The sequence below is a fragment of the Micromonospora sp. U56 genome, assembly GCF_018070095.1.
GTDB classification, from domain to species: Bacteria; Actinomycetota; Actinomycetes; order Mycobacteriales; family Micromonosporaceae; genus Micromonospora; species Micromonospora purpureochromogenes.
On the sequence record NZ_JAGPYL010000031.1, the window covers coordinates 1 to 55,321 of the forward strand.

Annotated in this window: 59 protein-coding genes and 1 riboswitch; of the genes, 28 read left to right on the forward strand and 31 right to left on the reverse strand. The window is 72.4% G+C overall.

The genetic code is table 11. The features are described 5' to 3' along the window. The coding region (locus KBX37_RS13400) for a hypothetical protein (RefSeq protein WP_210776228.1) at positions 1-292 on the reverse strand (292 nt) is incomplete at its 3' end. 60 nt (positions 293-352) lie between these two features. Here KBX37_RS13400 and KBX37_RS13405 point away from each other — a divergent pair. From KBX37_RS13405 to KBX37_RS13425, 5 genes are all read left to right on the forward strand, one after another. Next, positions 353-520, forward strand: coding sequence for a hypothetical protein (locus KBX37_RS13405; protein ID WP_210776229.1), 168 nt, complete (start codon positions 353-355; stop codon positions 518-520). Between the two features lie 55 nt (positions 521-575). Further along, a riboswitch (SAM riboswitch) is annotated at positions 576-687 on the forward strand. Positions 688-719: 32 nt separating this feature from the next. Continuing rightward, positions 720-869, forward strand: a complete 150-nt coding sequence (locus tag KBX37_RS13410; protein ID WP_210776230.1) for a hypothetical protein — start codon at positions 720-722, stop codon at positions 867-869. Positions 870-970: 101 nt separating this feature from the next. Beyond that, complete coding sequence (locus tag KBX37_RS13415; protein ID WP_210776231.1) at positions 971-1,831, forward strand: ABC transporter substrate-binding protein; 861 nt, start codon at positions 971-973, stop codon at positions 1,829-1,831. A 43-nt stretch (positions 1,832-1,874) separates the two neighbouring features. Then, complete coding sequence (locus KBX37_RS13420) at positions 1,875-2,672, forward strand: amino acid ABC transporter permease (protein ID WP_210776232.1); 798 nt, start codon at positions 1,875-1,877, stop codon at positions 2,670-2,672. Then, on the forward strand, positions 2,669-3,415 hold the full coding sequence (locus KBX37_RS13425; RefSeq protein WP_210776233.1) for an amino acid ABC transporter ATP-binding protein: 747 nt from the start codon (positions 2,669-2,671) through the stop codon (positions 3,413-3,415). Before KBX37_RS13420 ends, KBX37_RS13425 begins: the two co-directional genes overlap by 4 nt. Positions 3,416-3,451: 36 nt before the next feature. Here the strand turns inward: KBX37_RS13425 and KBX37_RS13430 are convergent, their stop codons facing one another. The 5 genes from KBX37_RS13430 to KBX37_RS13450 all read right to left on the reverse strand — a co-directional run bounded on the left by KBX37_RS13430 (position 3,452) and on the right by KBX37_RS13450 (position 10,666). Continuing rightward, entirely contained in the window at positions 3,452-4,501 is a 1,050-nt protein-coding gene (locus tag KBX37_RS13430) for an NlpC/P60 family protein (protein WP_210776234.1), read from the reverse strand. A gap of 44 nt (positions 4,502-4,545) precedes the next feature. Further along, positions 4,546-5,031 carry a poly-gamma-glutamate biosynthesis protein PgsC/CapC gene (locus KBX37_RS13435; RefSeq protein WP_210776235.1) on the reverse strand — a complete coding sequence of 162 codons (486 nt, stop codon included), beginning with the start codon at positions 5,029-5,031 and terminating at the stop codon, positions 4,546-4,548. Next, entirely contained in the window at positions 5,031-6,269 is a 1,239-nt protein-coding gene (gene pgsB / locus KBX37_RS13440) for a poly-gamma-glutamate synthase PgsB (RefSeq protein ID WP_210776236.1), read from the reverse strand. The genes KBX37_RS13435 and pgsB overlap by 1 nt, the downstream gene beginning before the upstream one ends. Before the next feature lies 1 nt (position 6,270). After that, the gene (locus tag KBX37_RS13445) at positions 6,271-8,511 is read right to left on the reverse strand and encodes a HAMP domain-containing protein (protein ID WP_307849057.1); all 2,241 of its coding nucleotides are present in this window, start codon (positions 8,509-8,511) and stop codon (positions 6,271-6,273) included. Between the two features lie 274 nt (positions 8,512-8,785). Beyond that, positions 8,786-10,666, reverse strand: coding sequence for a gamma-glutamyltransferase family protein (locus tag KBX37_RS13450; RefSeq protein ID WP_210776237.1), 1,881 nt, complete (start codon positions 10,664-10,666; stop codon positions 8,786-8,788). Positions 10,667-11,156: 490 nt separating this feature from the next. Here KBX37_RS13450 and KBX37_RS13455 point away from each other — a divergent pair, with 490 nt between their 5' ends. From KBX37_RS13455 to KBX37_RS13470, 4 genes are all read left to right on the forward strand, one after another. After that, positions 11,157-11,768 carry a DUF6230 family protein gene (locus KBX37_RS13455; RefSeq protein ID WP_210776238.1) on the forward strand — a complete coding sequence of 204 codons (612 nt, stop codon included), beginning with the start codon at positions 11,157-11,159 and terminating at the stop codon, positions 11,766-11,768. A 68-nt stretch (positions 11,769-11,836) separates the two neighbouring features. Then, a complete protein-coding gene (locus KBX37_RS35610) occupies positions 11,837-12,451 on the forward strand; it encodes a DUF6114 domain-containing protein (RefSeq protein ID WP_307849058.1) in 615 nt (204 codons plus the stop codon). Further along, the gene (locus KBX37_RS13465) at positions 12,451-13,443 is read left to right on the forward strand and encodes a hypothetical protein (protein ID WP_210776239.1); all 993 of its coding nucleotides are present in this window, start codon (positions 12,451-12,453) and stop codon (positions 13,441-13,443) included. Before KBX37_RS35610 ends, KBX37_RS13465 begins: the two co-directional genes overlap by 1 nt. A gap of 414 nt (positions 13,444-13,857) precedes the next feature. Beyond that, a complete protein-coding gene (locus KBX37_RS13470; protein WP_210776240.1) occupies positions 13,858-14,562 on the forward strand; it encodes a C39 family peptidase in 705 nt (234 codons plus the stop codon). A gap of 175 nt (positions 14,563-14,737) precedes the next feature. Here the strand turns inward: KBX37_RS13470 and tatC are convergent, their stop codons facing one another. The 5 genes from tatC to KBX37_RS13495 all read right to left on the reverse strand — a co-directional run bounded on the left by tatC (position 14,738) and on the right by KBX37_RS13495 (position 18,499). Next, a complete protein-coding gene (gene tatC / locus KBX37_RS13475) occupies positions 14,738-15,691 on the reverse strand; it encodes a twin-arginine translocase subunit TatC (protein WP_210776241.1) in 954 nt (317 codons plus the stop codon). Positions 15,692-15,709: 18 nt separating this feature from the next. Further along, the gene (tatA, locus tag KBX37_RS13480; RefSeq protein WP_210776242.1) at positions 15,710-16,006 is read right to left on the reverse strand and encodes a Sec-independent protein translocase subunit TatA; all 297 of its coding nucleotides are present in this window, start codon (positions 16,004-16,006) and stop codon (positions 15,710-15,712) included. Between the two features lie 213 nt (positions 16,007-16,219). Continuing rightward, entirely contained in the window at positions 16,220-16,468 is a 249-nt protein-coding gene (locus KBX37_RS13485) for a hypothetical protein (protein WP_210776243.1), read from the reverse strand. Positions 16,469-16,478: 10 nt separating this feature from the next. Then, positions 16,479-17,504: a YafY family protein gene (locus tag KBX37_RS13490; RefSeq protein ID WP_210776244.1), complete on the reverse strand. Its 1,026-nt coding sequence runs from the start codon at positions 17,502-17,504 to the stop codon at positions 16,479-16,481. Then, on the reverse strand, positions 17,501-18,499 hold the full coding sequence (locus KBX37_RS13495; RefSeq protein WP_210776245.1) for a YafY family protein: 999 nt from the start codon (positions 18,497-18,499) through the stop codon (positions 17,501-17,503). The genes KBX37_RS13490 and KBX37_RS13495 overlap by 4 nt, the downstream gene beginning before the upstream one ends. A 307-nt stretch (positions 18,500-18,806) precedes the next feature. On the opposite strand from KBX37_RS13495, the gene KBX37_RS13500 reads away from it, so the two are divergent. Together KBX37_RS13500 and KBX37_RS13505 are read left to right on the forward strand one after the other, a co-directional pair. Next, positions 18,807-19,310, forward strand: a complete 504-nt coding sequence (locus KBX37_RS13500) for a hypothetical protein (protein WP_247657939.1) — start codon at positions 18,807-18,809, stop codon at positions 19,308-19,310. Positions 19,311-19,353: 43 nt separating this feature from the next. Beyond that, entirely contained in the window at positions 19,354-20,439 is a 1,086-nt protein-coding gene (locus KBX37_RS13505; protein WP_210776246.1) for a DUF3866 family protein, read from the forward strand. Between the two features lie 103 nt (positions 20,440-20,542). On the opposite strand, the gene KBX37_RS13510 is transcribed toward KBX37_RS13505, so the two are convergent. The 4 genes from KBX37_RS13510 to rfbA form a co-directional block, all read right to left on the reverse strand. Continuing rightward, positions 20,543-20,737: a hypothetical protein gene (locus KBX37_RS13510; protein WP_088964671.1), complete on the reverse strand. Its 195-nt coding sequence runs from the start codon at positions 20,735-20,737 to the stop codon at positions 20,543-20,545. A 59-nt stretch (positions 20,738-20,796) separates the two neighbouring features. Beyond that, on the reverse strand, positions 20,797-22,155 hold the full coding sequence (gene pafA, locus KBX37_RS13515) for a Pup--protein ligase (protein WP_210776247.1): 1,359 nt from the start codon (positions 22,153-22,155) through the stop codon (positions 20,797-20,799). A 68-nt stretch (positions 22,156-22,223) separates the two neighbouring features. Beyond that, the gene (locus KBX37_RS13520; RefSeq protein ID WP_210776248.1) at positions 22,224-22,847 is read right to left on the reverse strand and encodes a dTDP-4-dehydrorhamnose 3,5-epimerase family protein; all 624 of its coding nucleotides are present in this window, start codon (positions 22,845-22,847) and stop codon (positions 22,224-22,226) included. Between the two features lie 58 nt (positions 22,848-22,905). Further along, positions 22,906-23,793 (reverse strand): glucose-1-phosphate thymidylyltransferase RfbA, encoded by an 888-nt coding sequence (rfbA, locus tag KBX37_RS13525; protein WP_210776249.1) that lies wholly within the window; start codon positions 23,791-23,793, stop codon positions 22,906-22,908. A gap of 88 nt (positions 23,794-23,881) precedes the next feature. On the opposite strand from rfbA, the gene rfbB reads away from it, so the two are divergent. From rfbB to KBX37_RS13555, 6 genes are read left to right on the forward strand one after another with little or no spacing between them, the layout of a single operon-like run. Further along, positions 23,882-24,883, forward strand: coding sequence for a dTDP-glucose 4,6-dehydratase (rfbB, locus tag KBX37_RS13530; protein WP_210776250.1), 1,002 nt, complete (start codon positions 23,882-23,884; stop codon positions 24,881-24,883). Continuing rightward, positions 24,880-25,767, forward strand: a complete 888-nt coding sequence (gene rfbD / locus KBX37_RS13535) for a dTDP-4-dehydrorhamnose reductase (RefSeq protein WP_210776251.1) — start codon at positions 24,880-24,882, stop codon at positions 25,765-25,767. Before rfbB ends, rfbD begins: the two co-directional genes overlap by 4 nt. Further along, positions 25,764-26,150, forward strand: coding sequence for a DUF2304 domain-containing protein (locus tag KBX37_RS13540; RefSeq protein WP_154937316.1), 387 nt, complete (start codon positions 25,764-25,766; stop codon positions 26,148-26,150). Before rfbD ends, KBX37_RS13540 begins: the two co-directional genes overlap by 4 nt. After that, positions 26,143-26,844, forward strand: coding sequence for a glycosyltransferase family 2 protein (locus KBX37_RS13545; protein WP_088962295.1), 702 nt, complete (start codon positions 26,143-26,145; stop codon positions 26,842-26,844). The genes KBX37_RS13540 and KBX37_RS13545 overlap by 8 nt, the downstream gene beginning before the upstream one ends. Beyond that, positions 26,841-28,151: a polysaccharide biosynthesis protein gene (locus KBX37_RS13550; protein ID WP_307849059.1), complete on the forward strand. Its 1,311-nt coding sequence runs from the start codon at positions 26,841-26,843 to the stop codon at positions 28,149-28,151. The genes KBX37_RS13545 and KBX37_RS13550 overlap by 4 nt, the downstream gene beginning before the upstream one ends. Continuing rightward, positions 28,148-29,176, forward strand: a complete 1,029-nt coding sequence (locus tag KBX37_RS13555; RefSeq protein ID WP_210776252.1) for a glycosyltransferase family 2 protein — start codon at positions 28,148-28,150, stop codon at positions 29,174-29,176. Before KBX37_RS13550 ends, KBX37_RS13555 begins: the two co-directional genes overlap by 4 nt. Before the next feature lie 450 nt (positions 29,177-29,626). On the opposite strand, the gene prcA is transcribed toward KBX37_RS13555, so the two are convergent. From prcA to arc, 7 genes are all read right to left on the reverse strand, one after another. Next, complete coding sequence (prcA, locus tag KBX37_RS13560) at positions 29,627-30,460, reverse strand: proteasome subunit alpha (protein ID WP_210776253.1); 834 nt, start codon at positions 30,458-30,460, stop codon at positions 29,627-29,629. A 62-nt stretch (positions 30,461-30,522) separates the two neighbouring features. Beyond that, positions 30,523-31,362 carry a proteasome subunit beta gene (prcB, locus tag KBX37_RS13565; protein WP_210776254.1) on the reverse strand — a complete coding sequence of 280 codons (840 nt, stop codon included), beginning with the start codon at positions 31,360-31,362 and terminating at the stop codon, positions 30,523-30,525. After that, on the reverse strand, positions 31,281-31,802 hold the full coding sequence (locus tag KBX37_RS13570) for an endonuclease VII domain-containing protein (RefSeq protein ID WP_307849060.1): 522 nt from the start codon (positions 31,800-31,802) through the stop codon (positions 31,281-31,283). Before KBX37_RS13570 ends, prcB begins: the two co-directional genes overlap by 82 nt. Positions 31,803-31,988: 186 nt before the next feature. Then, complete coding sequence (locus KBX37_RS13575; protein ID WP_074477166.1) at positions 31,989-32,204, reverse strand: ubiquitin-like protein Pup; 216 nt, start codon at positions 32,202-32,204, stop codon at positions 31,989-31,991. 106 nt (positions 32,205-32,310) lie between these two features. After that, a complete protein-coding gene (gene dop, locus KBX37_RS13580; RefSeq protein WP_088962300.1) occupies positions 32,311-33,828 on the reverse strand; it encodes a depupylase/deamidase Dop in 1,518 nt (505 codons plus the stop codon). Positions 33,829-33,886: 58 nt separating this feature from the next. Further along, a complete protein-coding gene (locus tag KBX37_RS13585) occupies positions 33,887-35,956 on the reverse strand; it encodes a hypothetical protein (protein WP_210776256.1) in 2,070 nt (689 codons plus the stop codon). Between the two features lie 149 nt (positions 35,957-36,105). Beyond that, positions 36,106-37,887, reverse strand: coding sequence for a proteasome ATPase (gene arc / locus KBX37_RS13590; protein WP_088962301.1), 1,782 nt, complete (start codon positions 37,885-37,887; stop codon positions 36,106-36,108). Positions 37,888-38,064: 177 nt separating this feature from the next. On the opposite strand from arc, the gene KBX37_RS13595 reads away from it, so the two are divergent. Then, positions 38,065-38,361, forward strand: coding sequence for a ferredoxin (locus tag KBX37_RS13595; protein ID WP_154937337.1), 297 nt, complete (start codon positions 38,065-38,067; stop codon positions 38,359-38,361). 78 nt (positions 38,362-38,439) lie between these two features. Here KBX37_RS13595 and KBX37_RS13600 read toward each other — a convergent pair whose 3' ends face one another. The 3 genes from KBX37_RS13600 to KBX37_RS13610 form a co-directional block, all read right to left on the reverse strand. Beyond that, on the reverse strand, positions 38,440-39,012 hold the full coding sequence (locus KBX37_RS13600; RefSeq protein ID WP_210776257.1) for a hypothetical protein: 573 nt from the start codon (positions 39,010-39,012) through the stop codon (positions 38,440-38,442). An 81-nt stretch (positions 39,013-39,093) separates the two neighbouring features. Then, entirely contained in the window at positions 39,094-40,074 is a 981-nt protein-coding gene (locus tag KBX37_RS13605; protein WP_210776275.1) for a tRNA (adenine-N1)-methyltransferase, read from the reverse strand. Between the two features lie 38 nt (positions 40,075-40,112). Beyond that, a complete protein-coding gene (locus KBX37_RS13610) occupies positions 40,113-41,267 on the reverse strand; it encodes a site-2 protease family protein (RefSeq protein ID WP_210776258.1) in 1,155 nt (384 codons plus the stop codon). 81 nt (positions 41,268-41,348) lie between these two features. On the opposite strand from KBX37_RS13610, the gene KBX37_RS13615 reads away from it, so the two are divergent. The 5 genes from KBX37_RS13615 (at position 41,349) to KBX37_RS13635 (ending at position 48,144) form a co-directional block, all read left to right on the forward strand. Then, positions 41,349-42,263 (forward strand): PD-(D/E)XK nuclease family protein, encoded by a 915-nt coding sequence (locus KBX37_RS13615; protein WP_210776259.1) that lies wholly within the window; start codon positions 41,349-41,351, stop codon positions 42,261-42,263. A gap of 222 nt (positions 42,264-42,485) precedes the next feature. Next, positions 42,486-43,676: a sensor histidine kinase gene (locus KBX37_RS13620; protein ID WP_210776260.1), complete on the forward strand. Its 1,191-nt coding sequence runs from the start codon at positions 42,486-42,488 to the stop codon at positions 43,674-43,676. A gap of 118 nt (positions 43,677-43,794) precedes the next feature. Beyond that, positions 43,795-44,481 (forward strand): response regulator transcription factor, encoded by a 687-nt coding sequence (locus KBX37_RS13625; RefSeq protein ID WP_210776261.1) that lies wholly within the window; start codon positions 43,795-43,797, stop codon positions 44,479-44,481. A gap of 346 nt (positions 44,482-44,827) precedes the next feature. Then, complete coding sequence (locus tag KBX37_RS13630; protein ID WP_210776262.1) at positions 44,828-45,595, forward strand: ABC transporter ATP-binding protein; 768 nt, start codon at positions 44,828-44,830, stop codon at positions 45,593-45,595. Beyond that, a complete protein-coding gene (locus KBX37_RS13635; protein ID WP_210776263.1) occupies positions 45,595-48,144 on the forward strand; it encodes an ABC transporter permease in 2,550 nt (849 codons plus the stop codon). Before KBX37_RS13630 ends, KBX37_RS13635 begins: the two co-directional genes overlap by 1 nt. Before the next feature lie 60 nt (positions 48,145-48,204). On the opposite strand, the gene KBX37_RS13640 is transcribed toward KBX37_RS13635, so the two are convergent. The 4 genes from KBX37_RS13640 to KBX37_RS13655 all read right to left on the reverse strand — a co-directional run bounded on the left by KBX37_RS13640 (position 48,205) and on the right by KBX37_RS13655 (position 50,576). Further along, a complete protein-coding gene (locus KBX37_RS13640; RefSeq protein ID WP_210776264.1) occupies positions 48,205-48,852 on the reverse strand; it encodes an HAD family phosphatase in 648 nt (215 codons plus the stop codon). A gap of 123 nt (positions 48,853-48,975) precedes the next feature. Continuing rightward, complete coding sequence (locus KBX37_RS13645) at positions 48,976-49,734, reverse strand: neutral zinc metallopeptidase (protein WP_210776265.1); 759 nt, start codon at positions 49,732-49,734, stop codon at positions 48,976-48,978. Positions 49,735-49,837: 103 nt separating this feature from the next. Then, positions 49,838-50,353 (reverse strand): hypothetical protein, encoded by a 516-nt coding sequence (locus tag KBX37_RS13650; protein WP_210776266.1) that lies wholly within the window; start codon positions 50,351-50,353, stop codon positions 49,838-49,840. Positions 50,354-50,372: 19 nt separating this feature from the next. Then, on the reverse strand, positions 50,373-50,576 hold the full coding sequence (locus tag KBX37_RS13655; RefSeq protein ID WP_210776267.1) for a hypothetical protein: 204 nt from the start codon (positions 50,574-50,576) through the stop codon (positions 50,373-50,375). Between the two features lie 250 nt (positions 50,577-50,826). Here KBX37_RS13655 and KBX37_RS13660 point away from each other — a divergent pair, with 250 nt between their 5' ends. Then, on the forward strand, positions 50,827-51,633 hold the full coding sequence (locus tag KBX37_RS13660) for a class I SAM-dependent methyltransferase (RefSeq protein WP_210776268.1): 807 nt from the start codon (positions 50,827-50,829) through the stop codon (positions 51,631-51,633). A gap of 8 nt (positions 51,634-51,641) precedes the next feature. Here KBX37_RS13660 and KBX37_RS13665 read toward each other — a convergent pair whose 3' ends face one another. Together KBX37_RS13665 and KBX37_RS13670 are read right to left on the reverse strand one after the other, a co-directional pair. Beyond that, positions 51,642-51,860: a flavin reductase gene (locus tag KBX37_RS13665; RefSeq protein WP_210776269.1), complete on the reverse strand. Its 219-nt coding sequence runs from the start codon at positions 51,858-51,860 to the stop codon at positions 51,642-51,644. Positions 51,861-51,886: 26 nt separating this feature from the next. Next, positions 51,887-52,105 carry a hypothetical protein gene (locus KBX37_RS13670; protein WP_210776270.1) on the reverse strand — a complete coding sequence of 73 codons (219 nt, stop codon included), beginning with the start codon at positions 52,103-52,105 and terminating at the stop codon, positions 51,887-51,889. A 328-nt stretch (positions 52,106-52,433) separates the two neighbouring features. On the opposite strand from KBX37_RS13670, the gene KBX37_RS13675 reads away from it, so the two are divergent. The 4 genes from KBX37_RS13675 (at position 52,434) to KBX37_RS13690 (ending at position 55,140) form a co-directional block, all read left to right on the forward strand. After that, positions 52,434-53,234 carry a helix-turn-helix transcriptional regulator gene (locus KBX37_RS13675; protein ID WP_210776271.1) on the forward strand — a complete coding sequence of 267 codons (801 nt, stop codon included), beginning with the start codon at positions 52,434-52,436 and terminating at the stop codon, positions 53,232-53,234. Then, positions 53,225-53,416 (forward strand): DUF397 domain-containing protein, encoded by a 192-nt coding sequence (locus tag KBX37_RS13680; RefSeq protein ID WP_210776272.1) that lies wholly within the window; start codon positions 53,225-53,227, stop codon positions 53,414-53,416. The genes KBX37_RS13675 and KBX37_RS13680 overlap by 10 nt, the downstream gene beginning before the upstream one ends. A gap of 87 nt (positions 53,417-53,503) precedes the next feature. Beyond that, complete coding sequence (locus tag KBX37_RS13685; RefSeq protein WP_247657964.1) at positions 53,504-53,899, forward strand: YciI family protein; 396 nt, start codon at positions 53,504-53,506, stop codon at positions 53,897-53,899. Continuing rightward, complete coding sequence (locus KBX37_RS13690) at positions 53,899-55,140, forward strand: RNA polymerase sigma factor (protein ID WP_210776274.1); 1,242 nt, start codon at positions 53,899-53,901, stop codon at positions 55,138-55,140. Before KBX37_RS13685 ends, KBX37_RS13690 begins: the two co-directional genes overlap by 1 nt. Positions 55,141-55,321: the final 181 nt, after the last annotated feature.

Genomic DNA, 55,321 nt, shown 5'->3' on the forward strand with positions numbered 1-55,321 from the left:
GCCGGGGCCGCCCGGCCAGCCCGCCCGCGGCGCCGTCGACGCCGTGCCGCTCGCCCCACCAGGGGGTGGCCGCGGCCGTCCCGCCCCGCAGCAACCGCTCCGGCGCGGCGGCCGCGCCCGCGCGCTCGGGCAGCGCGCCGCCGTCGGCCGGCTCCCAGAGCTGGCCGAGCAGCGCCTGGCTGTCCGGGTCGTGCACCGGCCGGTCCGCCAACGACGACAGGTACGGCCCGGCCGCCTCGTACACCCGGCGCAGCGCCTCGTCCCCGTCGGCGTCCCGCAGCGGATCGGTCATCGCAGCGCCCTCCTCGGCGGTCGGTGGCGGTCCACGGTGCCGGTGGAGCGGCAGCCCTGGGTGCAACGTCATCCCGACGGAGCCGGCCCGGTCCCCCGACCCTGGCACCGGTCGGCCGGGTTCGCGCCGGCCAATTCCGGCGCGGTGGCCCAGGGCGTCGTCGACGACGTCGCACCCGACCACCCCCGGCGCCTGGTGACGCTGGCCGGCGGTAAGGGGCCGACGTGAGGGCCGTCATAACGGCTGGACGATCGGCCCGGCCCGGCTGCTAGCCTTCTCGGCAGGTCATGAGCGCCAGCGTCAAGCCCCGGCTTGCTGGCCGGCAACCCTCCTCCACGGTGGGGTGCTCCGGGTGAGGACCAGGCACCGGTGTGGCACCGGTGCAAGCGTGGCCTGGTTCCCAGGTCAGCACCGACCCAGGAGAACCATGTCTGCTGATCTTTTCGCCCGGCCCGTCGGCGGCGCCGTACCCGCGGCCCCGTCCGACGCGCCGGCTGCCGGCCTGATGCTGGTCAAGCGGCGACACGTCGACCTGATGCGGGTCTGCAGCGACGGCTGTCGCCGCCCGACCGCGTAGTCGACGACCCCTTCCTCGTACCACCGCAGCGGCGTGCCGGTCCGGCACGCCGTCTCCCGGCGCGCCCGTGTGCCCGCCGACCGATCAACCCGGAGACACCTGTGCGATTCCTTCCCGCTCTGTCCAAGGTGGCCGCGCTCGGCGCCGCCGCCGTCCTCGCCGCCACCGCGCTGACCGCCTGCGGCGACGACTCGTCCGAGGCCGCCGACAACCCGTACGGCCTGCTCCAGCCGGGCGTGCTGCGCGCCGGCACGCTGACCGACGCGCCGCCGAACGTGTACCTGAAGGACGGCACGTTCACCGGCTTCGACAACGACCTGCTCACCGCGGCCGCGGCGAAGGTCGGCCTGAAGGTGGAGTTCATCGGGACCGACTTCTCCGCGCTGCTGTCCCAGGTCAACAACCGCAAGTTCGACATCGGCAGCTCCTCGATCACCATCACCGAGGCGCGCAAGAAGACCGTCGACTTCGGAAACGGCTACGACTTCGGCTACTTCGGCCTCGACGTGCCCGCCGGTTCCCCGATCACCGGCTTCGACCAGCTCGCCGGCAAGCGGGTCGTCGTCGTGCAGGGCACGGTGCAGGACGACTACGCCACCGGCCGGAACCTCGACCCGGTCCGGGTACCCGACTACAACGGCGCGATCAACCAGCTCAAGGCCGGCACCGCCGACGCCTGGATCGCCCCCGCCGAGATCGGCGAGAAGTCGGCGGCGGACAGCAACGGCAAGATCAGCGTGGCGGCCAAGCAGCTCAGCCCCGCCCCCACGGCGTACGCGTTCGCCAAGGGCAACGACAAGCTGCGCGAGGCGCTGAACAAGGGCCTCGACGAGGTCATCGCCGACGGCACCTGGACCCGACTCCAGGCGCAGTACTACCCGGGCCGGCCGATCCCGGCCGACTTCAAGCCCGGCAGCGGCACCGTCGCGGTGCCGGCGGCGTCGGCGTCGACCACCTCCTGACGGTACGGATGACGAGCGAGCAGGGGGGACGGGGACGAGACCGATGGACACCTTGAGCACCCTCTGGGAGACCTTCTTCGACGGGGACTCGATGCGCGAGGCGCTGCCCGAGATGCTGACCGTCGGGCTGCCCAACACGCTGATCCTGGCGATCTCCGCCGCCCTGCTCGGCTCGATCCTCGGCATGCTGCTGGCCATCGCCGGCATCTCACGTACCCGATGGTTGCGGTGGCCGGCGCGGGTCTACACGGACGTCTTCCGCGGCCTGCCGGCCGCGGCGACCATCCTGCTCATCGGTGTCGGCCTGGCGCCGCTCGGCATGGAGCTCTGGGGGCCGAACCCGTACCCGTTGGGCATCCTGGCGCTGTCGCTGATCGCCGGCGCGTACATCGGGGAGATCTTCCGCTCCGGCATCCAGAGCGTCGAGGCCGCGCAGCTGGAGGGGGCCCGGGCGCTCGGCTTCTCCTGGGGCGAGGCGATGCGGTTGGTGATCATCCCGCAGGGGGTACGCCGGGTCCTGCCGGCCTGGGTCAACCAGCTGATCGCGCTGATCAAGGACTCCAGCCTGGTCTACTTCCTCGGCCTGGTGGCCAGCCAGCGGGAACTGTTCCGGATCGGCCAGGACTACGCCGCCACCACCGGCAACGAGTCGGCGCTGCTGCTGGCCGGCCTGTTCTACCTCGCGTTGACCGTGCCGCTGACCCACGCGGTCAACTGGATCGACCGGCGGCTGCGCCAGGGACGGTCGGTGACCGTCGACCCCGACGACGACGGCGGGCTGGCCCTGGCCGGCGAGACCGCCCTGCCCCCGCAGACTCCGACCGGGAAGGACCACCGATGACCGGCACCGACACCACCACCTCGGTCAGCCTCGCCGTCCGGGACGTCCACCTCGCCTTCGGCGCCAACCGGGTGCTGCGCGGCGCCGACCTGGACGTCGGGCGCGGCGGCACCGCCTGCGTGATCGGCCCGTCCGGCTCGGGCAAGTCCACCCTCCTGCGCACCATCAACCGGCTGATCGAGCCGGACCGGGGTGACGTGCTGCTCGACGGGCGCAGCGTGCTGCGCGACGACCCGGACGCGCTGCGCCAGCGGGTCGGCATGGTCTTCCAGCAGTTCAACCTCTTCCCGCACATGAGCGTGCTGCGCAACATCACCCTGGCGCTGCGCCGGATCAGGAAGCTCGCCGAGGACGAGGCCACCGCCGTCGCCCGCGCCCAGTTGGAGCTGGTCGGGCTGGCCGGCAAGGCGGACTCCCGACCGGCGCACCTGTCCGGCGGGCAGCAGCAGCGGGTGGCCATCGCCCGGGCGCTGGCGCTGCAACCGCAGGTGATGCTCTTCGACGAGGCCACCTCGGCGCTCGACCCGGAACTGGTCAAGGGCGTCCTCGCGGTGATGGCCGACCTGTCCGCCGGCGGCATGACCATGGTGGTGGTCACCCACGAGATGGGCTTCGCCCGCGAGGTCGCCGACACCGTCGCGTTCATGGACCACGGGGTGGTGCTGGCGGCCGGGGAGCCGGCCGCGCTCTTCGAGGCGCCGGAGCACCCCCGGCTGCGCCGCTTCCTGTCCCAGGTGCTCTGAGGACCCTGGGCAGCGGCAGACCCGCCGGTGGGTCGATCAGATCCGGCGGGCGGTGAGCCACCGGTCCGGCCAGTAGCCGACCCCGTCCAGCAGCGGTGCACCGGAAAAATCACCCATGGTGGGACCGTCGGTCTGGGACCGGCTGGAGATGAACCGGTGGTGCCCGCCGTCGTCGATGCCGAGGTAGATGCCGGAGTGGTCGATCTGGCGGTTCGGTATCGGCTGGGCGTTGAAGAAGACCAGGTCACCCGGGAGCAGCTTGTCGATTCCGCGGGCCCGCTGGCCCGAGTTGGGCATCAGCTGGACACCGGGGCCAAGCTCCGCCATGGCGTACGCCCGGCGCGGAAGACCCTCGCCCGGGGTGTTGGTACCGCGCAGCGGATATCCGAGCCGGTGACCGTAGACCATCCGCAGGTAGCCGGAGCAGTCCAGGGCCAGCTTGCGCTGCGACTCGGGCACCACCGCCTTGCCGTCCGGGAACGACCAGGGCAGACCCAGGTAGTCGTAGAAGTCGGAGCGCTCCTGGCGGCCGTCGGGGTCCGCCGGGTCCGGCGGTCCGAACGAGGCGTCGCCGGAATACTGCTGTCCCTGGTTGTCCCGCTTCACCGGGGCCCCGTCGACGTACTCGAAGGAGATCGCCAGCACGTCCGGCGAGCGGTCCCGGCGGGCCGCGGCGAACCAGTCGATGAACCACTGCTCCTGTTCGGCGCCGGCCCGCCACGGCTGCGGTGCGAGCCGGACCCACATGTCGGTCTCGACCTTCGCGTCCGTGAAGCTCGGCTCCTCGAACGTCCGGGACGGACCGTAGATGTGCGCGGTCCGCGCCCCGTCGGTCATCACCGCGACCGGCTCCCCCGACGAGTCCATGATCTCCGTACGGTCCGGTTCGGACGACCGCTGGTAGTGGTAGCCCGACGCGCCGGCCGCCTGGCCCTCGGTCGCCTTCGCCAGGCCCAGGGTCAGCTCGCGTTCGTCGGCCGGCGACGGCCGGGCCACCAGGTAGGTGAGCATGCTCGCGGTGATCAGCAGGACGAGCCCGATGACGCTCGACACGGCCGGCCTGCGGAGGTACCTGCGGTAGCTCATTCCTGCTTCTCCTTTCGATGACGTTTGCGAGGCGGACGGAAGGGTCAGGTCACCGGCACGAAGCCCGCGACAACGCCGCTGTACGTGATGCCGAACGTGATCGCCGTCACGATGACGGTCGCCAGAATGGTCGCCCTGGGCGGCTGGCGCACGAGCTGGTAGGCGATCAGCCCGGGAATCACGAAGCCCAGCGTCTGGTGGGCGAACAGCAGTGGCAGGTCGCGCTGGACCAGCACGAACATGGTCAGCTGCAACAGGACGCTGACCAGCACGATCGCGGCGAACAGCCGCTTTCCGTAAAGGATGATCACGCGGTGCATCACCCGGGCGATGAGGAAGGTGACGATGGTGACCCCGACCACGATCACCGACTGGAGCTGGTCCTCGATGAGGGTCAACGCGATCCAGCCCGGGGTGATCATGCCGCCGGGCGAGAGGTTGGTGGTCAGGTAACACAGCAGGGCGAACACCAGCCCGATGCCGAGGCTCGCCGTGGCCAGCTGGGCGCTGAGTTCTCCGCCGAACGTCATCAGTGGCTCCCTTCTCCGGTGGACGTACGAAGGGTGGAGGCGGAGGGAGAGCCGTCCTCGCAGGTCCAGCCCGGCAGTGTCGCCAGCTGGTGGACCAGCACCTCACCCTGCCCGTGGATGTTCCCGACGGCGACGATCGAGGAGTCGTCCGGGGTCGCTGCGGTCACGCCCTGCAGCAGGCTGTCCGGGTCCGGTTTGCCGCCGAGGTCGACCACCCGGTCCTGAAGGTCCCCGGGCACGGTCGTGCGGGCACTCTTGGTGACCTCTCCGATCAGGACGATGGTCTCCGGTCGCACCCGGCCGCTCAGCTCGCCCATCTGCCCGTTGCGCTCGATCCGGTCGGGTCGGCAATTGATCACCATTGTCAGCGGACGGGTGATGAGCTGCTGGTCCTCCAGTTGCTGGATGTTCATGAAGGTCGACTCGGGGTCGTTGGCGGCGAAGATGTTCGCGAACCGGAACCGCTTGTCGCCGTGCATCACCCGGGCCACGGAGAGCACGCCCGGGTCGGGCGGCGCCTCCCACATGCCCCGCAGCGCGCTCTGCCGGTCGACGCCCAGTTCCCCGGCGACGGCCAGCGCGATCGCGACGTTCTCCTTGAAGGTGATCCAGCCGAAACCGTTCATCTCGTGGTCGCTGACCGATTCTGGGTCGACCGCGATCAGGCGACAGTCCCGCCGGTCGGCCTCCTCCTGCAGGATCGCGAGCCGTTCCCGCTCGGCGGTGATGCAGGTGCCGCCCACCGGCATGGACCGGCTCAGCGACCGGGCGACGTCGTCCAGGGTCGGCCCCATCTCGGCGAGATGGTCCTCGCGCACGTTGCACAGCACCCCGATGTTCGACCGGATCAGCTTGCTCTGATTGACCTCCTGCAGCGCCGGCATCACCGCCATGCACTCCATGACCAGAGCGTCCGGGTGGTAGACGGAGGCCCGCCGCACGATGCCGATCTGCTCGACCACGTTGGCGATGCCGAACTTGCGGTGCACCGGCTCCTCGCTGGCGTCCGGAAAGATGAACCGGGCCGCCGTGCCGGTGGTCTTGGCCACCACCACGCGCCCACCGCCGCGCAACGCGCCGGCACAGAGCCGGGTGATCGAACTCTTGCCCCGGATGCCGTTGACCAGCACCCGGTCCGGAATCATGTTCAGGTTGCGATAGTGGTTACGCTGCTCGACCATCCCCGCGCCGAACAGGGCCACACAGCAGAGGACGAAAACGACGTAGAGGTATACCACGTCAGCTCCTTTCGTCTCGGTCGTCGGCGCGGGTGTCGTCGGCGCTCTCGCTGTACCAGAGAGTGGCCCGACCGGCTTCGGGCTGCGGCGGGACCTCGGGCAGCACGACGGTGCGGTCCTCCTCCGTGCCGCGCAGCCGGCTCGCACCGCCCAGCCGACTGGAGCCGGTGTGCCGGACCTGGCGGCAGACCTCCAGGCACATCGCCAACGCCCCGATGTCGTCGTGGCGTTGCGGCGAGATCGACTCCTCCACGTCCCCGTCGCTGATCCGGTCGGCCTGCACGGCGAGGCGGCGCAGTGGCCGCGCGAAGACGAAGTACTGCCACGTCTGGGTCAGCAGCACCACGCCCGTCGTGGCACCGGCCACGAGCAGCGTCCACCGCCGGCCGTCGCTCTCCGGCAGCCGCAGCCCGGCCAGGTCCTGCTCCACCACCAGCGACCACTTCAGCGGAGCGACGGTGTTCGGCTTGTTCAGCCCGGCGGCGGCGATCAGCGCGGGCCGGCCGTCCGGCGTCTTCGCCATACCCACGGTGCCGCCCTTCAGCGCCTCGGAGGCGGCCACCCGGGCGGTGCCCTCCAACTGCTGGAAGGCGCGGAAGCCGTTGGAGTCGAAGACGGTGCGCAGGTCCTCGTCGACGACCCGTACCTGCCCGTCCACCGCCCGGATCATCTCCAACAGGTAGTCGATGTCGAACTCGCCGACGGTCGCGACGCCGTTGGGAGCCACCCGGAAGGCGTACACCAGCGGCACGCGCGCGGTTGCGCCGTCCAGCTCGATGCCGGTCTCACCGCGCAGCGGCTCCTTGCGGAGCGGCTCCCGTCCCGCGGCGCTGACGACCGATCCGTTCGGGTCCATCAGGTAGAGGCTGCGGAAGCGGTGTTTGTCGGCCAGCTCCTGCTTCAGCTGCGGGGCCAGTTGAGCCGGGTCGGGCGTCGCCTCCGAGGCCTGGGAGATCCGGGTCACCGTCTGCAGGCCGTTGTTCAGCGCCTTGCCCATCACGTTGCTCGCCGCCTCGGCCCTGCTCTCCTCGTCCCGGACGAGTTGGTTGGGGATCGGCGGCTCAGGTGAGCTCAGCGTGTAGGCCACCGCCGCCGCCGGCCAGAGCAGCGCCACGACGGTGGCCAGGGCCAGGCCCTGGTTCGCGGTCGGTCGCCACCGCCACCGCCAGCGCTTCCGGCCGACGGTGCCGGACGATGGATCGTCGGACGTGAGGGACAGTGCCCGGGCGATGCGGTGGGCCTCCGCGATGCGCAACGGGTACCGCTTGTCGGGGACCTCACCACAGGCGTCAGCCTTGGCCCGCTCCAGCAGCGACCGGACGGGGCTGACCAGTGCCAGCCGCATCAGCAGGAAGCTGGGCACCGCCATCGCCAGCAGGGTCAGGCCGAGCAGGAAGCCGTGCAGGGTGGAAGTGCCGCCCGTTTCCTCGGCGACGATGAGGGTCGCCACCGTCGCCCCGGTCTCCCCCACCGGAGCGGAGGAGACGACCAGTTGCTTGTTCAGCCACTCCGTCACCCGGATCGGGTGGCCCTCGGTGGACTGGGACTGCGCCAGCCCCTGGAAGACCACCGGCAGGTGGACATCGGGTACGGCGCTGACCCCCTGCATCAGGGTGCTCTTGCCATCCGGCGTGATGACGAAGATGCCCTGTCGGGCGTTGGGGTTGAGGCGGAGTTCGTCCACGTCGAGCGGTTGGGCCGCCAGCAGCGTCCGCGAGCCGTCCAGCGCGACGCTGCGGATCAGCGTCGGCCCGTCCGGAGTGGTGATCGGGAACGTGTCCTTGGCGGGAAGCGCCGGTGGCAGCAGCTCCATCGGTACGCCGGTGCCGGCGGTCGCCAACGGGCGCCGCGAGGCGGTCTCCACGATCGCGGCCCCGGTCCACTCCGTACCGTTGCCCACCACCTGCTTGACGAACTCGGGGTCGGGCGTCGTCGGGGGCCGAGCCACGATGCGCTGGTCGAGGTCCTCCACGTAGTGGTTGATGGTCAGCCGCATGCTGGAGGCGACCTTCGACACGTTGTCCCGTTGCGAGTCGACGACGGCCGGGGGGACGCCCCGTTGGTTGTTGATGGCGAACCCGAGCACGATGGCGGCCGCCAGACCCATGATCGCCCAGAGATACAGCAGCGACGGCTTACCGGAGCCGGCGGGAAAGCCGGCTGTCGGGAGCTGCTGGTCCAGCGCCCGCCGCCGCCATGGGACCGCCTGCTCCTGTGGCGGGTCGGAGGGCACTGACGGCACGGACGCGCGTCCGCGGAAGGGCTGCTGATCGCGACCCCGGTCGGGGGCGGGCTGCTCGCCTCCGTTCCTGCTGTTCATGGCGACCCTTCGCTCTCGGCGACATCGGAACTTGCGCGTCATGTCGATCATCGAACTCGGCAGGGTGAGGAGACTTCACCCGACCGGGATGAACTCGGCGGGGGTCGAATCCGCGTCGCGGCCGCGTCGAGCGGTGGCACCAGCGTGGCGGCCGGCGGGGTGAGGACGCCTCACACCGCGGAGGTGAACCGGTACGTCAGCGCCCGATCGCGCTGCCGTCCCGGCGCTTGTCCGCCGCGCCGAGCAGCTGGTCGCCGCGTGCCTCGATCGCGGTGAGACCGCTGTCCAGTGCGATGAGCCGGGGACACGGGTGCTCCCGGACCACGAGTTCGGCCATGATCGCGCTGATCCGCCGGCCCGCTTCGAGTTCGGACGGAGCCCCGACCGACCCGTCGCACTTGCGCGTGATGTCCTGCCCGCTGAAATGCCCCTGGTCGATGGCCTCGGCCGGCCCCATGCCGTCGACGATCACACCAACCAGCGCCTGGGTCACGTAGTCCGGGATGTGCGAGCCGCCGGCGGCGCCCACCACCAGCTTCAGCTTCCGTCCCTGTTCGTCGAGGACGATGGTCGGCGCCATCGACGCGGTGGGGCGCTTATTCGACTGCATGACGTTCACCGGCTTGCCGGGTGAGACCGACGACGTGTCGGTGAAGTTGCTCATCGCGTTGTTGAGGATCATCCCCCGCGCCTCGAGGTGCGCCCCGAAGTGCGTGTTGATGGTGGTCGTCATGGACACGGCCTCGCCGGCACTGTCCACGATGCTCACGTTGCTGGTCGGGTCGCCGACGTCGATGGTGCTCGGGACGTCCCCGGTCGGCCCCGGAGGGATCCGGTCCGGCGGCTTGCCCGGCTCGATCGGGTCGATCGCGCGGTCCGGAGAATAGAGGGAGAAGCGCTGGTCGAGATACTTGCTGTCCAGCAGACCGTCGGCCGGCACCTTGTGGTAGGCCGGGTCCCCGATGTACGCCCGGCGATCGAAGTTGGCCAGGCGGCTGGCCTCGACGAAGAGGTGCATCCGATCGGCGGAGTCCGGCTCACTCTCGCCCACCTTGCCGCGGGCGAGCAGCCCCAGCATCTCCAGTACGGACACTCCCCCGAACGCGGGCGGCGCCGACGTGCACACCAGCACGCCCAACACCTTCCGGCACAGCGGCTTGCGCTCGGTGGGGGTGTATTCGGCGAAGTCCTCGACGGTCATGAGACTGGGAATCACGACCGGGCCGGCGGTGTTCCCCTTGAGCTTGATCGGCCCCTTCGCCGCGTGCTGCACGATCGCCGGGGCGATCGTGCCCTTCGGGTCGTAGAAGGCGTCCGCCCCGCCGTCCCGCACCTCCCGCAACACCTGGGCGATCTCCGGGTTGCGAATCGTCGTACCCGGCTTCTTGGCCTTGTCCCCGTTGCAGTAGCGGGGGCGCAGATCGGGGTAGTTGCAGCGCTTGCGCCCAACGAAGCGCTCATCGAGCCCGCTGCTCAGGGTTTCCGGCATGGGAAAGCCCTTCGCGGCCAGGTTGATGGCGTCGTCGAAGAGCTCGTTCCAGGGCAGATCCCCGTACGCCTCGTGGACGTCCGCGAGCACCCGCAGCGTGCCCGGAACGCCGAACGCCCGGGCCGTCGCCTGCGCCGCGTACGGGAAGCGGTCGACGCCGAGCGCCTTGCGCTCCTGGTCGGTGGGAGTCATCAGGTTCTGCGTCACGTTCTTCGGCGCTCGGGACATGCCGTCGAAGTACCGCACGGTGTGTTTGTCGGGATCCCAGTAGTTGATGAGGGTGCCACCGGTCAGCCCGGAGGCGTGTGGCTCCACGACGGCCAGGACAGCCTGCACCGCCACCGCCGCATCCGCGGCCGTGCCGCCTCTGGCGAGGATCTTGCAACCGGCCTGGACCGCGAAGGGATTGGCGGCCGCGACCATGAACTTCCGACCCACGGCGTCGGTTTCCCGACCGGTGGTGGGGTTCGCGCACGACTCGGCACGCGCGGCAGCCGTGTTCGCTCCGGGGACCGCTGACGACAGGGCGGGAAAGACGAGCGTCAGCACCAGCGCGGACAGGTAGAGGCGCCGCTTCCGTGCGTACATACAACAACCTCCCGGGATTGATGCCGCGGCCTCGGGACACGAAGCTGTCTGCTGGGATCGCGTGAGGCCTTCGCCCTGCTGTCCGTTCCGAAAGGACGGCTCCCGCCGTTTGGGCTGGCACATTCGGTTGCACGTGGGCACAGTCGCCGACGCACCGACGTGAAAGGCAGCCGACACGGGCATCATGGTTCTCGTTCGGGTGACCCCGCAGGGCATCGCGAGAAGTCGTGGCCGCTGGGACGAGGGTGTCGAAGGTGGCACCGGGCAGCGCGGCGAACGACCTCGCGCGCCGAGGCAACCCATGGCGCCTGACGCTAGGTGACGAATCCGCACCCTGCTGTTTACAGCGTGTTAGCGTCGGGGTGGCGGTGCCTGCTGGCGCATGCGCAGGGGGTGGGCCCATCCCGGCCTCCGTCATCGCCCAGCTGGCCACGAGCCCTCGTTGGCGCTCGTCCGACCACCGGCACGACATCCACCCTGAGGAGGAACCGTGCAGGAGAGGTCCGACATCCCGGGACGTACCCGTTGGCGGCGCTTCGCCGCCCTGGCGGTTCCGGCGACCGCGGTCGCCGGCGCGATCGTGCTCGGCATGGCCAACGGCGCCATGGCCGCCTCGTTCGCCGTCTCCGGGCAGACGTTCAAGGTCTCCGCCTCGGAGCTGCGCGGTGAGGGCTTCGTCCAGTACGGCGGCGTCGCCACGGAGGTCGACGGGACGAGGCACCCGGTGGCGACCACCGGTATCCGCAGGGCGCAGCTCTTCGACCTTTGCCAGTCGGTGAAGGCGCCCGGCGCGCCCGTCGTGATCACCATCAACGCCGGCGGCGGTGGCCGGCCGGCCACCGCCACCGACCTGCTGATCGAGGCGGAACAGCTCGAGGGTGACGCCCGGTTCACGAACATCCAGATCAATCGGGACGCGTCGACCCTCGAGGGCGGTCCCGAGAACGCGAAGGGCCCCCGGGGGACGTTCGGCCAGCAGGCCGACACCGTCACGATCACGAACCTCCGCCAGGTGACCCGCTCCACCCAGGCCAGGACGTTCAACCTCACCGGATTGAAGCTGAAGGTCAAGACGGGCGCGGCCGCCAAGGAGTGCTTCTGAGCTGACCACCGCCCCGCTCTCCGTGTGGCGGGGGCTGCGCTCGACCCCTCATTCGGCAGGAGGCATGGGTGGACAACGGCGAACCGCGGAACGCCCGGCCGGAGCAGCTCCGCGACCTGCGCGGCTTCCGCCGCTGGCGGCGGACCCGACCATTCTGGGGCGGCCTGTTCACCGCACTGGCCGGTCTGCAGATCTTCGGCACCACCCAGATGTCGCTCGCCGGCCTCGCGCTCCGGATGGGGACGACCGGCTTCCTGTCCTGGCTGATCCCCGCCATCCTGGTGACCTGTGGGCTGCTGATGTGGTTCAAGCCCCCACACCGGGTCCTCTACGCCGTGGTCGCCGCCGTGACCGCGCTCTTCTCGCTGATCGGGGTGAACCTCGGCGGCTTCTTCGTCGGTCTGCTGCTCGGCCTGGTCGGCAGCGCCCTCGGCTTCGCCTGGACGCCGGACACCCCGCCGAGCGCCGCGCCGGCCAGCGAACCGGCCGGCGCGGCAGGGACACGGGACGAGCCAGCGGACGACGCGAGCGTGCCCGACGAGGCCGCGGGCGACGAGACGGCGCGGCCCGGGACGCCGGCGGACGGGACGGGGCGGGATCAGCCCACGGCCGGTTCGGGAGCTGACCTGTCGGCCCCCGACGCTGCCCCCAGCACGGGCAGCCGGCCCTCGTCGACGAACTGATGTCCGGCCGGGACAGCCTGGGGCTGCACCTCACCCGGCCGTCGCCCGGCGCGTACCAGGAGTCCGCTGCGGCCCCGAGGCTCTGGCCGGCCGAGCGGACGAAGCCCGAGCAGCCGGGGCCCCCACCGCGCGGCCTACGGTTCTTCGCGGCGCTGCTGGGGCTGCTCGGGATCTCCGCCACCGTGACGCTCGCCGCGCCCGGTCCGGCGAGGGCGTCGGCCGTACCCGCCCCGGCTCGGGACGGACCCACCTGCCCGACCGAACCGGCGTCGGACGGGCCGACCGGTTCGTCCTCGATCAGCCCGAGCGGGTACGCCAAGGCGAACCGGAACGTCCTCGCCCTCGGCGGCCTCGGCGGCCTCGGCGCGTTCCACGGGGGCCAGGATGACGAGGAAAGCGCCAGGGCGCAGCCGGAGCGTGCGGCTGCACCCGGGCCGCCACCGCTCTCGACCCTGCTGGCCGCCGGCTCCGGGCCGATCGTCCTGGCTCTCGACTGTGCCCGCCCCGAGCCGGCCCCGACCGCCCCCGGGGCCGGGAGAACCTTGCCGCGGATCCCCGCCGAGCCCGGCCAGCCGCTGGTGGCAAAGAGCCCGGTCCACCTGACCGGCTCCACGATGACCATGACGGGGCTGCGGATCGAGGGGATCGTCGAGCTGCCCACCGCCGGCGGCACCCTGCGGGCCTTGAAGTTCAGCATGGATCGGGTGATGACCGACGACGCCCGACTGCGCGCGCCCGGCCCGGCGGGCCGCGCCGTGCGGGTCGCCACCGACCAGCTGACGCTCGGCGGCGAGGTCGCCGTCTACGCCACCCGATTCGTCGGACGAATCCTCGGCGTGACGATCACGCTGAGCCCGGACCTGCCGCTCCCCCCGGGGATCGCCACCACCCCACCCGGCCCGGTCACGTTCAGTGGCGTGGCTGTCGACCTGGCCTTCCTGGACGGCCGCTCGCTCACTGCCCGGCCGGCGCTGAAGCTCAGCGTGAACTGACGACCTCGCGCGGTTGCTCCGGGCAGGGCTGCACCCTCGGTCAGACCCGCGATCCTCAACCCCGGCTCGATGACCACCTCCGCGTCACCGCATGCCCCCCATCGGGGCCGTACGGACGGCCACGACAATCCACGCTCCGCGGCCTATGCCGCCCAGGACTCGTCAGCATGAGCGCTGGCCGCGTGGGATGAGCGACCCCGACATTCCTCCCGTCGCGCCCGGTCCCACCGCCACCTTTCGCACCGGCCTGCACGCGCCCCGAGCCGCTTGTACTCCTCCTGCGGGATTTCCGCGCGTGATTGCGCAAAGCCGGCCGGAACCCCCGCTACTCGGGTAGTGTCGCGCGTTTTCGCGGACCGGGCCCGGGTAAGCCGCGGGCGACGGCAGGTAGGACCAGTCGAGGGGAGCATCACGATGAATCCGCTGTTCCGTAAGAGCGTGCTGTCCGTTGCCGTGCTGGCCAGCGGCGCCTTCACTGGTTCGGCGATCGCTGCGCAGGCGTCCGCCGATCCGATGACCCCGTCGCGACCGGCCCAGGTGCAGAGCGTGCCCGCCTCCGCCGACCAGCCCCCGCCGCCGCCCGCGCCCCCGCCGGCGCCTGCGCCTGCGCCCGAGGACGGTCAGCGGGTGCTCCACTACGACTATCAGCGGCAGCCGAACGAGTACTACTGCGCGCCGGCCGCCACCCGGATCGCCCTGTCCACACAGGGCAAGGTGGTGAGCCAACGCGAGGTCGCCGACAAGCTGGGCACTACACAGGCCGGCACCGACTCCGTCGACGCCACCACCCGGGTGCTCAACGAGATGACCGCCGGCGGCTACGAGACCACCGAAATCCAGAGCGCCGAGGCCGACCCGCAGCAGGAAGCCGAGCTGCGTAACGACGTGGTGGAGGCGGTCGACGCCAATCGTGGCGTGGTAGCCAACATCATGGGCACCTCGGTCGACACCGAGGGCAACCGCTACTCGTACGAGGGCGGACACTATCTGACCATCGTCGGATACCGCGACGGCGGTGACACCATAAAGGTCGCCGACCCGTACGACCCGACGAAGACCTACTGGATGACCGACGACAAACTCGCCGACTGGATCGCCGCGCGCGGCTACTCGAGCTAGCCCCGATCAGGACGTTCCCGCCGGCCGGGTCCCGAACGGGGCCCGGCCCACGCCGGTGTCGACCCATCGCCGCTCCTGACGTCCGCCGGCTTTCGTCGTCTGGCAGGGATGACACGGCGACGCCGCCCCCGGCAGGCGGAGGCGGCGTCGTGGACAGCCCGGGGCGCGGACGCCGTCAGGTCATGTCGTCGAAGCGGCGGTCGATCGGGGCGGGCGCAGCGACCGGCGCGGGCGCGCCGACCGGCCCGGAGAAGTCCACCCGCGCGGACGCCTCGACCGGCTCGGGGTCCAACTCCAGCGGCGACACCTCGTCGTCGCTGAGGTCGGAGTAGCTCTCCTTGCCCCGACCCCGCCGCCTGTCGTTGATGAAGGCCACCCCGACCGCGGCGAAGTAGAGCGCGCAGAGGCAGATCGCCAACGCCGTCATGCCGAACGGGTCGGGGGTCGGCGTGACCACCGCCGAGAAGGCGAAGAACACGAAGACTGCCACCCGCCACCAGCTCAGCAGCTTCCGCGCGCTGGCCAGGCCGACGAAGTTGAGCATCAGCACGATCAACGGGAACTCGAACGCCACCCCGAACAGCAGGATCAGGTTGGTGACGAACGAGATGTACCGGGTGACCTCCAGCGTCGTGGAGATGTCGTCACCCGAGACGTCGAGCAGGAACTCCAGGCCCTTGGTGGTCACGAAGAACGCCAGCACCGCACCGGCCGCGAAGAGCGGCGCGGCGAGCGCCGTGAAGACGTACGCGTACCGCCGCTCGTTCCGGTGCAGGCCCGGCGCGATGAACGCCCAGAGCTGATAGAGCCAGACCGGTGCCGCGATGATCAGCCCGACCCAGAGGCCGATCTTCAGGTTCAGCAGGAAGACATCGGCCACACCGAGCTGGACGAACTTGCACAGTCCGGTCTCGGGGTCCTTCGCCTGTGGCAGGTCACAGTAGGGCTTGGACAACAGCTCCCGGACCGGTGTCGCCAGCCAGATGCCGAAGCCGAAGCCGACCAGGATCGCCAGCGAGGCGCGGAAGAGACGGTTGCGCAGCTCACGGATGTGCTCCATGAGCGTCATGGAGCCGTCGGCGGCCCGTTCGAAATCGCTCGGGCCGCGCTTGCGAAGCGCGAAGGCCACGGTGCTCGGGCCCTTCGGTCAGTTGTCGCGGACGCGCTGCACCGGGTCGACCGGCGGGGCGACCGGCTGCTGCGGGGCCTGCTGCGGGGCGTACTGCTGCTGGCCCGCGTGCGGCGGCAGCGGCTGGTAGCCCGCCTGCGCGTCGGCCTTCTCGGCCAGGTCGCGGTCGTCGTCCTGCAGGCTCTTGGTCTCCGCCTTGATGATCCGCAGCGAGCGGCCCAGCGAGCGAGCCGCGTCGGGGAGCCGCTTCGCGCCGAAGAGCAGGATCAGCACGACCACGAGTACGGCGATGTGCCACGGCTTGAGGGCACCCATGGGAAGCTCCAGTCGCTCTGTGTCGAAGGGTGTGTCGCAGCCCATCGTACGTGCGTCGAGAGCCGTTGCCACCCGCCGGGCCGCTGGTGACGCGTCCGGCCGGTGAAGTCTTGACCACCCTCGCGTGTCCCGTCAACCACCTGGGGACGTCCATCCGTGCGCGAAAGGAACCCGGATCGCGCAGCCGACGCGCGATTCACCGACCGGGGTCGATCACTTACCCCGCTTGGCCTTGATCAGCTCCACCCGTTGCTGGGTCGTCTCGACCTGCCGCTGGAGTGTCTCGGCCCGCTCGGAGAGCGCCTCGGCGGCCTCGCGCAGCGTGTCCGCGTCGGCCTGGCGTCGCTGCAGCGCCAGCGCCGCCCGACGCAGCCGGGGCAGCCGCGCCAGCACCGGCCGGACCGCCAGGGCCAGCACGACGAGTGCGAACAGCACCACCGCGAGAACGATCCACTTCACCACGGCGGTCAGCCTACTGGGTGACGGCCCCCACCGCCGGGTCGGCTGACGGCGCGTTGTCGCCCACCGGCGTCCCGTACGCCTCCAGCGCGGCGAGCGCCTGCGCCCGCACCTGATCGGCCAGCTCGGCCGGGGCCACCACGGTGACGTCCGGCCCCAGCCCGAGCACGAACCGGCGGGCCCAGCCCAGGTCGGTCACCCGCAGCGAGACCAGCCACTGGTCGCCGTCGCCGGCCTCCACCCGCTCGCACGGGTAGTACTCGGTGATCCACCGCTCGCCCCGACCGATCCGCAGGGTGATCAGCGGCAGGTCCGGCGAGGGGCGGAACACCCCTTCGGTGAGGTCGTGCGGACGCGCCTGCGGCGGCACCACCGCCGGCTCGTCCAGCTCGGCGACCGCGTCGATCCGGTCGGCCCGGAACAGCCGGACCGCCTCGGCCCGGCGGCACCACGCCTCCACGTACGCCCGGCCGCCGACCATCAGCATCCGCAGCGGGTCGATGGTGCGCTCGCTCGTCTCGTCCCGCGCCGCCGTGTAGTAGGTGATCCGCAGCGCCCGGCCGCCCTCGACCGCCGACCGCAGCGCCTCGACCTGCCGGGTGTCCCCGGGCAGCCGCACCGCCACCGGCGTGCCGACCAGGTCGCCGGCCGCGTTCTCGATCTTCGCCAGGGCCCGCTCCACGGCCTCCCGGTTGGCCACCCCGGGCGTCTCCGCGAGCATCCGCAGCGCCACCACCAGGGCCAGCGCCTCGTCCGGGGTCAACCGCAGCGGCCGGTCGATGCCGGCGTCGTAGGTGATGGTGACCCGGTCGCCGTCGAAGGCCATGTCGATCAGGTCACCCGGGCCGTAGCCCGGCAGCCCGCAGACCCAGAGCAGCTCCAGGTCCTCGCGCAGCTGCCGCTCGGTGACGCCCAGGTCGCCGGCCGCCTCGGCGATCTCGATGCCGGGGCGGGCGAGGAGGTAGGGCACCAGGTTGAGCAGCCGGGCCAGCCGGTCGGCGGAGGTGCGGGAGCCGCTCCGGGCGGCCGGCCGGGTCACCGGTGGCCTCCGGCCACGGCCAGGTCGTCCTGCCGGACGGCGATTTCCTTGAGCCGTTGAATCACCGCGTCGCGCACCTCCGGCGGTTCCAGCACCCGCACGTCCGGGCCGTACCCGACGAGGTGGCCGGCGAGGGAGTCCGGGTCGGCGTACGGCAGCACCAGCCGGTCGCCGTCCGGACCCGGCAGGGTCTGCACGGCCCAGCGCCGCAGGCCGGCGGCGCGACCCGGGGCGGCCAGCACGGTGGCCCGGCCGGTGCGCTCGACCGGCCCGGACCAGCGGGCCACGTGGCTGATCAGGTCGACGCCGGCGGGCGGCTCGTACCCACCCGGCTCGCCGGTGACCCGGACCGCGCCCACCACCCGGGAGAGCCGGAAGCAGCGGGTGGCGTCCCGGTCCAGGTCGTGGCCGACCACGTACCAGCGGCCGCGCCAGCAGACCACGCCCCACGGCTGCAACCGGCGGCGGGTCGGCGCGTCCCGGTCGGGCACCCGGTAGTCGAAGCCGACCTCGCGCCGGTCCCGCGCGGCGGCGGTCAGCGGCGCGAACGCCGGATCGACCGTGACCATCGGCTCCAGGCCCAGGGTGGCCTGCGGGTCGACGTCGACGCCGGCCGCGCGCAGCTTCGCCAGCCCGGAGGAGGCGGCGGCGGCCAGCCCGGCGTGCTGCCAGAGCCGCGCGGCGATGCCCACCGCCGCGGCCTCGTCGGGCTCCAGGGGGATCTCCGGCAGCGCATACTCCCGGTGGGCGATCCGGTAGCCGGGCTCGGCGTCGAAGACGCTGGCCGTGCCGGTCTCCAACGGCACGCCCAGCTCACGCAGCTCGGCCTTGTCCCGCTCGAACTTGCGCTGGAACGCCTCGTGCTCCTTGGCGTCGTCCGGATCGTGCTCGTAACCGGGCACGGTCGCGGCGATCTGCGCGGCGGTCAGGAACCGTCGCGTGGACAGCAGACAGATCACCAGGTTGACCAGGCGTTCGGTACGGCTCCGCGACACGACGTGAACGCTAGCAGCCCGCGCGCCGCGGCCGTGCACCCGCGCGGGCGCGGCGCGCGGCGCCCTGCCGCCGGTCACCCGACGGCGGCGGCGCAACCGCCCTGGGGTGAGGCGCATGTCGGAGGGCGAAGTCAAGGCCGAGAGCGTCGGCACCGTCGTGGTGGCGGGCCCGGCTGGGGGTGTCCTTCGTCATCGAGTCGATCTCGCTGACCCGGGCCGTGCGCCAGGGTGCGCAACGAGTCCCGCCGCTGGCGGACCAGCCCGCGCCGGTTCCTGCGGCTGACCGCCGACACCACCGTCAAGGGCGGTGTTCCTGGCGGACAGCGCCGCCCTCGTCGGCCTGCTCCTCGCCGCCGTCGGGCTGGGCCTGTCCCACCTCACCGGCGACGAACTGTGGGACGGACTCGCCTCGATCGGGATCGGTCTGCTGCTGCTGCTGGTGGTGGCGACCATCCTGGCCTGGAGCAACCTGTCGCTGCTGGTCGGCCGGTCCGTGCCGGAGCGGCTGCACCGCGAGATCGAGCGGGACCTGGCCGGCCTGCCGGCGGTCGACCGGGTCGACACGCTGATGACCATGCTGCTCGGCCCGGGGAGATCCTGGTCGCCGCCAAGGTCGACTTCCAGGACCAGGCCACCGGCGCCGACATCGAGGCCGCCGCCGACGAGGCCGAGCGCCGGCTCACCGACCGCTACCCGGAGATCCGGTTCGTCTTCCTCGATCCCACCCGCTCGATACCCGGCACCGACGGGGCGGCGGGCCCGGCGTACCCAGGACCAGGAGCAGGACCACCGGCGGCCCGGCCCGCCCTGACCCGGGCGCGGCGCCGCCGCCGGGCGCGGATAGCGTGCCCGGCATGGTGCGATGGCGGTCCGGAACGGTGACGGCGGTACGACGGCGGTGGGCCGGCGCGGTGGAACTCGACGTCGACCTGCCCGACGGCGGCGGCCTGCGCGCCCTGGCGTACCCCGCCCTGGTCGGCGACCCGGTACCCGGCGACCGGGTGCTGCTCAACGCCGGCGCCCTGCTGATGGGGCTGGGCACCGGCGGCTACGCCCTGGTCGTGGCGCTGCCCGACCGGCTGCCGCCGGACCCGCCGCAGGCCGGCGACACCCGGGACGCCGGTCACCTGGTCAAGGCCCGCTACACCCCGTTGCAGGCGATCATGCTCGGGGTGGACGAGGAGGCGTCGGAGCACCACGAGCTGCTGGCCCGGGCGGAGAGCCTGGACGGGCTGCCCGTGGTCACCGCCGACCTGCACTCGGCGCTGCCGGCGATCCTGGCCGGCGTACGCGCCGACTTCCCCGACGCCCGGGTGGCGTACCTGCTCACCGACGGGGGTGCGCTGCCCGCCTGGTTCTCCCGCACCCTGGACGGGCTGCGTGGCGGGCTGGTGGGCACGGTCAGCGTCGGGCAGGCGTTCGGCGGCGACCTGGAGGCCACCACCCTGCACAGCGGCCTGCTGGCCGCCCGCCACGTGCTCCGCGCCGACGTGGCGATCGTCGCCCAGGGCCCGGGCAACCTGGGCACCGGGACCACCTGGGGCTTCTCCGGGGTCGCCGTCGGCGAGGCGGTCAACGCCGTCGCCACCCTCGGTGGCCGGCCGGTCGGCTCGCTGCGGATCTCCGACGCCGACCCCCGCCCCCGGCACCGCGGCGTCTCCCACCACAGCCTGACCGCGTACGGCCGGGTCGCCCTCGCCCCGGCGGACCTCGTCGTGCCGGACGGCCTGCACGCGGCGCTGGCCGCGGAGGTGGACGCCGCGCTGGCCCCCCTCGCCGGGCGGCACACCCTGGTCCGGGTGCCGACCGACGGCCTGGACGCGGCGCTGCGCGCCCTGCCGGTGACGCTGTCCACCATGGGCCGGGGCCTGGACGCCGATCACGCCTACTTCCTGGCGGCGGCCGCCGCCGGCCGGCACGCGGCCCGCCTGGCGGTCTGACCCCCCGGCTCAGCGCGGCGCGTCGGCCCGTCCCACCGTCTGCGGTGGCGCGGTGTCCTGGCCGGCGGTCACCCCGACTCGCCGCGAACCGCGCCGCGCGGAATCAGCCGACGAGGAAGATCAGTGCCAGCCAGCCACCGACGATGGCGACCAGCGCGACCGCGAGCACCCAGGTCGGCACCGTGTACTCGCCGCGGCGGTTGCGCTCGATCTCGGCGCGGATCTTCTCCCGGCGCCGCTCGACCCAGTTCAGCTTCTCGGTGCCGCGATCGCGGTCGGAGGGTGAGGAAGTGTTCATCGCGACGCCAGCGTACCGGTGCGTCGGCGGCCGGTGCCCGGCACCGGCCGCCGACGTCCTCACATGCTGGCGATCAGGCGTTCCACCCGCTCGTCGTACGCCCGGAACGGGTCCTTGCAGAGCACGGTGCGCTGCGCCTGGTCGTTGAGCTTCAGGTGCACCCAGTCGACGGTGAAGTCGCGCCGCTTCTCCTGGGCGTGCCGGATGAACTCGCCGCGCAGCCGGGCCCGGGTGGTTTGCGGCGGGGTCTCCTTCGCCTCGAAGATCTCCGGGTCGGTGGCCACCCGGTCGACCTGCCCGCGCCGCTCCAGCAGCCCGTAGAGGCCCCGACCGCGCCGCAGGTCGTGGTAGGCCAGGTCCATCTGGGCCACCCGGGGGTGCGACAGCGGCAGGTCGTGCTTGCGCTGGTAGCGCTCGATCAGCCGCAGCTTGGTCACCCAGTCGATCTCGCGGGCCACCGGGTCCAGGTCGCCGCTCTCCACCGCGCCGAGCACCCGGCCCCACAGCTCCACCACCCGCTTGGCGGTCTGGTCGCCGCCCCGGCGCTCGACGAACTCGGTCGCCTTGGACAGGTACTCCTGCTGGATCTCCAGCGCGCTGACCTCCTTGCCGGAGGCCAGCCGGACCTTGCGCCGGCCGGTGATGTCGTGCGACACCTCCCGGATGGCCCGGATCGGGTTCTCCAGCGTCAGGTCGCGCATCACCACCCCGGCCTCGATCATCCGCAGCACGATGTCGGCGCTGCCCACCTTGAGCAGCGTGGTGACCTCGTTCATGTTCGAGTCACCGACGATCACGTGCAGCCGGCGGTACCGCTCGGCGTCCGCGTGCGGCTCGTCGCGGGTGTTGATGATCGGACGGCTGCGGGTGGTCGCCGAGGAGACGCCCTCCCAGATGTGCTCCGCCCGCTGCGACAGGCAGTACACCGCGCCGCGCGGGGTCTGCAGCACCTTGCCGGCGCCGCAGATCAGCTGACGGGTGACCAGGAACGGGATGAGCACGTCGGCCAGCCGGCCGAACTCCCCGTGCCGGGAGACCAGGTAGTTCTCGTGGCAGCCGTACGAGTTGCCGGCCGAGTCGGTGTTGTTCTTGAACAGGTAGATCTCTCCGGCGATGCCCTCGTCGTGCAGCCGCTTCTCGGCGTCGACGAGCAGCCCCTCCAGGATCCGCTCGCCGGCCCGGTCGTGGGCCACCAGGTCCACCACCGAGTCGCACTCCGGGGTGGCGTACTCCGGGTGCGAGCCGACGTCCAGGTAGAGCCGGGCACCGTTGCGCAGGAACACGTTGCTGGACCGCCCCCACGACACGACGCGGCGGAAGAGGTACCGGGCGACCTCGTCAGGGGACAGCCGACGCTGCCCGCGGTAGGTACAGGTGACGCCGTACTCGGTCTCGAGGCCGAAGATTCGCCGCTCCATGCTGTGACATTAGCCGCCCGGAGGCCCCGTTCGTCACTGTCACCGCACAGGTCGTGCTCTCCGGTCGATCACATACCGTCCGAGTACGACATTCCGTCCGGCCGCAGGCTCGCCGTGAACGCCCGGCAGGCGTCGTACTCCGGCAGCAGGCCGGACTCGCGGGCCTGCGCCAGCGTCGGCGCGGCGGCGTCCCGGGCGGAGAGCTGCGGGGCCTCGGCCGGCCACTCGATGGCCAGGTCGGCGTCGAGCGGGTGCACCGCGTGCTCGCCGGTCGGGTTGTAGGTCGTCGAGCAGAGGTAGCTCAACGTCGCGTCGTCGGTCAGCGCGCAGAAGCCGTGCCCCAGCCCCTCGCTGAGGTAGACCGCACGCCGGTCGACGTCGTCGAGCCGGACGCCCTCCCACCGGCCGAACGTCGGCGAGCCGACCCGCAGGTCCACGATCACGTCCAGCACCGCGCCGCGCACGCAGGTGACGTACTTGGCCTGGCCGGGCGGCACGTCGGCGAAGTGGATGCCGCGCACCACGCCGCGCGCGGAGACCGACAGGTTGGCCTGGGCCAGCCGCAGCGGATGCCCGACCGCGTCGGCGAGGCGGTCGAAGCGGTACCACTCCATGAACAGCCCGCGCGGGTCGCCGTGCTGCTGCGGGCTGATCTCCCAGGCGCCCTCGATACCCAACTGCCGGACCTTCATCACAGTGCCACCATCGTTCGCGACTGCGGGGCTCGCAGAACCGGCTCACTCCTCGCGCTCACCGAGCCACCGCCTCGCCGTGCTTCTCCGCCAGCAGGCCGAGCAGGTAGTCGCCGTAACCGCTCTTGGTCAGCGGCTCGGCCAGCGCGCGCAGCTGGTCGTCGTCGATCAGGCCGGCCCGCCAGGCCACCTCCTCGACGCAGCCGATCTTCATGCCCTGGCGCTCCTCGATCACCCGGACGAACTCGCCGGCCTGCATCATCGAGGCGAAGGTGCCGGTGTCCAGCCAGGCGGTGCCCCGGTCCAGCACGGTCACCGACAGCTCCCCGGCCTCCCGGTACGCCTCGTTGACCGCGGTGATCTCCAGCTCGCCCCGGGCGCTGGGCTTGAGGTCGCGGGCGATACCCACCACCCGGTTGTCGTAGAAGTACAGGCCCGGCACCGCGTACCGGGACTTCGGCTTCTCCGGCTTCTCCTCGATCGACAGCACCTTGCCCTCGTCGTCGAAGTCGACCACGCCGTACGCCTCCGGGTTGGCCACCGGGTACGCGAACACCCGCCCGCCGACCGGGTCGCCGTGCGCGGCGAGCTGCCGGCCCAGGCCCGCGCCGTGGAAGATGTTGTCGCCCAGGATCAGCGCCACCGACTCGTCGCCGATGAAGTCCGCGCCGAGGACGAACGCCTGCGCGATGCCCTCCGGGCGGGCCTGGGTGACGTACTCCAGCCGCAGGCCCCACTGGCTGCCGTCACCGAGCAGCCGCTCGAACTGGGACTGGTCCTCCGGCGTCGTGATCACCAGGATCTCCCGCACCCCGGACATCACCAGGGTCGACAGCGGGTAGTAGACCATCGGCTTGTCGAAGATCGGCATCAGCTGCTTGGAGACCGCCCGGGTGATCGGCCAGAGCCGGGATCCGGTGCCACCAGCGAGAAGGATTCCACGCACCCGGGGAGACTACCTGCACCGGCGTCAAACGGACACCGGGGTCGCCGTCCCCCGGGGTCCGCGAGGATTCGCGTACACTTCCGGACCCGTGAGGATTCTCGTCACCGGCGGAGCCGGATTCATCGGGTCGGAGTACGTACGGATGCTGCTGGGTGTGCCCGGCGGCGACGCTGCCGGGGTGCCCGCCGTGGAGCCCGCCGCGGTGACCGTGCTGGACAAGTTGACCTACTCGGGCAACCTGAACAACCTCGCCCCGGTGCGCGAGGACGCCCGGCTGCGCTTCGTGCAGGGCGACATCTGCGACCCGGTCCTGGTCGACCAGGTCGTCGCCGATCACGACGTGATCGTGCACTTCGCCGCCGAATCGCACGTCGACCGCTCGATCGCCGGCGCCGCGCCGTTCGTCACCACCAACGTGCTGGGCACCCAGACGCTGCTGGACGCCGCGCTGCGGCACGGCACCGGCCGCTTCGTGCACGTCTCCACCGACGAGGTGTACGGCTCGATCGACGAGGGCTCCTGGACGGAGACCTGGCCGTTGGCCCCGAACTCCCCGTACTCGGCCTCCAAGGCCGGCTCGGACCTGCTGGCGCTGGCCTACCACCGGACCCACGGCATGGACGTGGTGGTCACCCGCTGCTCCAACAACTACGGGCCGTACCAGTTCCCGGAGAAGGTCATCCCGCTGTTCGTGACCAACCTGCTCGACGGCGGCACCGTCCCGCTCTACGGCGACGGCGGCAACGTCCGCGACTGGCTGCACGTGCACGACCACTGCCGGGGCATCGCCCTGGTGCAGCAGAAGGGCCGCGCCGGCGAGGTCTACAACATCGGCGGCGGCACCGAGCTGAGCAACAAGGAGCTGACCGGCCGGCTGCTCGAGGCGTGCGGCGCCGACTGGGACCGGGTGGTCCCGGTCGCCGACCGCAAGGGCCACGACCGCCGCTACTCGCTGGACATCAGCAAGATCAGCGCCGAGCTGGGGTACGCCCCGAGCATCGACCTGGACCGCGGCCTGGCCGAGACGGTGCAGTGGTACCGGGACAACCGGGCCTGGTGGGAGCCGCTGAAGGCGACCAAGGGCGCATGAGCCGAGTGCTCGTCACCGGCGCGGGCGGGATGCTCGGCCGGGACCTGCTGGCCGTGCTCGCGACCCGGCCGGACCTGAAGGTGACCGCCGCCACCCGCACCGAGCTGGACATCACCGACGCCGAGGCCGTCCACGCCGCCGTCGCCGGCCACGACGTGGTGTTCAACACCGCCGCGTGGACCGACGTCGACGGCGCGGAGCGGGACGAGGCGGCCGCCACCGCGGTCAACGGCGACGCGGTCGCGCACCTCGCGCGGGCCTGCGCCGCCACCGGCGCACGGCTGCTGCACGTCTCCACCGACTACGTCTTCCCCGGCGACGCCGAGCAGCCGTACGCCGAGGACGCGCCCACCGACCCGGTCAACGCGTACGGCCGTAGCAAGCTGGCCGGGGAGCGGGCCGTGGCCCGATTCCTCCCGGAAACCGGCTACGTCGTCCGTACCGCGTGGCTCTACGGCGCGCACGGGCCGAACTTCGTGGCCACCATGCTCCGCCTCGCCGAGCAGCGTGAGCAGCTCGACGTGGTCGACGACCAGCAGGGCCAGCCCACCTGGTCGTACGCGCTGGCCACCCAGCTGGTGGCGCTGGCCGACGCGGCGCTGGCCGGCCGCGCCCCGGCCGGGGTCTACCACGGCACCTGCTCCGGCCGGACCACCTGGTGCGGCCTGGCCCGCGCCACCTTCACCCTGGCCGGGCTCGACCCGGAGCGGGTGAGACCCACCACCAGCGACCGGTTTCCGCGTCCGGCCGCCCGACCGGCGTACAGTGTGCTAGGGCACGACCGCTGGGCGGCCGCAGGTCTTCCGCCGCTGCCGGACTGGCGTGACACGCTGTCCGACGCCTTCGACTCCCCCACTCCACCCGCCCCGTGGAAGGTCGCATGAAGCTCACCCTGGTCACCGGTCTGACCGGCCTGCTCCTGCTGGTCACCATCGTCGAGCTGCTGCGTCGCCGGCAGCTCCGCGAGAAGTACGGCATGCTCTGGCTGGCCGTACTCCTGATCGTCATTCCGCTGTCGCTGTTCCCCCGCCTGCTCGACAACGTGGCCGGCTTCTTCGGGGTGGTCTCCGGCGTCAGCCTCGTGCTCTTCCTCGGCATCGTCTTCCTGCTGCTGGTGTGCGTGCACCTCAGCTGGGAGGTCAGCGCCCTGGAGGAGGAGACCCGCACCCTGGCCGAAGACTTCGCCCTGCTCCGCGCCCAGGTCGACGCCGACCGCGCGGCCCGCACCGAATCAGCCCGAGACGAACTGGTGTCCCACGATGGTTAACGGCAAGCGCGTTCTGATCATCATCCCCGCGCTCAACGAGTCCGGCTCGATCGCCGACGTCGTCGGCGAGGTCCGCGGCGAACTGCCCGGCGTCGACGTGCTGGTGGTCGACGACGGCTCCACCGACCGCACCGCCGCGGTGGCCGCCGCCGCCGGCGCGCGGGTCGCCAAGCTGCCGTACAACCTCGGCGTCGGCGGGGCCATGCGGCTCGGCTACCGGTACGCCCGGGACAACGACTACGACGTCGCCATCCAGATCGACGCCGACGGCCAGCACGACCCGCGCTACGTGCCGAAGCTCGTCGACCTGCTCGACGACACCGACCTGGTGATCGGCGCCCGGTTCGCCGGCGAGGGCGACTACACCGTCCGCGGCCCCCGCCGCTGGGCCATGGTCATGCTCTCCGCCGTGCTCTCCAAGGTCGCCAAGACCAAGCTCACCGACACCACGTCCGGCTTCCGCGCCGCCAACCGGCGGGTGATCGAGATGTTCGCCGGCTGGTACCCGGCCGAGTACCTCGGCGACACCGTCGAGACGCTGGTGCACACCGCCCGCCGCGGCTACAAGATCCGGCAGGTGCCGGTGGCTATGCGCAAGCGGATGGCGGGCACGCCCAGCCACTCGCCCGCCAAGGCGATGATCTACCTCGGTCGCGCGTTCGCGGTACTCACGCTGGCGCTCATCCGCCGGTGATCCGCCGGCTGCTCCACCTCGTCCCGCCCGGCACCCTCGCAGTGGGTGCCGGGCTGGCCCTGCTCGGGCTGGCCTCCTACGTTCACCTCGCGGTGGCCGGGCACAGCCTCACCGAGGCCGACTACTCCTCCCTGTCGGTGCTCTGGTCGATCGTCTTCACCCTCGGCATCGGCGTGTTCATGCCCGTCGAGCAGGAGGTCGCCCGGGTCGTCGCCGCCCGCCGCAGCCAAGGGCTGCCGCCCGGTCCGGTGCTGGCCCGGGGCGCCGTCCTCGCCGCCGGGGTGCTCGCCCTGATGGTCGTGGTGATCCTCGCCGCGCACGAGCCGCTCACCGACCGGCTCTTCGCCGGCGACGCCGCCATGGTCACCGTGCTGATCGGCGCGCTCGTCGCCATGGCCGTCGCCTACACCACCCGCGGTGTCCTCTCCGGCCTGCAACTCTTCCCCTGGTACGGCGCCCAACTCGGCGTCGACGGCGGACTGCGGATCGCCATGGTCGCCGTGCTAGGGCTCGCCGGCGTCACCTCACCCCTGTGGTACGGGCTGGTGCTGGTGATCGCCCCGCTGGCCGGCGTACTGCTCACCCTGCCGCCGGTGCTGCGTGCCGCCGGCGGCGGCGTACCGGTCGCCTGGGGCGCGCTGCTGCGCGGCCTCGGCCTGCTCACCGTCTCCAGCCTGCTCTCCCAGGTCGTGGTGAACGTCGGCGTGATCAACGTACGGCTGCTCGACCCGTCGGACGTCGCCACCGCCGGAGCGCTGCTCTCCGCGCTGGTGCTGGTACGCATCCCGCTGTTCGTCTTCGCCTCCCTGCAGGCGTCGCTGCTGCCCGGCCTGGCCACCTCGGCCACCACCGGCGACCTGCGCGGCTTCCACAGCCTGCTGCGCCGGGCGCTCGGCATCGTCACGGCACTCGGCGTCCTCGGCGCGATCGGCGCGATCGCCCTCGGCCCCTGGCTGGTGGGCACCCTGTTCGACGCCGCGGACGTGCTCGGCCACGGCGACTTCGCCTGGCTGGCCGTGGCCACCCTGGCCTACCTGTGGGCGATGGTCCTCGGCCAGGCGCTGCTCGCCCTCGACCGGCACCGCGCCCAGGCCCTCGCCTGGACCGTCGGCGTGGCCGCCCTGGTCGCCGTCACGCTCACCCCGGCGTCGGTGGCGCTCCGCGTCGAGCTGGCCTACACGGTCGGCTCGGTCGTGGTGGCCGCCGCCATGGCGCTGCTGCTGCGCCGCCAGTCCCGCCCCACCCCCACCCCGACCCGGTCCCTCGACGACGCCCTGGCGACCGGAGTATCCGGAGGCATCCGATGACCCGCCCGCAGGTGACCGCGGTGATGCTCGCCTACGGCGCCGAGCCGTACCTGGTCGACGCCGCCCGGGCCGTGCTGGACAGCACCGACGTCGACATCGACCTGATCGTGGTCGACAACGGCTGCACCGGCGACGGCATCGACGTCGTCAAGGGCTTCCCCGGCGTCCGGGTGATCCGCCCCGAGGAGAACACCGGCTACTCCGGCGGCTGCCGGGTCGGCGCCGCCGAGGCCACCGGCGAATGGCTGGCCTTCGTCAACAGCGACGCCATCGTCGCCCCCGACGCCCTGGCCAAGGTCGTCGCCGTGGCCGGCGAGCCGGGCGTGGGCGCCGCCATGGCCTCCATCCGCCTCGCCGACAACCCGGAGCTGATCAACACCTCCGGCAACCCGCTGCACTTCACCGGGCTGTCCTGGGCCGGCGGCAACGGTGAGCCGGCCAGCGCCCACGCCGTCCGCACCACCGTGCCGTCGCTCAGCGGCTGCTGCTTCGTCATCAACCGGGCGCTCTGGCGGGAGCTGGACGGCTTCGCCGCCGAGTACCTCGCCTACCACGAGGACACCGAGCTCAGCCTGCGCCTCTGGCAGCGCGGGCTCCGGCTGGAGTACGTCCCGGACGCCGTCGTCCGGCACCACTACGAGTTCTCCCGCAACGCCCTCAAGCTCTACCTGGTCGAGCGCAACCGGCTGGTCACGCTGCTCACCGCGTACGAGACCCGGACGCTGGTGGTGCTCGCCCCGGTCCTGCTGCTCACCGAGGTGGCCATGCTCGCCGCCGCGCTCGCCGGCGGCTGGGTCAAGCAGAAGTTCCGCGGCTGGGGCTGGCTCTGGACCAACCGGGCCTGGCTGAAGTCGCGCCGCCGGCAGCTCCAGGACGAGCGGATCGTGCCCGACGGGGTCATCGCCGAGCTGATGACCGCCCGGGTCGCCCCGTCGAACGTCGACTCGCCTCCCGGCATGGGCGTCTTCAACGCCATTGCCGCCGGCTACTGGGCCCTGGCCAAGCCGCTGCTGCGCAAGCGCTGACCGTTTCAAAGGTGAACGGCCGTCCGGCAGCCGCCGGGCGGCCGTTCACGTGTGCGCGCCCTCGAACACCCGCCCCGAGGCACGTCCCCGCTCCGCCGGCTCGACGAACCCGACAGCGACAACCCACTCAACCGTCGGGGCGATGGCGCCTTCCCCGGCCGGGTCACGCGTCTCCGTGGCGCCACACGCCCAGCCGCTTCCCGGTCTCGCCAGCGGTCAGCGGCTCGTCGGCAGGGCACTTTCACGGAAAGAGTGGCTATTCCGCGCGGAATAGCCACTCTTTCCGTGAAAGTGCTTGGAGTTTGGGCGGACGTAGGCGCGGGGCCGGACGTGGGCGTAGGGGCGGGGTGATCGCGCGGGCGGCGCGGTGGGCGCGGCCCGGGGGGTTCGCGCGGACCCGGACATGCCGCGGGGCCGGGGAGATCCCCGGCCCCGACGACGCAGGTACCGCTACGCCTCCGGCGTCTCCTCCGGCTGGCCCTCCAGGTCCGCCGAGGCGGCCGAGGTGGTGGGCTTGTGCGCCTCCTCCGTCGGCACCGTCGGCGTCTTCGCCCGGCCGCCGGCCGGCGCGGCGTCACCCGCCGCGTCCCCGTCGAGCAGCGCGGTCAGCGCCGCTCCGGTGACCCGCCGGAAGGTACGCCCCACCCGGAGCCGGTCCAGGACCGCCACCTCCAGCTGGTTGGCGGCGATCGTCCGGGCCGCCCCACCCTCACCGCCGACGCTGCTCAACGCCTGCACGGCCGCCCGCACCGCCTCGCTCAACGTCATCTCCGGCCGGTGCTGCGCCTTCAACACCCCGGTGATCGCCTCGGCCTGACCGCCCATGGCCATCCGGCCCGGCTCGTCATTGACGGAACCGTCGTAGGTGATCCGGTACAGCTCGTCGTCCTCGGCGGTGGCACCCACCTGCGCGACGCAGATCTCCACCTCGAACGGCTTGGACTGCTCGGTGAAGATCGAGCCCAGCGTCTGCGCGAAGGCGTTCGCCAGCGCCCGGCCGGTGACGTCGCGCCGGTCGTAGCTCAGGCCGTTCAGGTCGGCCATCCGCACGCCGGCCCGGCGCAGGTTCTCGAACTCGTTGTAACGGCCGACCGCGGCGAAGCCGATCCGGTCGTAGATCTCGCTGACCTTGTGCAGGGCGCTGGAGAGGTTCTCCGCGACGAAGAGCACCCCACCCGCATAGCTCAGGACCACCGCGCTGCGACCCCGGGCGACGCCCTTACGGGCCAGCTCGGAGCGGTCGCGCATGATCTGCTCGGGCGAGGCGTAGAACTGCATGGCCACGGCGGCGGTTCTCCTTCGGGCGCTGTGCTGACGACTGGTGACTGTGAGGTGGGAGCTGGGCCTCAGCCGCCCGGGTTCTCCATCCGCGCGGCCACGACCGCCTCAGCGATCGCCGCCGTCTCGGCGTCGGTGAGCCGGTGGGTGCCATCGGCCGTCGCCGTCATCACCACCGGGTAGATCCGCCGGGTCAGGTCCGGGCCGCCGGTGGCGGTGTCGTCGTCCGCGGCGTCGTAGAGCGCCTCGACGGCGAGCCGGACCGCGTCGTCGATGGAGATCCCGGCGCGGAAGCGCTTCTTCAGGGCGGACTTGGCGAAGAGCGAGCCCGAGCCGATGGCGTCGTAGCCGGTCTCCGCGTAGGGGCCGCCGGTGACGTCGAAGCTGAAGATCCGACCGGCCGTCGCCGGGTCCTTCGCGGCCAGGTCGAAGCCGGCGAAGAGCGGCACGACCGCGAGCCCCTGCATGGCCGCGCCCAGGTTGCCGCGGATCATCGAGGCGAGCCGGTTGGCCTTGCCGTCGAGCGAGAGCATCGCGCCCTCGATCTTCTCGTAGTGCTCCAGCTCCACCTGGAACAGTCGCATCAGCTCGATGCCGATGCCGGCCGTGCCCGCGATGCCGACCAGCGAGTACGCGTCGGCCGGGTGCACCTTCTCGATGTCGCGCTGGGCGATCAGGTTGCCCATGGTGGCCCGCCGGTCGCCGGCCATCACCACGCCACCGGCGCCCGAGATGGCCACGATGGTCGTCGCGTGCGGCGCCAGGTCGGCGGCCATGCCCGGCGGCAGCGGCCGTCGGCCGGGCAGCATCTCGGGGGCCACCCTGCTCAGGAACGAGGTGAAGGAGGACGTCCCCGCGTTGGTGAACACATCTGGTAGACGCCCGGATGGATCAAAGCCCGCTGCCACGTGGTTCCTCTCAGGTACGTGATCGCCCTGGCCAGCCTCGTGGGACTGTCACGGAACTGGCCAAGACCACCGTTGCAGTTGAAGCAGAGTATCCCGCGCACCCATCCGGTGCGATGATCGTGGTCCAGGTGTTGCGGATCTTCGCCGCCGCAGATCGCGCAGACACCGCCCTGTTCGGCCAGGAGCTCATCGAACTCCTTCTGCCCCACGCCGTAGCGGCGGCGCAGGTGGTACTCGCGATTCCCACCGTAGAGACGCAGCTTGGTCTCCCGTGTGCGGGCGTTGTGACACGGCTTGCAGTAGGTGGCGTAGCCGGTGCTGTCGGAGCGGTTACGGGGGAAGTCGGCCACGGGCTTGACGGTTCCACAGTCGGCGCAGAAGCGGTGCCCTTCCCGGACTTCCCGCGCAGCCTTCACCTCCCGGCCGCGCTCGTCCCTCACCCGCTTGGCGTAGCTGGCCTTCGACCGCTCGTTAAAGCACGGCTTGCAGTAGCTGCCGCGACCACTGGGACGCTTACTGCTCGAACAGAACTCGTCGAGCAGCTTCCATTCCCCACAGTCGCGGCACCGGCGTCGACCGTCCCTATCATCCAAAGGAGCCGGCATGTCCGATTTAACCCTATATGTCTACTGACCGCCCTTTTGCACGTATCCGCGGACAAATTCCTCTGCGTTCTCCTCGAGGACGGAGTCGATCTCGTCGAGCAGATCGTCGACGTCCTCGGTGATCTCGGCGTGCCGCTCGGCAACCTCCGGGTTCGCCTCCGTGGTGACGTCCTCGATCTCCTCGCCCTGACGGGCCTTGCCCGACTGCGACTGCCCGCCGCTGTCACGAGTGGCCATGGCTGCCTCCTCCACGATCGTCTGCGATGAACTTACCTCGCCTGAGCGACGAAAAGCCCGCCGCGCGCCGGCTCGCGGCACCCGACGGGCGTACGTCGGCGGCCGGTCAGCCGCCGGTGAGCGTCTCCAGCAGGTCCTTGGCGCTCGCGCACCGGTCGAACAGCGCGCCGACGTGTGCGCGGGTGCCCCGTTCCGGCTCCATCATCGGTACCCGGACCAGCGATTCCCGGCCGACGTCGAAGATCACCGAGTCCCAGCTGGCAGCCACCACCTCGGAGGCGTACTGGGCCAGGCAGCGGCCCCGGAAGTAGGCGCGGGTGTCCTCCGGCGGCTGGACCATCGCGGTGCGGGTCTGCTCGTCGTCGAGCAGCGTCTTCATCGACCCGCGGGACACCAGCCGGTGGTAGAGGCCCTTCTCCGGGCGTACGTCGGAGTACTGCAGGTCGACCAGTTGGAGCTTGTGCGAGCCCCAGCCGAGCTTCTCCCGCTCCCGGTAGCCTTCCAGCAGCCGCAGCTTGGCCACCCAGTCCAGCTCGTCGGCGCAGAGGAACGCGTCGCGGCCGAGCCGGTCCAGCACGCTCTCCCACCGGTCCAGCACGTCCGTGGTCTGCTCGTCGACGTCGTCGCCGTACCGGTCGTCGACAAAGGACCGGACCCGCTCCAGGTACGCCCACTGGACGTCGAGGGCGGTCAGCCGGCGGCCGTCGCGCATCCGCATCAGGTGCTTCAGCGACGGGTCGTGGCTGACCGCGCGCAGTTCGCTGACCGGGTCGGCGATGCCCAGGTCGGCGCCGAGCGCCTTCTCCTCGATCATGGTGAGGATCAGCGCGGTGGTGCCGAGCTTGAGGTAGGTGGAGATCTCCGAGAGGTTGGCGTCGCCGATGATGACGTGCAGCCGCCGGTACTTGTCGGCGTCGGCGTGCGGCTCGTCCCGGGTGTTGATGATGGGCCGCTTCAGGGTGGTCTCCAAGCCGACCTCGACCTCGAAGAAGTCGGCCCGCTGGGAGATCTGGAAACCGCTCTGGCCGCCGTCCTGGCCGATGCCGACCCGGCCGGCGCCGCAGACGATCTGCCGGGTGACGAAGAACGGCGTCAGGTACGCCACGATGTCGGCGAACGGGGTCTGCCGGCGCATGAGGTAGTTCTCGTGCGCGCCGTAGCTGGCGCCCTTGTTGTCGGTGTTGTTCTTGTAGAGGTGGATCGGGTGGGTGCCCGGGATGGTGGCGGCGCGGCGGGCGGCCTCGGCCATCACCCGCTCCCCCGCCTTGTCCCAGCGCACCAGGTCCAGCGGGTTGGTCACCTCCGGGGTGGAGTACTCGGGGTGGGCGTGGTCGACGTAGAGCCGCGCGCCGTTGGTGAGTATCACGTTGGCCAGGCCGAGGTCCTCGTCGGCGAGCGCCTCGGCGGGGTCGTACGCGGCTCCGGAGTAGGTGAAGCCGCGGGCGTCGCGCAGTGGCGACTCCTCCTCGTAGTCCCACCGCGCCCGGCCGCCACGGTTGAGTTCGGGGCGCGCTCCGTAGGCGTTGACCACCTGGGAGGAGGTGACCATCGGGTTGGCTCCGGCCTGGCCGGGCACGGAGATCCCGTACTCGACCTCGGTGCCCATGATCCGTCTTACGCTCATCGACCTACCCGCTTCGCTCGCCCGACCCGGTCCCCCGTCACGTCGAGCGTAGTCCGCCTCAGGGCGCAGGGGGGCACGCCGGCACAGGCGGCTCGGGTGTCGCGGGCGGGGCGCCGGGCACGGGGGGCGGCTCGGAGGGGAGCACGTCGCAGTCGGGAACGGTGAGGGGGACGAAGCTGATCCGGTGGCGCAGCGACCGGTCCTTCCTGATCAGCCGCTGGACCCGGCGTTCGGCGCGGGGGTCGGCGGTGACGAAGCGGATCGGCCCGGAGACCCGCCGGACGATCTGGTCGGTGCGTTCGGGTTCGAGGAAGTCCAGGTTGTATACGCCGGGTTCGGTGCGCGCGGTGGTGCCGTGCAGGGCGTCGACGCAGAGGGTCTCGACGTAGCCCCGGTAGGGGCCGCGGTCGAGGACGATGGTGGTGGTGTCGGGCAGGTCGGGGTACCGATGCACGGCGGCGGCGCAGACCCAGGCCTCTTTGGACGGCAGGTGCAGATCCTGGTGCACCCACCGTTGCGTCCAGGTCCGCTCGTTGGCGACGAGCAGGCTGGGGTGCCAGCCGGTGACGCCGCAGAGCGTCACGGCGACGGCCATGACGACCACGCCGGTGAGGACGCCGGCGACGGTGGTCGCGACGCCGCGCCGGGACCGGCCGGGCCGGGGTACGGGCAGCAGCCGGACCACGGCGGCGGCGCCGACGACGAGCAGCGCGGTGGCCAGGTGGGTGGATTTGATGAAGTAGTAGCCGGGCTCGACGCCGGAGGTGGTGTTGTACTGGGCGATGCCCAGCGGCAGGGCGACGCCGATGGCGGCGACGAGCAGCCAGCGCCGCCAGGTGGGATCGGCGCGGCGGACCTGGACGAGCAGGGCCACCCCGACGATGCCGCCGAGCCAGATGAGGGCGCGCCAGGCTTCGGTGCGGGCCTCGATGCCGCCGTTGACGGCCAGCGCCTCGGTCTGCTTGGCACGGAGCACGCCGAGCAGCGGGGCGACCAGGGCGATGGGGGCGGTGAGGAGGCCGACGGCGAGCACGGTGGGCCAGCGGCGCAGCGCCTCCCGGCGGTGGCCGAGCACCCAGCAGAGCACCAGCACGGCGGCGGGCGGGAGGAACAGGTAGTAGGTGAAGCCGATGGCCACGAGCAACGCGGCGAGCAGGACGACCTGTTCGCGGGTGTTGGCGAGCGGCCGGCCGACCAGCGCGGCGAGCAGCACGGTGAGGGCGAGCCCGAGGATCTCGGTCGGGTAGCCGGAGACGATCAGGCGGGGCAGTTGGGTGCCGAGGATCAGGGCGCCGACGACGACGGTGAGCACGATGCGGTGCAGCGGGTGGACGGGTCCGGCGATGCGGTGCGCGGCCCAGAGCAGCACCAGCACGAGGAGCCCGAAGCTGGCCATGAGCCAGCCGGCGTAGTGGTCGACGGCGGCGGGGCCGCGGGGCGCGGCGCCGACGGGGGCGAGGAAGCCGTCGAGCAGGGCGGTGACCAGGTGCCAGCCCTGGGGGTAGTAGAGCAGTTGGGAGAGGATCTGGTCCTTGGCGGCGGCGGGGTCGACGAAGGCGTAGCCGCCGAGGCGGCCGACGACGTCGAAGAGGGCCAGGTGCCGCCAGTTGTCCTCGCCGCGGGCGAGGATGGTCAGCTGGTCGGCGAGGTCGGTGGCGCGCTGCCAGGGCGCGGCGAGGTACGTGAGCATCGCGGCGGTGCCGGCGACGGGGAACAGGTCGACCGAGCCGGGGCGCGGCAGGCGGGGGCGGCGGCGCAGCGCGGCGGCGGCGAGGACGACCACGGTGAGGGCGAGGCCGGTCAGCGGCACCGGCCGCATGCCCCAGGGCCAGACGGCGAAGAGCAGTCCGCCGGCGGTGGCCGCGCCGAGCAGTAGGGCGAGCGCGAGCACCAGCCGGTCGAGCAGGGTACGGCCGCCGCGCAGCACGCTGGCGGTGGCGAGCAGTACGAGCGGCGGCAGCAGCCAGCCGCCGTGCAGGGCGTGCGTGGCGGCGGGTACGGCCCAGGCCGCCACGAGCGCCGCGAGCACGACCGGGACCCGTCGCCAGGGGCGCCGGGTCGGGGCGGGCGGGTGCGCGTCCCCGACCGCCGTGGTGGGCGGGTCGACGACGGTGACCTCGGACGACACGAAGCTCCTCGGACGGTCGGCGGCGGTGTGCGAAGTCTACCGACGAGTCCGGCATTCCACTCCCTGGGGACGCATCGCCCAGGTGAACGTGTCGTGACATGCGAGGAAGCCCCGCGGCGCGGGCGCCGCGGGGCTTCGTCGTCGTCCGGTCAGAGGTACTGGCCGGTGTTGCTGGCGGTCTCGATGGACCGGCCGGCCTCGGCGCCCTTGCCGCCGGAGACGAGCGTGCGGATGTAGACGATCCGCTCGCCCTTCTTGCCGGAGATCCGGGCCCAGTCGTCCGGGTTGGTGGTGTTGGGCAGGTCCTCGTTCTCGCGGAACTCGTCGACGCAGGCGTCGAGCAGGTGCTGCAGGCGCAGACCCTTGCGTCCGGAGGTGAGGAACTCCTTGATCGCCATCTTCTTGCCGCGGTCGACGATGTTCTGGATCATGGCGCCGGAGTTGAAGTCCTTGAAGTAGAGGACTTCCTTGTCGCCGTTGGCGTAGGTCACCTCGAGGAAGCGGTTCTCCTCGGTCTCGGAGTACATCCGGAGCACGACCGCGTCGATCATCGCTGCCACGGTGGCCTGCGGGTCACCGCCGTGCTCGGCGAGGTCGTCCGGGTGCAGGGGCAGCCCGGAGAGGATGTACTTGGAGAAGATGTCCTTGGCCGCCTCGGCGTCCGGACGCTCGATCTTGATCTTCACGTCGAGCCGGCCGGGGCGCAGGATGGCCGGGTCGATCATGTCCTCCCGGTTGGAGGCGCCGATCACGATGACGTTCTCCAGCCCCTCCACACCGTCGATCTCGCTGAGCAGCTGCGGGACGATGGTGTTCTCGACGTCGGAGGAGACGCCGGAGCCACGGGTGCGGAAGACGGAGTCCATCTCGTCGAAGAAGACGATGACGGGGGTGCCCTCGCCGGCCTTCTCCCGGGCCCGCTGGAAGATCAGCCGGATGTGCCGCTCGGTCTCGCCGACGTACTTGTTGAGCAGCTCGGGGCCCTTGATGTTGAGGAAGAAGCTGGTGTGCTTCTCCTCACCCCGGCGCTCGGCGATCTTCTTGGCCAGCGAGTTGGCCACCGCCTTGGCGATCAGCGTCTTGCCGCAGCCGGGCGGCCCGTAGAGCAGGATGCCCTTTGGCGGCCGCAGCTGGTGCTCGCGGAACAGCTCGGCGTGCAGGAAGGGCAGCTCCACCGCGTCGCGGATCTGCTCGATCTGCGACTGGAGGCCACCGATGTCGCCGTAGTCGACGTCGGGCACCTCCTCCAGGACGAGCTCCTCGACCTCGCTCTTCGGGATCCGCTCGTACGCGTACGCCGAGCGGGGTTCGATCATGAGCGAGTCGCCGGCCCGGATCGGCGAGCCGATCAGGGTCTCCGCGAGGTGCACGATGCGCTCCTCGTCGGAGTGCGAGACCACCAGCGCGCGGTCGCCGGTGCTGCCGTCGGGACCCGCGAGGATCTCCTTGAGCATCACCACCTCGCCGACCCGCTCGTAGCCGAAGGCGTCGACGATGTTGAGCGCGTCGTTGAGCAGGACCTCCTGGCCACGCCGCAGCTCGGCGGCGTCCAGCGAGGGCGAGACGGCGACCCGGAGCTTGCGTCCGCCGGTGAAGATGTCCACCGTGCCGTCGTCGTGCCGCGCAAGGAAGACGCCGTAGCCACTCGGTGGCTGCGCCAGCCGGTCGATCTCCTCCTTGAGCGTCACGATCTGCGCGCGAGCCTCCTTGAGGGTGCTCACGAGCCGGTCGTTGTTCTCGGTCAGCCGCGCCAACTGTGCCTGGGTGGCCGCCAGCCGCTCTTCGAGCTGCCGGACGTGTCGGGGGCTTTCGGTCAACTTGCGCCGCACCAGAGCGAGTTCCTCTTGCAGGAACGCGACCTGCGTGGAGAGATCGTGGGCTTCCTTTTCCCACCGTGCGGCGCGCGAGTCCGCGTCGTCGCTGCGTGCCACGTCCCACCTCCCCGGGGGGCTTGAACGTTCTGCCCTAACACTAGCCGCTATGAGCGCGATTCGGTCCTAGGCAACACCCTCGTCACCGAACCTTGATCGCCAAGGGTCGCCTCCGGGGCGGGTACGGGCGTTCGGGTACCGTCGGGGCGTGGGACGGGAGAACATGGGGGGTGCATCGTGGCGGAGGTCGTGACGGACCAGCTTCAGGTCTGGGTGGACCAGGATCTCTGCACGGGCGACGGGCTCTGCGTGCAGTACGCGCCGGAGGTCTTCGAGTTCGACGTCGACGGCCTGGCGTACGTCAAGGGCCCCGACGGCGAGCTGCGACTGGCCCCCGGCAGCCGGGTCGACGTGCCGGAGCACCTGCGCCTGGAGGTGATCGACTCGGCGAAGGAGTGCCCGGGCGACTGCATCCACGTCGTGCGCGGCAGCGACGGCGTCGAGGTGGCCGGCCCGGAGGCCGAGGAGGACTGACCCGCCCGAGCGGGCACAGGCGTTGCGGGGGCGCCGCAGACCACGCCGGCCGCGGCCCCGCGTGCGTCGATCGGGCCCTCAGAGCACCGGGCGGCCCACCACCGAGGCGACCAGCCGGGCGAACTCCTCCAGCCGGGCGATCTGGCCGGCGCCGCCGTCGTCGAGGGTCTTGCCGAAGCGCAGCGCGTCGTGCCGGGGCGCGCCGGCGATCTCGTCGCCGGGCGGCGCCTCGTCCAGCGAGGTCAGCAGCAGGTAGACGTCGATGCTGTCGACCCGGACCTCGCCGCTGTCGGCCCGGGTCAGCCGCCGCCGGCAGCCGACCTCGGTGACGGTGGAGACCGGCACCACCCGCAGCGACGAGGTCATCGACCCGGGCGGCCCCTCCCCCGGCGGCACGTCCTCGCCGTGCCAGAGCACCAGGCGGCTGCCGTCGCAGACGACGACCTCCTGCCACACCCCGTTGACCTCGTTGACGAAGCGTTCCAGGGTGAAGCCGAGCACGGACGCCCCGCGCAGCACCCCACCGAGCGCCTCCAGGGCGATGTCCGGGTCACGGAGGTAGGCCCGCGCCGCCGATTCGAGGTCCTGGTAGGGCGACCAGTCCGGGAACACCGCCGGCAGATCCCCACCGCCGAAGCCCGGCCGACTCATGCCATCTCCCCCAGGTCGCGCCGCCGACCCGCACCGGCCGGCGGAATCCGCCCGCTCACTCCCAGCCGCCCCGCTCCCCCGTCACGACGCGTCCGCCTCGCCCGTCGCGGCGGGTTCCACCCCGGCGGCCTGGGCGGCCGCCGCCTGCCGGGCCGCCGCCGCCTCACGCAGCGCCTGCTTGCGCTCGGCGTACGCCTCGGCGCCCTTGCTGGGCTTGCGACGCCGCGGCGGGGCGGTGACGCCCGGGGCGAGCTTACGCGCGGAGACCAAAAACGCGGTGTGCGCGATCATCCGGTGGTCCGGGCGGACGGCCAGCCCCTCGGCGTGCCAGTCGCGCACCAGCGACTCCCAGGCCCGCGGCTCGGTCCAGCCGCCGCGCTCGCGCAGCGCCTCCACCAGCTCGGACAGCTGCGGGGTGGTGGCGACGTAGCCGATGAAAACGCCGCCGGGCAGCAGCGCGCGCTCGACCATGTCGAGGGTCTCCCACGGGGTGAGCATGTCCAGGATGATCCGGTCGAAACCGGTCTCCGGGCAGTCGGCGACGTCGCCGACGTGCAGCTTCCACGCCGGGTGCGGGGCGCCGAAGAAGGACTCGACGTTGCGCCGGGCGATCTGGGCGAAGTCGTCGCGCAGCTCGTACGAGTGCAGCTCGCCGCCGGTGCCGACGGCGCGCAGCAGCGAACAGGTCAGCGCCCCGGAGCCGGCGCCCGCCTCCAGCACCTTCGCGCCGGGGAAGATGTCGCCCATCGCGACGATCTGCGCCGAGTCCTTCGGGTAGATCACCTGCGCGCCGCGCGGCATCGACAGCACGTAGTCCGACAGCAGCGGGCGCAGCGCGAGGAACGCGGTGCCCCCGCCGGAGGTGGTCACCACGCTGCCGTCGGGCTGCCCGATCAGCGCGTCGTGCTCCAGGATGCCGCGGTGGGTGTGGAACGCCTTGCCGGGCTCCAGGACGACCGTGTGCATCCGCCCCTTCGGGTCGGTCAGCTGCACCCGGTCGCCGGGGCGGAACGGCCCCCGGTGCACCGGGGGCAGGTCTCCGACGGCGACGGGCGCCGGTATGCCGTTCTCGGCCGGGAGGGCGGGGGGATGTGCTGCGGTCACCTGTTCATCTTCCGTGTGGGTTCGAGGACCTGGGCGAGATCCCCGATGTGCAGAACGCCGACCACATCTTCGCCTGCCGTCACCACGTACTGTGCGGCCGGGTGGCGCTGCACCGTCTCCATCACCCGGTCGCCGGCCACCCCGGCCGGCAGCGCGGGCAGCCGGTCCAGCGGCCGGGCCACCGCGTCCACCGCCACCCAGGGCCGGCGTTCCGGGGGTACGGCGTCCGCCGCGGCCGGGTCCACCAGGGCGACCGGCCGGCCGGCGCCGTCGACCACGGTGACCGCCGCCCCGGCCGGCGCCTGCGCGGCGTGCCGGCGCTGCGCCTCGTCCGGCGGGGTGCCGGTGGGCACGGCGAAGACCGGCCGGGCCAGCCGGGCCAGGTCGATCAGCGGGACCCGGCGGCTGATCCGGGCGTACCGGATCGACTGGCCGGCGCCGCGCCAGAGGGTGACGGCGACCAGCAGCATCAGCGGCAGCGCCAGCGGCACCAGCAGCCGCTGGACGGTCAGCAGCACCACCAGCACCGCCGTGCCGACCGCGACGGCGCGCCCCACCCAGCCGGCGATCTCGGTGGCCCGGTGCCGGTCCCGGGTGAGCGCCCAGACGGCGGCGCGCAGCGCCCGGCCGCCGTCCAGCGGCAGCCCGGGCAGGATGTTGAACAGCGCGACGATCACGTTGCTCAGCGCCACCTGCAGGGCGAGCTGGTGGGCCAGGGTGTGCGGGGGCAGGGCCATGGTGACGCCCACGGCGATCGCGCCGAGCACGGCGGAGACCGCCGGCCCAGCCAGGGAGACCAGCAGGTCGACCCGGGGGGTGGGGGCGTCGGACTCCATCTCGGTGTACCCGCCGAGCAGTTCCAGGGTGATCCCGCGCACACCGATGCCGTACCGGCGGGCGGTCAGCGCGTGGCCGAGCTCGTGCAGCAGCACCGAGCCGAGCAGCGAGACGACGAAGCCGAGGCCGATCAGGTAACCGCCCAGCGGGCCGAGGTCGAGCCGGTCGCGGGCGAACTCGGCGTACGTCACGGTGATCAGCAGGGTCAGCAGCAGCATCGACACGTTGACGTGCAGCGGCACCCCGAAGACCCGGCCCACGGTCAGGCCGGTGCGTCGGCCGGACCGGCGTGGCGCTCGGCTGCGGGGTTTCACCGCCCCGATGCTACGCCGTGCGGATCATGCTCCGGTGCGCCGATCACGGCCCTGTCACACCGGTGCCCTAACCTTCGGGGCATGACGGCGGAACCGGTGATCGACGAGCAGGCCACTCCGGCGGCGACGCTGCCGGCCACCATCCGGGCGTCGTTGTCGCCGTCGCGGGCGGCGGATTTCAAGACCTGCCCGCTGCTCTACCGGTTCCGCAGCATCGACCGGCTGCCCGAGCGCCCGACGGTGGAGCAGGCCCGGGGCACCCTGGTGCACGCGGTGCTGGAGCGGCTGTTCGACCTGCCGGCCGGCGGGCGCACCCCGGAAGCCGCCGGTGGTCTGGTGGCCCCGCAGTGGGACCGGCTGGTCACCGAGCAGCCCGAGCTGGCCGGCCTGTTCGACCCGGGCGACGAGGCGGGCACCGCCGAGTTCCTGCGCTCGGCGGCGGGGCTGCTGGAGGGCTACTTCGCGGTGGAGGACCCGCGCCGGCTGGAGCCGGCCGAGCGGGAGAGCCTGATCTCGGCGGTGGTCGACGAGCAGCTGCTCATCCGGGGCTACCTGGACCGCCTCGACGTCGCGCCGGACGGCGCGCTGCGGGTGGTCGACTACAAGACCGGCGGCGCGCCCCGGGAGGCGTTCGAGGCCCGCGCGCTGTTCCAGCTGAAGTTCTACGCGCTGGTGCTGTGGCGCACCCGGGGGGTGGTGCCGCGGGTGCTTCGCCTGCTCTACCTCAAGGACGCGGAGGTCTGCGACTACTCCCCCGACGCCGAGGAGCTGCTGCGCTTCGAGCGCACGGTGGTGGCGCTCTGGCAGGCCATCGAGCAGGCGACCGAGCGGCAGGATTTCCGGCCCCGGCCGAGCCGGCTCTGCGACTGGTGCAGCCACCAGGCGCACTGCCCGACCTTCGGGGGCACCCCGCCGCCGTTCCCGGACCGGTCGGCGGCCACCGACCCGCTGCGCGACGCCCGCTCCGGCCCGGCCGCCCCCGGCGCCGACGAGTGACCTTCCTTCCCTGCGCCGCCCGACACCCGGCCCGACCGCCCGCCGGCGCCGAGCAGTGACCGGCGGCTCGGTACCCCGTTCGGCCGGCCCCGACACAGGCAGTGACCGGCCGCCGCCCAGCTCCGCACCACGACCGGGCGGAGGCCCTCTCCTCCCTGAGGAGGACGGCGGGTTCACCGTCGGCGACGACCTGTCGCGCCGGGCGGCGGTTAGCGTCGCGGTATGACCGACGGACCCGCGCGATGGTGGCAGCGCCGACCGCTCGCCGGTGACGCGCTCTTCGCCGCCGCCCTGGTGCTGCTGGAGGTCGCCTTCCTGCTGCTCACCCCGCCGGAGTTCTGGCCCGGGCGGATGCCGGGCGCGCTGGCGTGGAGCCTGCTCGCGGCCGCCCCGGTGGCGCTGCGCAGGGTCGCCCCGTGGACGGCGGTGGGTCTGGCCGTGGCCACCCTGATGCTGCCGGTGCTGCTCAGGCTCGCGCCCGGCACGCAGGGCCTGGCGTTCATGGTCCTGACGTACACGATGGCCGCGCGCCGGCCGGCGCGGCAGGCGGCGCTGGCCGCGGTGCTGCTCTGGGTGCCGGTGGGGGTGGCCAACCTGGTCGCCCCGCCGGAGGGGGTGCTGGCGGTGAGCCCCGGCTACCTGCTGCTCAACAACCTGCTCATCGCCCTGCTGTCGTACGCGGTGGGGCGGGCGGTGCAGGCGCGGCGCACGTCGGTGCGGGCGCTGCGGGAGCGGGCCCGGGTGGCCGAGGAGAACCAGCGTTCGCTGGCCCAGCAGGCGGTCGCCGACGAGCGGCGCCGGATCGCCCGGGAGCTGCACGACGTGGTCGCCCACCACGTGAGCGTGATGGGGGTGCTGGCCACCGGGGCCCGACGGGTGCTGCGCCGCGACCCGGACGCCGCCGACGAGGCCATCGCCACCATCGAGGACACCAGCCGGGTCACCCTGCGGGAGATGCGCCGCCTGCTGGACGTGCTGCGCACCGACGCGGAGCCGGCGGCGGACCTGACCCCACAGCCCGGCCTGGCGGGGATCGAGGCGCTGGTCGAGCAGGTACGGGAGGCGGGCCTGCCGGTGACCCTGCACGTCGAGGGCAGCCCAGGGCCGGTGGAGGAGGGCGTGTCACTGACCGTCTACCGGATCGTGCAGGAGGCGTTGACCAACGCGCTCAAGCACGCCGGGGAGGCCACCGCGCAGGTGCGGATCACCGTCGCCGACGGCTGCCTGACGGTGGAGGTCACCGACACCGGGCGCGGGCCGGGACCGGGACCCGACCGGATCGGGCACGGCCTGGTCGGCATGCGGGAGCGGGTCGGCCTCTACGGTGGGACCCTGCGGACCGGTCCCCGGCCGGGCGGCGGATTCCGGGTGTCGGCGCGGATTCCGGTGGAGTCGGTCGGGGCCGCGGCGTGACCCGGGAGCGCCGGGCGGGCAGCGCCGGCCGGGCCACGCCGGCCCGGCGCCGGTGCGGGCGACCGGGCCACCACCGCACGGACGACCGACCGCACCACCAGCAGGACAGGGAGAGCTCATGAGCGACGGTACGGCAGCGGCACGGCCGGTGCGGATCCTGCTCGCCGACGACCAGCCGCTGCTGCGTACCGGCTTCCGGATGGTGCTGGGCACCGAGGAGGACCTGGACATCGTGGCCGAGGCCGGCGACGGCCAGGAGGCGGTGGAGCTGTCCCGGCGGCTGCTGCCGGACGTGGTGCTGATGGACATCCGGATGCCCCGGATGGACGGGGTGGCGGCCACCCGGGCCATCGTCGACGCCCGGCTGCCGGTGCGGGTGCTCATCCTCACCACGTTCGACCTGGACGAGTACGTGGTGGGGGCGCTGCGCGCCGGGGCGAGCGGCTTCCTGGCCAAGGACGTACCGGCGGAGGACCTGGTGACCGCGATCCGCACGGTCGCCGCCGGGGAGGCGGTGGTCGCGCCACGCATCCTCAAGCGGCTGCTGGACCGCTTCGCCGACGTGCTGCCCGACCCGGCGGCCGCCCCGCCGAAGGCGCTCAAGTCGCTCACCGAACGCGAGCGGGAGGTGCTGGTGCAGGTGGCCCGCGGGCTGTCCAACGCCGAGATCGCCGCGGCGCTGTCGGTCAGCGAGACCACCATCAAGACCCACGTCGGGCATGTGCTGACCAAGCTGGGGCTGCGCGACCGGGTGCAGGCGGTGGTGCTGGCGTACGAGTCGGGGCTGGTGCGCCCGAAGGCCTGAGCCGGCTACGTCACGGGGCGTACCCGAGGAGCCGCCGATGGGGCGACGGCGCGGTTGCCGTCGTCACCTACCGTGACGAACGACGGCGCGGCGCGGTTGACCATGACGTGGCGTCAGGTTCTAGCGTCGGTTCCGGCGCCGTCCCGGCCGGCGGAAACGCGCTCGACCGGTCGTCGGCTCAGGGGCAACCCTGATCCCGGGTCGGGGCCGACCCGCAGTGCGAAATCCGCATCCGCTCCCCCGGGAGTCGGACGGAATCGGGGCACGCGGCACCGAGGATGGAACCAGCCCCACCGACCAGCGGGGGCGGCGGGGACACCGCAAGCAGACGGAAGAGGTAGATGACGTGACCGCGACGGTAGGCCGGCAGGCGCAGGCCGCGGCCAGGGCCAGCGACGTGTGGAAGGTGTACGGCAGCGGCGAGGCGCAGGTCGCCGCGCTGCGGGGGGTGAGCGCCGAGTTCGAGCGCGGCCGGTTCACGGCGATCATGGGCCCGTCCGGTTCGGGCAAGTCCACGCTGATGCACTGCCTGGCGGGGCTGGACTCGGTCACCAAGGGCACGGTGCACATCGGCGACACGACGGTGACCGGGCTCGGCGACGCCGGCCTGACGAAGCTGCGGCGGGACAAGGTCGGGTTCATCTTCCAGCAGTTCAACCTGCTGCCGACGCTGACCGCTCAGGAGAACATCCTGCTGCCGCTCTCCATCGCCGGCCGCAAGCCCGAGCAGGCCTGGTACGACACGGTGATCGACGCGGTCGGCCTGCGGGACCGGCTGGGGCACCGCCCGGCGCAGCTCTCCGGCGGTCAGCAGCAGCGGGTGGCGTGCGCCCGGGCGCTGGTCGCCCGACCCGAGGTGATCTTCGCCGACGAGCCGACCGGCAACCTCGACTCCCGCTCCGGCGCGGAGGTGCTGAACTTCCTGCGCAACTCGGTACGCCAGCACGGCCAGACCATCGTGATGGTGACCCACGACCCGACCGCCGCCGCGTACTCGGACCGGGTGATCTTCCTGGCCGACGGGCAGATCGTCTCGGAGCTGATCGAGCCGACCGCCGACACCGTGCTGGACACCATGAAGAAGCTCGACACCCCGGCCGAGGTGGCGCGCTGATGTTCCGCGCAACCTGGAAGAGCCTGCTGGCGCGCAAGGTGCGCCTCATCCTCTCCGGCCTGGCCGTGGTGCTGGGCGTCATGTTCGTCTCCGGCGCGTTCGTGCTGACCGACACGCTCGGCCGCTCGTTCGACGCCGTCTTCGCCGACGCGTACGAGGGTGTCGACGTCAACGTCTCCGCCAAGCCGAAGATCGCCCTCAGCGAGACCGAGGGTGAGCAGGTGCCCGCGGCGATGCCGGCCGCGACGCTGGAGAAGGTCCGCACGGTCGGCGGGGTGGCCGAGGCCACCGGGATCGTCGCCGCCGACGGCGCCCGCCTGATCGGCAGCAACGGCAAGGTGGTCACCTCGTTCGGGCCGCCGCAGCTCGGCGAGAACTGGGTGGGCGAGAGCGACCTGGTCAAGCTGCGCGAGGGCCGCGCGCCGCGCGCCGACGACGAGATCGTGATCAACGGGGCGCTGGCGCAGGCCGCGAAGGTGAAGGTCGGCGAGCGGGTCGGCGTGCTGACCCTGGAGCCGAAGAAGGAGTTCACCGTGGTGGGCGTCTTCGGTTACAGCGGTGACCGGGACTCCCTCGGCGGGGCCAACGAGATCGCCTTCACCACCCCGGTGGCGCAGCGGCTGATGCTCGGCGAGCCGGACGTGTTCACCAACATCAGCGTGACGGCCGCCGACGGGGTCGGCGAGGCCGCGCTGCGCGACGACATCGCCGCCGCGGTCGGCGGCGACTACGAGGTCAAGACCGGCGAGCAGCTCTCCGCCGACGCCTCGGCGGGGCTGAAGGAGGGGCTCTCCTTCTTCAACAAGATCCTGCTCGGCTTCGCCGCGGTGGCGCTGCTGGTCGGCACCTTCCTCATCCTCAACACCTTCTCGATCATCGTGGCGCAGCGCACCCGGGAGCTGGCCCTGATGCGGGCCATCGGGGCCAGCGGCCGGCAGATCATCGGCTCGGTGGTGCTGGAGGCCGTGGCGGTGGGCCTGATCGCCTCCGTGCTCGGCCTCGGCGCCGGCATCGGCGTGGGCGCGCTGCTGGCGTACCTGTTCGGCAAGCTGGCGGGCGGGCTGGCGCTGGCCGGCATCGGCGTGCCGGCGGCCGCGGTGATCGGCGCGTTCTCGGTGGGTCTGGTGATCACCGTGGTGGCGGCGCTGCTGCCGGCGCTGCGGGCGTCGCGGATCCCGCCGATCGCGGCGATGCAGGACGTGGCCACCCCGGACCGCCCGCTGACCAAGGTGACGGTGGCCGGCGCGATCGTCACCGGGATCGGGGGCACGCTGCTCTTCCTGGGGCTCAGCGGCAACGCCGGGGACAACACCCTGGCCACCATCCTCGGCGGCGTGCTGTTCGCCTTCATCGGGGTGGCGCTGCTGACGCCGCTGATCAGCCGGCCGGTGGTGTCCCTGCTCGGGGCGCTGTTCGCCTGGTCGGTGCCGGGCAAGCTGGGCCGGCTCAACTCGGGTCGTAACCCGCGCCGCACCGCGATCACCGCGGCGGCGCTGATGGTCGGCATCGCGCTGGTCACCGGCGTGACGGTGATCCTCGACTCGGCCAAGGGCAGCATCAGCGCGCTGGCCGAGGACCAGATCAAGGCCGAGCTGGTGATCGCCGGGGTGCAGGGCGGCCCCCGCCCGCCGAGCTTCGACCCGGCGGTGCTGGAGAAGGCCGCCGCCCTCCCGGGCGTCCAGATGGTCGACGGCGAGTACGGCGACATGGCCGTGGTCAACGGCGAGCGCACCTGGGTGGCGGCGTCGAGCAACGTCGCGGCGCTGGAGCGGATCTTCGGGGCGAAGGCCACCGCCGGTGACATCAGCCGGCTGGCACCGGACCAGATGCTGTTCAGCTCGGACACCGCGAAGTCCCGCAACGTGTCGGTCGGCTCGAAGGTCAGCGTCCAGCTGTCCCGGGGCGAGGCCCGCACGTACACGGTCAGCGGCATCTACGAGAGCTCGCAGCTGACCAACCCGGTGGTGCTGCCGCCGCAGGCGGCGCGGGACTTCGCCATCCCGCAGCCGATCCAGGGCTTCCTGCAGCTCGCCCCCGGCACCGGGGTCGCCGACGTGCAGCCGCAGGTCGAGACGCTGCTCGCCGACAGCCCCGAGGTGTCGGTGGCCGACCGGGCCGCCTTCATCGAGCAGCAGACCAGCCAGTTGGACACCCCGCTGCGGATGATCCAGATCCTGCTGGCGCTGGCCATCGTGATCGCGGTGCTGGGCATCATCAACACCCTGGCCCTGTCGGTGCTGGAGCGGACCCGCGAGCTGGGCCTGCTGCGGGCGATCGGGCTGCGCCGGGCGCAGACCATGCGGATGATCACCGTCGAGGCGGTGGTGATCTCGGTCTTCGGCGCGCTGCTCGGCGTGGTGGTCGGCACCGGCCTCGGCGCGGCGGTGGTCGAGGCGCTCAAGGACGAGGGCATCACCGACCTGGTCCTGCCCTGGGGCCAGATGGGGCTCTTCCTCGGGCTGGCCGCGATCATCGGGGTGGTCGCCGCGGTGCTGCCCGCGGTGCGCGCCGCGCGGATCAACGTGCTGGGCGCCATCGCGCACGACTGATCCTCAACAGGGACGACGAAGGGGGCCCCGCCGGTCGGCGGGGCCCCCTTCGCGCGTGGTTCAGGCCGGCGGCTCGCCGAGCAGCGCGGCCAGCAGCTCCAGGTCCGCCGCGGTCAGGCTCTCCACCTGGTGTACGCCGTCGATCGGCGCGATCGGCACCTCCGCGGGCACCGCCAGCACCGCCGCACCGGCGGCGAGCGCGCTGGCCACCCCGGTCGGCGAGTCCTCGATCGCCACGCACCGGCCGATCGGCACGTCCAGCAGCCGCGCCGCCGTCAGGTACGGCTCCGGGTGCGGCTTGGCCAGGTCCACCTCGTCACCGCAGACCACCGCGTCGAAACTGTCCCGCCCGAGGGTGTCCAGGGCCACCTCGACCAGCGGCCGCCCGCTGGAGGTCACCAGCGCGGTGGGGATGCCGGCGGCGCGTACCGCCCGCAGCAGGGTCAGCGCGCCGGGCCGCCAGCGCAGCCCGGTGCGGAACAGCTCCAGGATGCGGGCGTTGATCCAGTCGATGCTGGCCTGCACGTCCCGCTCCGGCTGGCCGAGGTCGTCGTGCACGATCCGCATCGACTCGGCCATGCTCGTGCCGATAACCGCGCGCCGCGCGGCGTCGGAGAGCGTGCCGCCGTACTCGGCCGCCAGTTCGCGTAGCGCGACGTCCCACAGCTTCTCGCTGTCGACCAGGGTGCCGTCCATGTCGAAGAGCACGGCGGCGGGGTGTGGGCTGCTCAGCGGGGGCCTCCTCCGGCCGGGTGGTGTCGGGGCGATCCTTCCAGCCCGACCCGGGCGGCCCTCCGCCCTCCCCGCCAAAGGTGATGTGGGCGATCCCGCTCAGCCGAGGTCGCAGGCGTCGAGGGAGTTCTCGTAGCCGCGGAAGAACGAGTCGGTGCGCTGCTCGGCGGTGCCGTGGGAGCCCTCCGCGAACCACGGCTGGTCAGGGTCGTCGCCGACGGCGAGCAGCCCCTCGCGGAACTCGTCGAGGTCGCCCGTGTCCAGCTTCAGCACGCCCGAGCGGACCGAGTCACCCAGGTACGCCCCGGCCATGCAGTCGGCCTGCAACTCCTGCTGGATGGTGAAGTTGTTGCGGATGCCGAGGCGTGCCTGGATGCCGTGGGCGTACTCGTGGCCGAGCAGGTAGAACACGAACGCGTCGCCGACCTGGCGGAACGCGGCCACCGACCAGTTGACGTCGTAGGCGATGAAGTCACCCTGGGAGCAGTAGACGGCGTTGTTGCGCGGCAGCGCCTGGCCGCCGCAGGCGACCTCCCCCTCGCGCTGGTAGGGGACGATCCGGCGGATCGGCCGGAACTGCTGGCCGGAGGCCTTGAACTGGGCGCCCCAGTAGTCCTCGGCGATGTTCACCGCGTCGCCGATGTCGGTCTTGAACTCCTCGACGCTGGTGGTGCCGTCGGCCCGGGTGGTCTGCGGGCCCGGCGAGGCGGCCTGCCGGGACTGGCCCGGCGCCGGTTCCCGCGGCTCCTGCGGGCCGCTCTCCCCCACCCCGCCGACGGCGCAACCGGCCGCCACCACCAGCGCCACCACGGCCGCGGCGAGCGAGCCGCGCGACTGCGATCCCGAGCGTGCCGTCACAGTTGCCCTCCCAGGCGTCGCGGCCGATGCGGTCGGTGTACCCCGACCGTGGATTGATCATGCCGGGCGACGGCCGCCGGGACCATGGGCGGACGGCCGGCGCTCAGCTGTCCCAGAGGCGGAACAGCGCCACTGCCCGGTCCGGGTCCAGGTGCAGCTCGATGTGCCGGCTGCCGGGGGCACCCTCGTCGTAGGCCGCGCTGTGCCGCCACCGCACGCCCGCCGGCACGTACGGGGACAACCCGGGCCACACCGCCGGCTCCGCGGTCGCCGGCTCCCAGGGGTACGCGGCGGCCAGCGCCCGCGCGTCGGCCGGGCGCAGTCGCACCAATCCCTGGTACATCCAGTCCGTCGGCCCCGGGACCCGGGAGCACGGGTCTGCCTCGGTGTCGACCTGCCAGTGCACGTCGAGGAAGTCGCCGAGGCCGGGCAGGTGCTCGGCGGGGAACCCGCGGTCGGTGTGGATCCTGGCCTTGTCCGCCGCCAGCCGGTCGGGACAGGTCCGGTCGGCGGCGACCTCCCCGCCGACCAGCCAGGCGACGCCGCCACAGGCGGCCAGCAGCACCAGGATCGGGACGGCGGCCAACAGCCACGGCACCCGACGGGTCCAGGTCGTCACCGGCGGAGGATAACGATCATCAGGACTGGCGCTCGGCCCGACCGGTGATGTCGCTCTGCGAGGAGTGCCGGCCTTGTTCGTAGCGCTGCTGCCGCATCACCGCCGCCTGCCGGGCGCCCGGGTCCTCCGCCGAGGCCGTCCGCTGCCGGTCGCGCCAGGCGACCCACCCGACCGCCGCCGCCACGACCGCGCCGAGCGCCCCGAGTATCGCCCAGGTCGTCATAAGGATCCTCCGGAATTGTGGCCATGATGGGTGACGTGGCCCTGGGTGGAGTGTCGGCCTGCTTCGTATCGCTGCTGCTCCGCAAGCGCAGCCTGCCCGGCCGTCCAGTCCTCCGCGGAGGCAGTCCGCTCCCGGTCGCGCCAGGCGACCCAACCGACCGCCGCCGCCAGGACCGCGCCGAGCGCCCCGAGTATCACCCAGGTCGTCGTCATTCATCCACGGTAGACCCGGAACGCTAGGCTGCGCGCCCATGACGGGGACCAGTTTCGACGATCACGAACGGGAACGCTGGGCGGGACGCGCGACGGCGTACGAGCCCACGTTCGCCCGGCTCTGCGCGTACCCGGCGCGGGCCCTGCTGGACGCGGCGGGCGCCGGGGCCGGCGTGCGGGTGCTCGACGTGGGCACCGGGACCGGCACGGTCGCGGCGCTGGCAGCTGGGCGCGGCGCGGCGGTGGTCGCGCTGGACGCCGAGCCGTCGATGCTGGCCGCCGCCCGCCGCGCGGTGCCTGAGGCCCGGTTGGTCGGGGCCGCCCTGCCGCACCTGCCGGTGGGCACCGGCACGGTGGACGCCGCCGTGGCCAACTTCGTGCTCAACCACGTCGGCGATCCGGCCGCCGCCGTGGCCGGGCTGCGCCGCACGGTACGCCCCGGCGGCCGGATCGCCGTCACCGTCTGGCCTTCGCCGCACCCGCCGCTGCAACGGCTCTGGGGTGAGGTGTTCGCCGAGGTGGACGGTGGTGAGCTGCCGAGGGTGGCGGCAGAGCGGAACTTCCTGCGCACCGAGGAGGGGCTGACCGACCTGCTCGTCCGGGCGGGGCTGGCCGACGTGCGATGCCGGACGCTGACCTGGACGCACCGGGCCGACCCGGACGAGTGGTGGACCGGACCGGCCAGCGGCCTCGGGATGCCGGGGCTGCTGCTGCAGCGGCAGCCGCCGGCGACCCGGGAGGCGCTGCGGCGCCGCTACCTGGAACTGTCCGCCCGCTACCGGGATGCCGACGGGCTGCTCGCCCTGCCCACCGCCGCGCTACTCGCCTCCGGTGGGGTGAGCTGACGTGCCGACTAACGGGCCCGGGCCCAGGACAGGAAGCGCTCGGTGAGGTTCTCCGGCACCGCGTGCCCGTTGAGCTGGGAGAGCTGCGCGCCGGCCTCGGCCATCAAGGTGCTCAGGTAGACCAGCAGCGCGACGCGGTCCTCGCGGTACTCGACCAGCAGCGCCAGCCGCGCCGGCTGGCAGGGCCACTCCGCGCCGCAGGCCCGACACCGCCACAGGGGGCGCATCGGGAGGTGCGGTCGAGATTGCCGGCTCACCTTCTGACCACCACTGTCCGGTCCAGCCGGACGAGCGCGAATCGCTGCCGCAGGTCCACGGAACCGTCGGGCCGTACGTCGCGGCCGACCAGCTCGACCCAGAGCGCGCCATTGACCTCGCGCCGGTCCAGCACCTCACAGACGTGCATGACGAGCGGCCGGGTGCCGAAGCGGTAGGAATCCTCGGGGACCGTGATCACGTCGCCGACGGTCACCAGCGGCCTCCGTTCGCCCGCCTGAACCGTGCGCTGCCAGGCAGCAGGCACGAAAGCGGGATCGGGGTCTCGGGCTTGCGGCGCCAGAAGCGGAACAGCACAGCGGCCTCCTCGGGATGTCGGAAGGGGCCGTCCCGCCTCATCGCCGAGGCGGCCCCGAGCAAGTTCCGCTGACGGCTCGGACCATCGCCAGCGGTAGCGCTGGTGACACTCTGCTGTGGAGGGCACTACGCTCGGAAGGCATCCTGCGGGTCCGGGCTGAGCTGACGGAACGAGCGTCAGACCTGTGGCGGCATGAGTAGTCGATCACCAGTTTGGGGCACCTTGAATGGCAGACGTTCCCAGTCCGCTCGCCGCCTTCATCGTGGGCGAGATACGCCGGGCCCGCGGGGCCGCCGGCTTGACCCAGGAGGCATTCGGCCGAGCCGCGGGTTTCAGCGCGTCACACGTCAGCGCCGTTGAAGGCGGCACTCGCGCCCTGACGATGGACTTCATCAAGGGAGCCGATCGCGCGCTGACCAGCGGTGGCCTATTCGAGCGCCTGGTGTCCAAGCTCGGTGCACCGTCGTGGTTTCTGCCGTGGCTCGACGCCGAGCGCGGGGCGACGCAGCTCCGGTACTTCGAGCCGAACCTGGTCCCGGGTCTCCTGCAGACCGAGGCCTATGCTCGCGCCGTACTGCGACTGGATCCGCGCCTCACCGAGGACGAGGTCGAACGCCGGGTGATCGCACGCGTCGAACGGCAGACGATCCTGGAGCGGGAGTCACCGCCTCAACTCGTCGTGGTCGTCGACGAGGCGGCAGTCCGACGCACCGGGGACGGGTGCGAGAAACTGATGGGTGAGCAGCTGTTGAAGCTTGTAGCCTGCGCCGAGCGACCCCACATCAGCATTCACGTCATTCCACCCGAGGTCGGTCTCCACGCGGGACTGTCCGGGCCGCTGTCGTTGGCACACATGGCCGATGGGAGCTGGGTCGGCCACCTGGAGAGCCAGCTGGGCGGCGATGTCGTAGACCGGCCGTCGGAGCTGGATACGCTCTTCCAGCGGTGGGAGAGCGTCCGCAACGAGGCCCTGTCGCGGCGGCAGTCACTGGACCTGATCAAGGAAGTAGCGAATCAATGGACCTAACCGGTGCACGGTGGCGGAAATCCACCCGTAGCGGTACCAGCGGCGGCAACTGTGTCGAGGTTGCCGACAACCTCCCCGGGGTGGTCGCCGTCCGCGACTCCAAGGACTCGACCGGACCGACCCTCGCCTTCGCCCCCACCGCCTGGCACGCGTTTCTCGCCCACGTCACCGCGCGGCCCTGACCGCCCTGTCCGCGTCGGCCCGGCGGCTCCGACGTTCCCGGTGACGGCCCACCCGGGGCCGGTCGAGAGGAGTGACACGTGAAGTACATGATCATGCTGTACGGCTCGCAGCGGGACTACGACGCGATGGCGGGCCGTCCCGCCGACGACCGGCCGCCGATGTCGCCCGAGCAGGTCGCGGCGATGCACGCCCACATGGAGGCGGTGCACAAGGAGATCGCGGAGTCGGGCGAGCTGGTCGACGGCCGGGGACTCACCGCCCCGGTGCACGCCCGGCGGGTCCGGCTGCGCGAGGGTGCGCCCGTGGTGACCGACGGCCCCTACCCGGAGACGCAGGAGGTGCTGGCCGGCTTCACGATCGTGGAGTGCGAGAGCTTCGACCGGGCCACGCAGATCGCCGCGCGGTTCGCGAACCCGGACGCCGAGGGCGAGTACGTCGACGTGCGGCCGGTCGCCGAGGGCATCGAGGACCTGAACGGCTGATGACCGCCGACGCCGTCGAGGACCTGCTGCGCCGCCTGACGCCGCAGGTCCTCGGCGCAGTGGTGCGCCGCTACGGGCACTTCGACACCGCCGAGGACGCCACCCAGGAGGCGCTGCTGGCGGCCGCGACCCGATGGCCGGTCGACGGCGTACCCGATGACCCGTGCGCCTGGCTGATCACCGTCGCGGCGCGTCGCCTGACCGACCTGCTCCGCAGCGAGCAGGCCCGGCGGCGGCGCGAGGACGACGTCGCCCGGCGGCTGCCGCCCGAGCAGTGGCTCGCTCCCCCGGCGGACCGCCGGTCCCCCGAGGACGACAGCCTGGTGCTGCTCTTCCTCTGCTGCCACCCGGAGCTGCCCCCGGCCGCGCAGATCGCGCTGACCCTGCGGGCCGTCGGCGGCCTGAGCACCGCCGAGGTGGCCCGGGCGTTCCTGGTCCCGGAGGGCACGATGACCCGCCGGATCACCCGCGCCAAGCAGCGCATCCGGGACAGCGGCGTGCCGTTCGGCCTGCCCAGCGGGCCGGACCGGGAGGCCCGCCTGGCCGCCGTCCGGCACGTGCTCTATCTGATCTTCAACGAGGGGTACGCCAGCACGGCCGGGCCGCTGCTGCGCCGGGTGGACCTCTCCACCGAGGCGATCCGGCTCACCCGGATGCTGCACCGGCTGCTCCCCGACGACGCCGAGGTGACCGGGCTGCTGGCGTTGCTGCTGCTCACCGACGCGCGGGGGCCGGCCCGGGCCGGGCCGAACGGCGAGCTGGTCCCGATGGCCGAGCAGGACCGCAGCCGGTGGCGCGCCGACCAGATCGCCGAGGGCGTCGCGCTGGTCAGCGCGGTGCTGCCGCGCGGCGAGGTCGGGCCGTACCAGGTGCAGGCGGCGATCGCGGCGCTGCACGACGAGGCCCCGAGCGCCGAGGAGACCGACTGGCCGCAGATCGAGGCGCTCTACGCGGTGCTGACCGGCCTGTCCGACAACCCGGTGGTGGCGCTGAACCACGCGGTCGCGGTGGCCATGGCCCGCGGCCCGTCCGCCGGGCTCGACCTGCTCACCGGGCTGGCGGCCGACCCACGGCTCGCCGCCGACCCCCGGCTGCCCGCCGCCCGCGCGCACCTGCTGGAACGGACCGGCGACCTCGGCGCGGCGCGGGCGGCGTACGAGGAGGCGGCGCGGCGGTCGATGAACCTGCCGCAGCAGCGCTACCTGTACGCCCGCGCCGCCCGCCTGGCCGACGCCGACTGAGCCGGTCTCACCACTGGCGGCCGGGCACCAGCACCCTGGTGGCGTCGGGCAGCGTGGTCAGCACCCGGCGACTCCCGGCGCCCGGCTCGACGGTGACCAGCTCGGTCCGCCCCGGCGCCCAGCGGGTCAGCACGACGTCGGCGCCGACGATGCCCACGTACACCTCGGCGGAGCCCGTCCC

What these genes read in the sequence shown, in the direction of transcription:
- KBX37_RS13410 (WP_210776230.1), top strand. Translation starts at nt 720, where the DNA reads ATGTCTGCTGATCTTTTCGCCCGGCCCGTCGGCGGCGCCGTACCCGCG.
- KBX37_RS13420 (WP_210776232.1), top strand. Translation starts at nt 1,875, where the DNA reads ATGGACACCTTGAGCACCCTCTGGGAGACCTTCTTCGACGGGGACTCG.
- KBX37_RS13425 (WP_210776233.1), top strand. Translation starts at nt 2,669, where the DNA reads ATGACCGGCACCGACACCACCACCTCGGTCAGCCTCGCCGTCCGGGAC.
- KBX37_RS13430 (WP_210776234.1), bottom strand. Translation starts at nt 4,501, where the DNA reads ATGAGCTACCGCAGGTACCTCCGCAGGCCGGCCGTGTCGAGCGTCATC.
- KBX37_RS13435 (WP_210776235.1), bottom strand. Translation starts at nt 5,031, where the DNA reads ATGACGTTCGGCGGAGAACTCAGCGCCCAGCTGGCCACGGCGAGCCTC.
- KBX37_RS13450 (WP_210776237.1), bottom strand. Translation starts at nt 10,666, where the DNA reads ATGTACGCACGGAAGCGGCGCCTCTACCTGTCCGCGCTGGTGCTGACG.
- KBX37_RS13465 (WP_210776239.1), top strand. Translation starts at nt 12,451, where the DNA reads ATGTCCGGCCGGGACAGCCTGGGGCTGCACCTCACCCGGCCGTCGCCC.
- KBX37_RS13470 (WP_210776240.1), top strand. Translation starts at nt 13,858, where the DNA reads ATGAATCCGCTGTTCCGTAAGAGCGTGCTGTCCGTTGCCGTGCTGGCC.
- tatA (WP_210776242.1), bottom strand. Translation starts at nt 16,006, where the DNA reads ATGGGTGCCCTCAAGCCGTGGCACATCGCCGTACTCGTGGTCGTGCTG.
- KBX37_RS13505 (WP_210776246.1), top strand. Translation starts at nt 19,354, where the DNA reads ATGGTGCGATGGCGGTCCGGAACGGTGACGGCGGTACGACGGCGGTGG.
- KBX37_RS13510 (WP_088964671.1), bottom strand. Translation starts at nt 20,737, where the DNA reads ATGAACACTTCCTCACCCTCCGACCGCGATCGCGGCACCGAGAAGCTG.
- pafA (WP_210776247.1), bottom strand. Translation starts at nt 22,155, where the DNA reads ATGGAGCGGCGAATCTTCGGCCTCGAGACCGAGTACGGCGTCACCTGT.
- KBX37_RS13520 (WP_210776248.1), bottom strand. Translation starts at nt 22,847, where the DNA reads ATGAAGGTCCGGCAGTTGGGTATCGAGGGCGCCTGGGAGATCAGCCCG.
- rfbD (WP_210776251.1), top strand. Translation starts at nt 24,880, where the DNA reads ATGAGCCGAGTGCTCGTCACCGGCGCGGGCGGGATGCTCGGCCGGGAC.
- KBX37_RS13540 (WP_154937316.1), top strand. Translation starts at nt 25,764, where the DNA reads ATGAAGCTCACCCTGGTCACCGGTCTGACCGGCCTGCTCCTGCTGGTC.
- KBX37_RS13545 (WP_088962295.1), top strand. Translation starts at nt 26,143, where the DNA reads ATGGTTAACGGCAAGCGCGTTCTGATCATCATCCCCGCGCTCAACGAG.
- KBX37_RS13555 (WP_210776252.1), top strand. Translation starts at nt 28,148, where the DNA reads ATGACCCGCCCGCAGGTGACCGCGGTGATGCTCGCCTACGGCGCCGAG.
- KBX37_RS13575 (WP_074477166.1), bottom strand. Translation starts at nt 32,204, where the DNA reads ATGGCCACTCGTGACAGCGGCGGGCAGTCGCAGTCGGGCAAGGCCCGT.
- dop (WP_088962300.1), bottom strand. Translation starts at nt 33,828, where the DNA reads ATGAGCGTAAGACGGATCATGGGCACCGAGGTCGAGTACGGGATCTCC.
- KBX37_RS13600 (WP_210776257.1), bottom strand. Translation starts at nt 39,012, where the DNA reads ATGAGTCGGCCGGGCTTCGGCGGTGGGGATCTGCCGGCGGTGTTCCCG.
- KBX37_RS13615 (WP_210776259.1), top strand. Translation starts at nt 41,349, where the DNA reads ATGACGGCGGAACCGGTGATCGACGAGCAGGCCACTCCGGCGGCGACG.
- KBX37_RS13620 (WP_210776260.1), top strand. Translation starts at nt 42,486, where the DNA reads ATGACCGACGGACCCGCGCGATGGTGGCAGCGCCGACCGCTCGCCGGT.
- KBX37_RS13625 (WP_210776261.1), top strand. Translation starts at nt 43,795, where the DNA reads ATGAGCGACGGTACGGCAGCGGCACGGCCGGTGCGGATCCTGCTCGCC.
- KBX37_RS13635 (WP_210776263.1), top strand. Translation starts at nt 45,595, where the DNA reads ATGTTCCGCGCAACCTGGAAGAGCCTGCTGGCGCGCAAGGTGCGCCTC.
- KBX37_RS13655 (WP_210776267.1), bottom strand. Translation starts at nt 50,576, where the DNA reads ATGACGACCTGGGCGATACTCGGGGCGCTCGGCGCGGTCGTGGCGGCG.
- KBX37_RS13660 (WP_210776268.1), top strand. Translation starts at nt 50,827, where the DNA reads ATGACGGGGACCAGTTTCGACGATCACGAACGGGAACGCTGGGCGGGA.
- KBX37_RS13665 (WP_210776269.1), bottom strand. Translation starts at nt 51,860, where the DNA reads ATGCGCCCCCTGTGGCGGTGTCGGGCCTGCGGCGCGGAGTGGCCCTGC.
- KBX37_RS13675 (WP_210776271.1), top strand. Translation starts at nt 52,434, where the DNA reads ATGGCAGACGTTCCCAGTCCGCTCGCCGCCTTCATCGTGGGCGAGATA.
- KBX37_RS13680 (WP_210776272.1), top strand. Translation starts at nt 53,225, where the DNA reads ATGGACCTAACCGGTGCACGGTGGCGGAAATCCACCCGTAGCGGTACC.
- KBX37_RS13685 (WP_247657964.1), top strand. Translation starts at nt 53,504, where the DNA reads ATGATCATGCTGTACGGCTCGCAGCGGGACTACGACGCGATGGCGGGC.
- KBX37_RS13690 (WP_210776274.1), top strand. Translation starts at nt 53,899, where the DNA reads ATGACCGCCGACGCCGTCGAGGACCTGCTGCGCCGCCTGACGCCGCAG.